The organism is Enterobacter sp. S-33 (assembly GCF_028735835.1).
GTDB lineage: Bacteria > Pseudomonadota > Gammaproteobacteria > Enterobacterales > Enterobacteriaceae > Enterobacter > Enterobacter vonholyi.
On the sequence record NZ_CP117838.1, the window covers coordinates 2,917,702 to 2,974,207 of the forward strand.

Consider the following 56,506-nt stretch of genomic DNA (forward strand, 5'->3'; position numbering starts at 1 on the left):
TTTAGCTCTATGTTGCTACAGAGCCCTCAATGTTTCAACGAGTAGTAGATCTTTTCTGCCAGCCCTTGCGAAATACCCGGCACTTTTGCAATTTCCTCCATGCTGGCGTTGAGTAATCCTTGCAATCCGCCCATATATTTCAGCAGCGTCTGGCGACGTTTTGGCCCCACGCCTTCAATCGTTTCCAGGCTACTGGTATTTTTCACCTTCGCCCGTTTTTTGCGGTGACCGCTGATGGCATGATCGTGTGATTCATCGCGAATATGCTGGATGACGTGAAGCGCCGGCGAATCCGGCGGCAGGCTGAAGCCCTCACCTTCCGGCTCGAAGAACAGTGTCTCCAGCCCGGCCTTACGATCGGCCCCTTTTGCGACACCCAGCAGCAGCGGATGTTTTTTATCCCAGCTGACATCAAGCGATTCAAATACCTCTTTCGCCTGCCCGAGCTGCCCTTTCCCACCGTCAATCAGGATCACATCCGGGATTTTGCTCTCCTCAATGGCTTTACCATAGCGACGACGCAGCACCTGATTCATCGCCGCATAGTCATCGCCCGGCGTGATGCCGGTGATGTTATAGCGACGATACTCGGCGCGCAGCGGGCCGTTAGCATCGAACACCACGCAGGAGGCCACCGTCTGTTCCCCCATCGTATGGCTGATGTCGAAACACTCCATCCGTTTCACTTCCGGCAGCTTCAGCAGCGTTGCCAGGGCCGTTAAACGCTGGTGCACCGTCGACTGCTGCGACAGCTTAGTGGTGAGCGCCGTCGCCGCGTTGGTGCGTGCCAGCTTCAGATAACGCGCACGATCGCCGCGCGGTTTGGTTTGTACATTGACCCGACGCCCCGCCAGCTCAGAGAGCGACTCGCCCAGCAGGGTTTTATCGTCAAGATTAAAATCGAGCAGGATCTCAGAAGGCAGCGTGCGCATCTGGCTCCCCTGCAGATAGAACTGGCCGACAAAGGTTTCCACCACTTCACCCAGTTCGGTACCGCCAGGCACTTTCGGAAAATAGCTGCGGCTGCCGAGCACTTTGCCCTGGCGAATAAACAGCACGTGCACGCAGGCCATCCCGGCGTCAAAGGCTACGCCGATAACGTCGAGATCGTCACCGGTATTCGAGACAAACTGTTTCTCAGTGACTCTGCGCACCGCCTGGATTTGGTCGCGGATCCGTGCGGCCTCTTCGAACTCGAGTGCGGCACTGGCTTTTTCCATCCGCGCGATAAGCTGCGTTAAGACCTGATCGTCTTTTCCTGCTAAGAACAGGCGCACATACTCCACCTGCTGAGCATACTCCTCTTCACTCACCAGCCCGGCTACACACGGCCCCAGGCAGCGACCAATCTGGTACTGAAGGCACGGGCGCGAGCGGTTACGGTAAACGCTGTTTTCACACTGGCGGATTGGGAAGATTTTTTGCAGCAGCGCCAGCGTTTCACGCACGGCATAGCCGTTAGGGAACGGCCCGAAATATTCGCCCTTCGCGTGTTTCGCACCGCGGTGCATAGCGAGGCGCGGATGGGTGTCGCCGCTCAGAAAAATAAACGGGTAGGATTTATCATCACGCAACAGGACGTTATAGCGCGGCTGGTAGAGCTTAATATAGTTGTGCTCTAACAGCAGCGCTTCTGTCTCCGTGTGCGTGACGGTGACATCAATATTCTGAATGAGTGAGACCAGCGCTTCGGTCTTACGGGAGGCCAGGTTGCTGCGAAAATAGCTGGAGAGACGTTTTTTAAGATCTTTTGCCTTCCCCACGTAGATAACCGTACCGCCAGCGTCATACATGCGATAGACGCCAGGCTGGCTGGTTACGGTTTTCAGAAATGTTTTTGAATCGAACACATCACTCACTGACTTAACAACGTCTCCGCATTACACAAACCATGCCGGATGGCCAGATGCGTCAGTTCCACATCACCATGAATGTTCAGTTTACTGAACATTCGGTAACGATAGCTGTTCACCGTTTTCGGGCTGAGATTCAGCTGTTCCGAGATCTCATTCACCTTCTGACCTTTAGTGATCATCAGCATAATCTGCAATTCACGCTCGGACAAACTGGCAAACGGTGATTCGGTTTTCTCGGGCTCGATCTGGCTCAGGGCCATCTGCTGTGCGATGTCGGAAGCAATGTAACGCTGTCCTGCATACACGGAACGGATCGCATTGACGACTTCCTGCGGCGCCGCTCCTTTGCTCAGATAGCCCGCTGCGCCCGCCTGCATCACTTTCGCGGGCAGTGGGTTTTCGGTATGCACGGTCAGCATGATGACTTTTGTATCAACAAAAGTACGCGCGATTTTGCGTGTTGCTTCAAGACCACCGATACCGGGCATGTTCATATCCATCAGTACCACATCTGCCGAGTTTGTGCGGCACCATTTTACCGCATCTTCGCCACAGCACGCCTCACCGGCAACTTTAATACCTTTAATATCTTCAAGAATGCGTCGTATCCCTGCGCGCACCAGTTCGTGGTCATCAACAAGAAGGACGTTGATCAAAGGAAATGTCTCCAGAATAGGGATAACGCTACTGAGTGATAATTTGGTTTATATTAACGGTTTTCCTCACAAGATTAAAACGTTAAAAAACCGGCTATTCGATTTTGCTCTCGTTTTTGGAAATTAGGCTGTACAGTCCGTGGAAAGAGAGACCATGCAGTCAGGGCTTTTGCAGCTTTTTTTAAGCATCTGTATTCAAAAAGTTACAAAAAACTTGCAGGCTTTTCCTGCAAAAAAACAGATCTCAAATTTTTGTAACAATAATTAACGGCAAGCGAACCGGGCATAAACAATTAATAGCCTTTAACGGCGGTTAAGTTTACCGGTACGTTCTGTTTACGCAATTAAACCTCCACGTAAAAGTACAAAAAACAACCACTGCATTTTTTGCTTCAGCTTGTGGTATACTCCGCCGCCTTGACTTTCGTCGTCGCGCTTAAGCGCCGTTTAATAATGAGGAAAATAAATGAGCACACCTGAATTTGCCACTGCGGAGAATAACCAGGAACTGGCACAGGAAGTAAACTGCCTGAAAGCATTGCTAACGTTGATGCTGCAGGCGATGGGCCAGGCTGATGCCGGTCGTGTGATCATTAAAATGGAAAAACAAATCGCGGAGATGGAAGACCAGGCTGAATCTGCGGTATTTGCTAACACCGTTAAGCAAATCAAACAAGCCTACCGCCAGTAACAAAAAACGGCTGGATGCAGTGCATTCAGCCGTTCCCTCGTCTGTCACGCAGAACGTATTATCCTGTCAGATCAGCCCCGTTGCCGCCGCGTAACACGCAATCTGGGTTTTGTTAGGCGCATTGAATTTCTTCTGCATATTTTTCTGATGGAAGTTAACGGTATTCTCTGAGATAGAGAGAATGATCGCTATTTCCGCTGACGTCTTCCCTTCCGCAGTCCATTTCAGAATTTCGCGCTCGCGTTTACTGAATTTCATTTCTGGCGGCATGACCATCTCATCTTCAAAACGCGTCAGAGACGTTAAAGCCATTTGCACCAGCATTTGCAACCGCAGTTCTATTTCCTCACGGGCAAATGGCCCTTCCTTAAGACTCGTACGAGATACTGACAGGAAGCCAAGCGCGTGGTTAGGCAGCATCAGGCACTGCGTTATTCCCGCGCGTAAACCGTGGTCCTGGGCGCTATGCCATAATTCCTGCGCCTCGGCAAATAATGCGTCTGTCCAGGGTAGATGACCCTGGATGAAATTTTCTGCTTTTAAAACCGGATCGATAGCGAAATAGTTCGCGGAATGATATTGCGCCATCCACGGCTTTGGATAAGTAGTCTGCAAAGAGATTTTAGGGCGCGTAAAGGGCACGGGATGCCGCACGCAGAGCGCGTAATAATCGAATTCCAGCGCCTGAGTTTGCCGCTCTAGCTCCTGATATACCTCATCGGTACTCGTCAATTGCTGAAACCGGAGTGAGCAGTCCCGTCGCCAGTTGAAAAAGTCTGAATCCTTCATACCTACTAAATGAAGCCTCTGAAAAGATAATCATTATTATGGTGAATATAACCTAACACATAAAACTTTTTTCTAACTACAAAATATCGGCAATAGCACAATTAACTTTACTATTGATAAGGTTTATCCGAGCTGGGCGGAATAAAAAATCAAAGGACGGCGCCCGTAGGGAGAATAATTTGCTCCAGCCTAAATTTCTGGAGCAAATTAGTGCATAAATGCTACTGCATAAGGAATTTTTCAAGGAACTGACGGGTTCGCGGCTGTTGAGGATTGGCGAACAGACTTTTCGCCGGCCCCTGCTCAACAATCCGACCCTGATCCATGAAGATGGCTCTGTCAGCAACATCGCGTGCAAAGCTCATTTCATGCGTTACGATCACCATCGTCCTTTTTTCCTGCGCCAGCTGGCGAATGGTGTTCAGCACTTCACCCACCAGTTCAGGATCGAGCGCGGAGGTCGGTTCATCAAACAGGATCACGTCAGGACGCATCGCCAGCGCGCGCGCTATCGCCACGCGCTGCTGTTGGCCGCCCGACAGACGGCGCGGATAGCTGGTCTCTTTCCCCGCCAGCCCGACTTTGGCGAGCAGTTCGCGCGCGCGCGCCGTCGCTTCCTCTTTTGGCTCACCTTTAACGATAACCGGCCCTTCGATAATGTTCTCCAGCACCGTACGGTGCGGGAAGAGATTAAAGTTCTGGAAAACGAAACCGACATGCTGGCGCAGGCGGCGAATTAAACCTTTCTGCTGGCTGATGGATTTCCCGGTATCAATCATTATCTCGCCTACCCGGATGGTGCCGCCTTCCGGCTGTTCAAGCAGGTTAATGCTGCGCAGCAGCGTCGTCTTTCCCGAACCGCTCGGTCCGATAATCGCCACCACTTCCCCCTGCTCTACTTCCAGATCGATCCCGTGGAGCACCGTTTGACCGTGGAATTTTTTCACCAGGTTTTTGACGTCGATAGCACTCATTTTGGATCACGCTCCTGGCGGTTAAGCTGGTTTTCGAAGTAGTTTTGCAGAGCAGACAGTACCGTCGCCATCACCCAGTAAATTAGCGAGGCGGCCAGATACATGGTAAAGACTTCAAGCGTGCGCGAAGTAATAAGCTGTGCCTGACGGAACAGTTCCGGAACCTGAATCGTTGCTGCCAGGGAAGTATCTTTCACCAGGCTAATAAAGCTGTTGCTGAGCGGCGGTAGCGCCACGCGCGCCGCCTGAGGCAGAATGGCCCGGCGCAGCGTCTGCCATGGCGTCATCCCGATACTGGCCGCCGCTTCCCACTGCCCTTTGTCAATGGAGGAGATGGCCGCACGCAGAGTTTCAGAGGTGTACGCCGCGGTATTGAGCGACAGACCAATCATCGCTGCCGGAATCGGATCCAGCTCGATACCAAACTGCGGCAAGCCGTAGTAGATCATAAAGAGCTGGGCGATGAGCGGCGTACCGCGAAACACGGAGATATAAAAACGCGCCAGCCAGCGCACCGGCAGGATGGGCGACATGCGCATTAAGGCCAGCACAAATCCCAGAACCAGCCCAAAGAACATCCCGCCGATACTGAGCTGTAACGTAAATACCGCACCTTTCAGCAGAAACGGCAGAGAATCAATAACCAGTTGAATACTTTCTTGCATTATTATTTTTCGACCTGATTTTTAGACATGAGGATGGTAGGCAAACAGCGCAGGCGCCCCGCCGGTATGGACAAATAAAATCGGCCCTTCATCCTTAAAGCGTTTCTGCGCAATGCCGTCAATCAGTCCGGCCATCGCTTTGCCGGTATAGACCGGATCGAGCAATATCCCCTCGAGGCGCGCCAGCAGCTTCACCGCTTCCATGCCCTCTTCGTTAGGCGTACCGTAACCCGGCGCAAAATAGTCATCCCAGAGCAGAATATCGGCCTTTGCCTTCAGCTCCAGCTGCTCTGCGACCGCCTGCTGTAACGTAACCACTTTTGGCTTCTGATCCGCTACGCTGCGGGACACCGTCACCCCGATAAGTTCGACGTCCGGCAGCAGTTGTTCGAGCCCCACCGCCAGCCCGGCATGCGTGCCCGCGCTTCCGGACGCGACAACCACGGAGGAGAGGCTCACTGCGCCCTCGCACTGCTGCGCAATTTCCAGCGCACTTTCCACATACCCCAGCGCGCCCAGCGCGTTCGAACCGCCGACAGGAATAACGTAGGGGCGGAACCCCTGCGCTTCCAGACGCGTCGCCAGCTCGTCGAGCTGGGCGGCCGGATCGGTCAACGCATCCACCATTTCTACCTGCACATTAAACAGATCCAGCAGCAGACGGTTACCGTTGGTGAGATAGTTTTCAGCCCGCGTGCCAATCGGGTTTTCCAGCAACGCCACGCAGTGGAGCCCAAGCTTTGCCGCCACGGCCGCCGTCTGGCGAACGTGGTTGGACTGGATGGCCCCGGCGGTAATGAGCGTATCCGCGCCTTCGCGCAGGGCGTCAGCAGCCAGAAACTCCAGCTTGCGCAGCTTGTTGCCCCCCATCGCCATCGGCGTCACGTCATCACGCTTAATAAAAATATCGCGCCCTAAATAATCAGAAAATCGCGGCAGGTACTCCAGCGGCGTCGGCGCGCCGATGAACTCCAGGCGGGGAAAGCGCGTTAAATTCTGTAGTGACATGGGTTCTCCGGTAACTCTGACAAAATGTGATATTTTTCATTATGCACGCAGACGCGAAAGAAATAAAAAAGGCGCTTTTAAAAGCGCCTTTTTTTACGGCAGAAACTTATTTCGTGACGTCTGCACCGAACCACTTCTCGGAGAGCGCTTTCAGGCTGCCGTCTTTTTGCATGTCAGCAATCGCGGAATCAATCGCTTTGACCAGGTCTTCGTTACCTTTACGAACGGCAACGCCTGATTCCTGACGAGAGAACGCATCACCCGCTACCGCCAGGGTATTGTTGGTTTTCTTCACCAGATCCAGCGCGGCCAGGCGGTCAACCAGAATGGCGTCGATACGGCCCACGCGCAGATCCTGGTATTTCGTCGGGTCGTCATCATAGGTGCGGATATCCACGCCCTGCACGTTCTGGCGCAGCCACTCTTCATAGTTAGTACCCAGACCAACACCGACTTTCTTCCCTTTCAGGTCCGCGGCAGTTTTAATCCCGCCTTCGTTGCCTTTCTTCACCAGCGCCTGAATACCGGACACGGTGTACGGCGTAGAGAAGTCATATTTCTTCTTACGCTCGTCAGAAATGGTCACCTGATTGATCACCACATCAATACGTTTGGAATCCAGCGACGCCAGCATACCGTCCCACTTGGTCGGTTTCAGGGACGCTTTCACGCCGAGGTGCTTCGCCAGCTCTTCAGCAAACTCCACTTCAAAACCGGTCAGCTTACCGTCATCGCCCTGGAAGCTGAACGGAGGATAGGTTCCTTCCAGCCCGACCAGCAGCGTACCGCGCTCTTTTACTTTATTCAGCAGGTTTTCTGCGGCGAACGTTTTCACGCTCATGCCCGCAACCAGCGCAACGGCCATAACACCCATCAGCGCCTGACGACCCAGAAGTGCAAATTTCATAAATACCCCGATATAGTGGAATTTTTACGTAGTGTAGAGAAATCGCCTGCAACGTCAAAGGCGACTGCGCTACATCTTATTCTTTTTTAATATATATCAGAAGTTGTTCCGGCGTGGGCTTTCTGCTTTATGGCACCCGGCATTTGTACCTTGTATTGCGCATACTTGCGCAGCGCAATTCGGTAGTTGTTGGTGCTGGTCGCAGGCAGCCACGGCTCCAGATTTTCATCCAGATAACCGGTTTTCAGCAGATCGCGAGAAATATTGTTTACGGTCAGATGTTGCCCAAGGCGGCGCAGGCGAACGACATATTCGCGAACGGTGCCGTGGCTCATCTCCGTTTGTTCAAACAGGAACTGTTTGAAGCCGATAATATCGAAGAAGTCGCTTTGCTCTTTGCAGTGGAGATCCCCACAGAAACGGCAAAGCGCCACCCACTCTTTTTGCTCTTCGAGCCATGCTGCTTCGTCCATCAACGTGTCGAGACGCGAAATCGCAATCTTATTGACGATTTCGCCCCGGCGAACCAGCGTGATACGATCGAGTAACTTGTTACAGTGGGCGCAATGCGTCTGGCTGTGTTTAAAGTCTTTCAGGTAGCGGCTTAAAGGCCGTCTTTTAGATTGCTGCACCGTCATGATAACTCCTGGTTGTCAATACGTTGTGCGGCATTTTTAAGGTGAATCAATCACCTATAACTTACCCAGCTTGGTTCGTAAGCGTTTAATGGCCTGGCTGTGCAGCTGGCTCACCCGCGACTCTCCCACCTCCAGAACAGCGCCAATCTCTTTGAGGTTAAGCTCTTCCTGGTAATAAAGGGTCAATACCAGCTGTTCGCGTTCAGGCAGAGCTTCAATAGCCTCCATGACGCGCTGGCGTAAATTCCCTTCCATTAAATGGTGTAACGGGTTCTCCTGCTGGTGCTCGTCCGTCACCAGCTCGATGCTATCGCCATGCTCTTCGCGCCACTCATCATAAGAGAAGAGTTGGCTATTATTGGTATCGAGCAACATCTGACGATACTCTTCAACAGCAATGCCAAGACGTTCCGCCACTTCGGTTTCCGTTGCGTTACGTCCCAGTTCCTGTTCCAGCTGCCCCATCGCATGCGCCACTTCGCGCGCGTTGCGGCGAACACTGCGCGGCACCCAGTCGCGGCTGCGCAGCTCGTCCAACATCGCACCACGAATACGCTGAACTGCGTAAGTCGTAAATGCCGTTCCTTGCAGAGCGTCGTATCGGTCAACTGCATTCAATAACCCGATACCGCCCGCCTGTAGCAGATCGTCGAGTTCCACGCTCGCCGGCAAGCGCACCTGGAGGCGCAATGCTTCGTGACGCACCAGCGGGACATAACGCTGCCACAGCGAGTGTTTATCCATTACACCTTCAGCGGTATAGAGTGAATTCACGATAAACAGCCCTGCGTTAGTTGAGTTATCGGCATGATTATCCGATTCTGCAGGGCGTTCAATTGGATGAAAAAGGGGGATAAAGTGAGGTTATTCTGAGGTTGCCCACAACAGGGGCAACTTTTCTACCTAAATTAACAGTTGTAACAATGAAAGATCGTCGCCCAGTTTGACGCTATCTATATGTTGATGAAAGAGCTTTCCTGCTTCCTGATTATGCTGGCTAAGGGAGTGGAAGCTGTAAATAACATCAATGATATTATCTTGTTCAATTTTCCCCGCCACGAGTGCCTGACCGGCAAGTAACGTTTTAAGGAAATAGAACTCCGCAACGATTAAATAAAGGTTATTCAACATGCTGCGGCCGTTGTTCTGCGGGAAGCCCTGCTCCCACAGTTTGTATTTAAAAAAGTTCTTGAATAAATGGTCATTGGTCGCCAGATAACTGCCCGCCACATCGCGCCAGACGGACTCGATGTTTTCCATGACCTTCTCTGCCGGCACGCTGTCACCCGCAGACTCAAATTGTTGATAAAGCTGGGTAAAATAACGGTTTAATACCGCACCGCCGCGGGCTGTTACTTTCTTCGTGAAGTAGCTCTGGATGAGCGAAATTAACGCGAACTTCAGGCTATAGTTCTGATTAAAGCCGCTTAATTCCGTTTTGATTTTACCGCTCACCAGTTCGTTAACCAGTGAGAAATAGACCGTTTCGAGCGTGCCGATATTCTCTGCGATATTATCGAGCTTTTCCGCCACCATGAGGAATTTCACTACGGCGTAAACCTGTTCTTCAACGCTGACGCCCTCAACGCTAAAAATATTCTGGCAGAAGAGATTGATGACCTTGGCCTTCAAATCAATCATCGGCGCATTATTGACGTCCTGCTGAACAATGCCAGATTCCATCAACGACATAGACTCCCGATCGTTCAACAGAAGTCGGGTCACTTCCGGACACGACAGGTTCAGCGATTTTTCGATTTCATTTTTATAGACCCGGCTTGTCCGTGGAAATGTCGAACAGGTTGGGCTTAAGGCCTGGACGCCCATGGCGCCATGAACAGAACAGAGTTTTTCCGTATCCATAAACGGGCAGTTTTTACTTTCCGTATGGAAAATCACTTCACCCCAGTGGTCATAGTTTTTTTTGGTGACTTTTATCGCCGTTTTCGCCGTCTGACGAATAGCGGCATTTTTACTGTTCAGATAGCGATTAACGGAGGATTTATCAAACGCGATGGTCCAGCCCTGACAACAATGTTCACGGCATTCCCCACCGACACATGAAAAATCTGCGACCAGCTTTGGTTGAGTGACACTGATTTGTTTCACAGGCGGATTCTCAAATAGCAGAGATAAAAAAAACCCCGCCGAAGCGGGGTTTCACGCGTAAAATTAACGCAGCAGAGACAGAACGGTCTGTGGAACCTGGTTTGCCTGAGACAGAACAGAAGTACCAGCCTGCTGCAGGATCTGCGCGCGGGACATGTTGGAAACTTCAGTTGCGTAGTCAGCGTCCTGGATACGGGACTGAGCAGCAGACAGGTTGTTAGAAGTGTTGTTCAGGTTGTTGATTGCAGAAGTGAAACGGTTCTGCACAGCACCCAGGCCAGAACGTGCTTTATCAACTTTAGCGATAGCTGCGTCGATGGTGCCCAGGTCGGTAGCGGTCATAGTTTTCAGGTCGATAGCGTTCACGCCCAGAGTGGTGGTGTCAGCTTTAGCACCGCTCAGGTCCAGATCGATGGTGTCGCCGTCGTTAACGCCAACCTGAATTTTAACTACGCCAGCAGTACCAGCAGTGCCGTCCAGCAGTTTGATGCCGTTGAAGTCAGTTTTGCCCGCAACGCGGTTGATTTCAGCCAGACGAGCGGTAACTTCATCCTGCAGAGAAGCCAGGTCAGAGGTGCTGTTGGTGCCGTTGCTTGCCTGAACAGCCAGTTCACGAACGCGCTGCAGGTTGTTGTTGATTTCGTTCAGAGAGCCTTCAGCAGTCTGCGCCATGGAGATACCGTCGTTGGCGTTACGTGCTGCCTGGTTCATACCTTTGATCTGAGCGGTCATGCGGTTTGCAATCGCCTGGCCAGCAGCATCGTCTTTCGCGCTGTTAATACGCAGACCGGAAGACAGACGCTCGATAGCAGTGCCCAGAGAAGACTGAGATTTGTTCAGGTTGTTCTGAGTGGTCAGGGACAACAGGTTAGTATTGATAACTGCCATAATTTTCTTTCCTTCAAAAATTGGGTTTTAGGTCCGGTGCCTAACACTCACAGCGTCTCTCACCGTCAACAAGGTTATCGACGGGTCCCCAAAAGACTTTAGAATCAATTTTGAAAAAATTACAACCAACTGATTATTAAGATATTTATTTTTAAAAAATCAATTAAGGCCCAACAGAACGTTATTATTTATGCTTTTTTAACGCGCAAAGAGATGACAAAAAAGGCACACACTTATTCGTGTTTTCAAAGCGCAGATAATGATCCTAAAGTGCAATCCTTTCATTTACCCCGCCAGGACGCGTCTATTCTTTGGATTATTTTTTTCTCACCATCGTAAACTTTTACGTTGAGAGGCCGATAAGAGTCCTGAACTACTTTCGTATTTTAAGGAAAATATGCATGGCTACTATCAGTAACCTCGGGATAGGTTCTGCAGGACTCGGGGATTTATATAATCAGTTGGATGCAGCAGAAAGAACCAAGCTGACGACGATTACTTCCCAGCAATCAACGTATAACGCGCAGTTAAGCGCTTACGGCAAGCTGCAGAGCGCCATGACATCGCTGCAGACTGCGACCGCTGCGCTGGGTAAAGCAACCACCTGGAACTCAACGTCCGTTAGCAGTACCAATACGGCCTTTACCGCCACGACAACGGCTGACGCATCTGTCGGTTCCTTTGTTGTAAACGTCAACCAGGTTGCCAAGGCACAGGCACTCACTACCGGCTCCTATGCAAACAACACGGATCTGCTGGGCGATACGACAGGTACAACGCGTAAAATCACCATCACCCAGCCGGGCACGAAAACGCCTTTAGAGGTCACCCTGGCGGATGGCGATACGTCTCTGGCCGGGATCGCGAGCGCCATTAATAAAGCGAACGGCAACGTCACCGCCAGCGTCATTAAAGCGAAAGACGGTGATTACCGCCTGATGCTGTCATCAAAAACCACCGGTACGGATGGTGCGATGACGGTAAGCGTCACCGGCGACGCCAGGCTGCAAAGCGCAATTGGCTACGATTCCGCCACCAAAACGGGCGCGCTGACGGTGAACACCGACGCGCAGAACGCGATTGTGGTAGTGAACAACATCTCCATCGAGCGCCAGTCGAATACCATTACCGATGCCCTGCCTGGCGTGACTTTCTCGCTGAAAGCAGAAAGCAAGGCAGATGAAACATTAGAGGTGACTCGCGCAACGGATGCTAACCAGAAAGCGATCACGGACTGGGTCACGGCGTATAACTCGCTGCAGTCCACCATTAACAGCCTGACGAAATATGTTCCGGTTGATGCTGGCTCCGGCAGCCAGTCAGCCAGCAACGGGGCACTTGTTGGTGATGCGAACGTGCGCGGGATCCAGTCTCAGCTGCGCGGTCTGCTGACCGAAGTGCAGAGCGGCTCGGTACAGATCATGGCCCAGCTGGGAATTACCCAGGACCCGGTAAAAGGTTCTGACGGTACCGTCGGTAACCTGAAAGTCGATACCGATAAGCTGAAAAAAGCGCTGACCGATAACCCGAACGCCGTACAGCAGTATTTTGTCGGTGACGGAAAGAAAACCGGTATGGCCACCCAGATGAACAACACGCTGACCACCATGCTCAGCACCAGTACCGGCAGCGCCGGGGTGATCCAGAACGCGAAAGACGGGATCAACAAAACGCTAAAAACGCTGGGTGAGCGTTACGATGCTATGGAAGCCACTATTGATGCCACCATGGCGCGTTACAAAACCCAGTTCACCAGTCTGGACGTATTAGTCACCAAAATGACCAATACAGCCAACTACCTGACCCAACAGTTCTCACAAAAGTAGTCGTAGCCTTCAGGAGTGGATATGTATAAGACCTCTGGTGTTCAATCCTATCAGCAGATAGGAGTCGAAAGTGCAGTCATGAATGCCAGTCCACACCAGCTGATTGTCATGTTATTCGACGGGGCGCATAGCGCCCTTGTTCGCGCGCGTTTGTTCATGGAAGCCGGACAAATTCGTGAGAAAGGCGAAGCGTTAACGAAAGCCATCAACATCATCGACAACGGTTTAAAAGCAGGACTGAACATGGAGGTTGAGAGCGAGTTGTCCGGTAATCTTGCCTCCTTGTACGAATATATGGTTCGACGTTTGTTGCTGGCGAATGTCAGTAACGACGTAGACGCAATTGTTGAAGTCGAGGGTTTATTAAACAACATTGCGGATGCGTGGAAGCAAATCGGCCCCAATGCGTCCTCTATTTCAGGATAATTTTGATGAATAATCCCAGCGCAGCGCTTAGCCACTGGCAGGCGTTACATGCTCAGAGCATTGCTATGCTCAATCTCGCACATTCTGGTCAATGGGATGCGCTTATCGAGCAGGAAATGCATTACGTTCAACTGGTGGAAAAAATTTCGCAAACACCCATCATGTCATGCCCTCCGGCTCAGGTTGAGCAAGCGCGTGCGCTGCTGGAAATGATCCTTGAAAATGAGAATGCGCTAAAGGCTCTGCTGAAAGTCCGGATGGACGAACTGCGTAATCTGATTGATCAAACCGGTAAACAGCAATCCATCACGTCTACCTATGGAAAGCTGTCCGGGAATATTCTTTATCCAGAAAGTTTGACCCGCGACACACAACTATGATTTCTTCATCCATACTCCAGAAGTCTGCCAATGGCTTCTGGAGCAAGGATGATGAAAAACCCCACCCTGTTACAATGTTTTCACTGGTACTACCCTGCTGGCGGTGAATTGTGGCGAGAGGTCACGGCGTTAGCTCCCAATCTTAACGAAATCGGCATCAACATGATCTGGCTGCCGCCCGCCTGTAAAGGGGCATCCGGCGGGTATTCTGTCGGCTATGACACCTATGACCTGTTCGACCTTGGCGAGTTTGACCAGAAAGGCAGTATCGCCACGAAATACGGCGACAAAGCACAGCTGCTGGAGGCCATTGATGCCCTCAAGAGCAACGACATTGCCGTGCTGCTGGACGTGGTGGTCAACCACAAAATGGGCGCCGATGAAAAAGAGCCCGTGCGCGTTCAGCGCGTGAACGAGCAGGACCGCACGCAAATCGATGACGAGGTCATCGAGTGTGAAGCCTGGACCCGCTACACCTTCCCTGCCCGCGCCGGGCAGTATTCGCAGTTTATCTGGGACTACAAATGCTTCAGCGGCGTCGACCACATTGAAAACCCCGATGAAGACGGCATCTTTAAAATCGTCAACGACTACACCGGCGAAGGCTGGAACGATCAGGTTGATGATGAGATGGGTAACTTCGATTATCTGATGGGCGAAAATATCGACTTTCGCAATCACGCCGTGACCGAGGAGATCAAATACTGGGCCCGCTGGGTCATGGAACAGACGGGCTGCGACGGTTTTCGTCTGGACGCCGTCAAGCATATTCCCGCCTGGTTTTACAAAGAGTGGATTGAGCACGTCCAGGAAGTGGCCGACCAGCCGCTGTTTATCGTGGCGGAGTACTGGTCCCATGAGGTAGATAAACTTCAGGCCTATATTGACCAGGTCGCAGGCAAAACCATGCTGTTTGATGCCCCCCTGCAGATGAAATTCCACGAGGCGTCACGTCAGGGTCGGGATTACGACATGAGCCAAATCTTCACCGGTACCCTGGTAGAAGCCGATCCGTTTCATGCGGTCACCCTCGTCGCGAACCACGATACTCAGCCTTTGCAGGCGCTGGAAGCGCCGGTCGAAGCCTGGTTTAAGCCGCTGGCCTACGCGCTGATCCTGCTGCGGGAAAATGGCGTGCCGAGCGTCTTTTATCCGGATCTCTTCGGCGCCAGCTATGACGACGCGGGAGGTGACGGTGAAACGTACCATATTGATATGCCGGTCATTGAGCAGCTTCACGAGCTGATCCTCGCGCGCCAGCGTTTTGCCCACGGCGTGCAAACGCTGTTTTTCGACCATCCAAACTGCATCGCCTTCAGCCGCAGCGGTACGGAAGACGATCCCGGCTGCGTTGTGGTGATGTCGAACGGGGACGATGGTGAAAAAGTAATTTGTCTTGGAGAAAACTACGGCAACAAAACGTGGCGGGATTTTCTCGGCAATCGCGAAGAAACCATCACCACGGCGGCGGATGGCGAAGGGACGTTTACATGCAAAGGCGGAAGCGTGAGCGTGTGGGTAATAGAGGAAGCGCTGTAGAACGGGAAACGTGCGGCCTGATGCCCTCACCCCGTCCCTCTCCCACAGGGAGAGGGCGCAAACACCAAAAACGGCAACGATGTTGCCGTTTTGCTTTTACCCTTAGGGCAGCTTACTCTCCAGCGGATTCTTGCTCAGGTAATCGGCACACTCAACCGTTGGGCGATCGACCTTCTGCAGCTCCAGCCCGTCGTACTCAAGCGTCGAGCCATCGCGCTCCAGCGGATAGATATCCAGCTTACGCGTCACGTTGTAATAACTGTCTGAACGCAGCATGATTTTACCCGGCACGGCAATCACGCGCTGCCATTGACGGCAGTCCAGCGTATCGCCCTCCTCCGTCACCACCAGCGTGGCAATCGCCTTCGGACTGACCATGTTGCTCTGCGGCCCTTTCGACTGCCAGTATCCCGCCAGCTGCGCCGGGACAGGGTGCTTGATCACGTCTTTATAATTATCGACCTGAACGCACCCGGTCAGTGCCAGCAGCGCGCCAGCAATTGCTATTTTTTTCATCATCTTTCCTGCATTCGAAGAAAAAAATATTGTGGCATTAAAGCGCTGCGGCTGCCAGCGGAGATCGACAGGTCTTAAACCTGCATCCCCATCACTTCCTGATAGGCCGACACCAGCTTATTACGCACCTGGATCCCCATCTGCAGGGAAACCGAGGCTTTTTGCAAATCGGTCATCACATCATTCAACGCCACGCCCGGCTCGCCGAGGGTGAACTTTTCGGCCTGAGTGCGCGCTGCGGTCTGGGTATCACTGATACGGTCAAGAGCGGCATGCAGTTGCCCTGCGAAGCTGATGCTCGGCTGCTGATCTGCCACATTCTGATTACGGGCCGTCATTGCCGTTGCCTGCAGCTGACTGATTACCCCTTCAATGCCCTGTATAGCCATGACTCTCCCCTGGATGGTTTTTTACGCGGTCAAGACTAACAGCTTGTCAATAAGATAATGGCGGTAAATAGCATGAAAAAACCAGGTTATTTGACGCATAGAAAATCACGAATCATCAAATAATGGCAGGGCCATCAATATGGAACTTTTGTCGTGTTTGCCGACCCGGGAGTCAGTTTTGTTTCTCTACACGAATAACGTAAACCACCAGGATTTAAGAGGTGCGCAATGAGTGCAACAGCATCGACAGCGCCGCAGAATAAATCACTCGAGTGGATGAACCGCCTTCGCGCGAATCCTAAAATCCCGTTGATCGTGGCAGGCGCTGCCGCAATTGCGATCCTTGTAGCGATGGTCCTGTGGGCGAAAAGCCCTGATTACCGGACGCTCTACAGCAATCTTTCCGATCAGGATGGCGGCGCCATCGTCACCCAGCTTACCCAGATGAACATCCCTTATCGCTTTGCCGATAATGGCGGTGCGCTTGAGGTACCGGCAGATAAGGTGCACGAACTGCGTCTGCGTCTGGCTCAGCAGGGGCTGCCGAAAGGCGGCGCGGTGGGCTTTGAGCTGCTGGATCAGGAAAAATTCGGTATCAGCCAGTTCAGCGAGCAGGTGAACTACCAGCGTGCGCTGGAAGGTGAACTGGCCCGCACCATTGAAACATTAGGCCCGGTGAAGAGTGCCCGCGTGCATCTGGCGATGCCTAAGCCTTCCTTATTCGTCCGCGAACAGAAATCACCTTCGGCTTCCGTTACCGTGAACCTCGAACCCGGCCGCGCGCTGGACGAAGGGCAAATCAGCGCGGTGACGCACCTCGTCTCCAGCGCCGTGGCCGGTCTGCCGCCGGGTAACGTGACGCTGGTTGACCAGAGCGGTCACCTGCTGACGCAATCCAATACCGCCGGTCGCGATCTGAATGACGCACAGCTGAAATATGCCGCCGATGTCGAAAGCCGTCTCCAGCGTCGTATCGAAGCGATCCTGGGCCCGGTAGTGGGCAACAGCAACGTGCACGCGCAGGTAACCGCCCAGATCGACTTCGCGAATAAAGAACAAACTGAAGAACAATACAGCCCGAACGGCGATGCGGCTCAGGCGGTGATGCGTTCGCGCCAGATCAATACCAGCGAGCAGATTGGCGGTGCAAACCCGGGCGGCGTGCCGGGCGCGCTGTCTAACCAGCCTGCCCCGGCTAACGCGGCGCCGATCTCTACGCCGCCGGCCAATCAGCAGAACGGTCAGCAGACTAACCAGCAGACCACCTCAACGGCGAATAACAGCGGCCCACGAAACACCAGCCGTAATGAAACCACGAACTACGAAGTGGATAGAACGATTCGCCACACTAAACTGAACGTGGGCGATATTCAGCGTCTCTCTGTTGCGGTGGTGGTGAACTACAAAACGCTGGCGGATGGCAAACCGTTGCCGTTGACCGCCGAGCAGATGAAGCAGATTGAAAACCTGACCCGCGAAGCGATGGGTTACTCCGAGAAGCGCGGCGATACCCTCAACGTGGTGAACTCACCGTTCAACTCGGTTGATGAGACCGGCGGTGAACTGCCGTTCTGGCAACAGCAGGCGTTTATCGATCAGCTGATGTCCGCAGGACGCTGGCTGCTGGTGCTGATTGTCGCGTGGCTGCTGTGGCGTAAGGGCGTTCGTCCGCAGCTCCAGCGCCGTGCTGAAGCCGAAAAAGCGGCTCGCGAGCAGATGAATGCGCGCCAGGAAACGGAAGAAGCGGTTGAAGTGCGCCTCAGCAAAGATGAACAGATGCAGCAGCGTCGTGCTAACCAGCGCATGGGCGCTGAGGTCATGAGCCAGCGCATTCGCGAAATGTCAGATAACGATCCGCGCGTCGTGGCGCTGGTCATCCGCCAGTGGATGGGTAACGAACATGAGTAATACGCTTACGGGCACCGATAAAAGCGTCATCCTGCTGATGACCATTGGCGAAGATCGCGCGGCAGAGGTGTTTAAACACCTCTCCCAGCGAGAAGTGCAAATTCTCAGTGCGGCCATGGCCAACGTGCGTCAGATCTCCAACAAGCAGCTGACCGAAGTGCTGGCAGAGTTTGAACAGGAAGCCGAACAGTTTGCCGCGCTGAACGTCAACGCCAACGACTACCTCCGTTCCGTGCTGGTCAAGGCGCTGGGCGAAGAGCGTGCCTCCAGCCTGCTGGAAGACATTCTGGAAACCCGCGATACCGCAAGCGGTATCGAAACGCTCAACTTTATGGAACCGCAGAGTGCCGCCGACCTTATTCGCGACGAGCACCCGCAGATTATTGCCACCATCCTTGTCCACCTCAAACGTGGTCAGGCGGCCGATATTCTGGCGCTGTTCGAAGAGCGTCTGCGTCACGATGTGATGCTGCGTATCGCCACCTTCGGCGGCGTCCAGCCGGCCGCGCTGGCGGAGCTGACCGAGGTGCTGAACAACCTGCTCGACGGTCAGAACCTCAAGCGCAGCAAAATGGGCGGCGTGAGAACGGCGGCGGAAATCATCAACCTGATGAAAACGCAGCAGGAAGAGGCCGTCATTACGGCGGTTCGCGAATTCGACGGCGAGCTGGCACAGAAAATCATCGACGAGATGTTCCTGTTCGAAAACCTTGTCGAAGTGGACGATCGCAGCATCCAGCGCCTGCTCCAGGAAGTGGATTCCGAATCGCTGCTTATCGCCCTCAAAGGCGCCGAGCAGCCGCTGCGCGAGAAGTTCCTGCGCAACATGTCTCAGCGTGCGGCCGATATCCTGCGCGACGACCTTGCCAACCGCGGCCCGGTTCGTCTGTCTCAGGTGGAAAACGAACAGAAAGCCATTCTGCTTATTGTTCGTCGTCTGGCGGAAACCGGCGAGATGGTGATTGGCAGCGGAGACGACACCTATGTCTAATGAGCTGCCGTGGAAACGCTGGACGCCGGACGATCTGGCTCCTCCCCTCTCCGAGTTCACGCCAGCCGTGATACCGACCGAGGAGCTTGACCCGGACGTCGAGCAGCCCGAGCTGAGCGAAGAAGAGCAGCAAGCTCAAATGCTGGCTCAGCTGCAAATGCAGGCGCACGAGCAGGGTTACAATGCCGGTCTGAACGAAGGCCGGCAGAAAGGCCACGAGCAGGGATATCAGGAAGGTCTGGCGAAAGGGTTAGAGCATGGTATCGATCAGGCGCGCCAGCAGCAGGCGCCGATCCATGCCCGCATGCAGCAGCTGGTCAGCGAGTTCCAGCACACTCTTGACGCGCTGGACAGCGTGATTGCCTCACGACTGATGCAGATGGCGCTGGAAGCCGCGCGTCAGGTGATCGGCCAGACGCCCGTGGTGGATAACACCGCACTTATCAAACAAATTCAGGGTCTGCTTCAGCAGGAGCCGCTGTTCAGCGGGAAACCTCAGCTGCGCGTCCATCCGGACGATCTACAGCGCGTGGAAGAGAGCCTGGGCGCGACGCTGAACCTGCACGGCTGGCGTCTGCGCGGCGACCCGTCGTTACATCACGGCGGCTGCAAAGTCTCTGCCGATGAAGGCGACCTGGATGCCAGCGTTGCTACCCGCTGGCAGGAACTGTGCCGCCTGGCGGCACCGGGAGTCGTCTGATGACCGCTCGCCTCACCCGCTGGCTCACCACGCTCGACAACTTTGAGACGAAGATGGCGCAACTGCCATCTGTTCGTCGTTATGGGCGACTCACGCGCGCCACCGGGCTGGTTCTCGAAGCCACCGGCCTGCAGCTGCCGCTGGGTGCGACCTGCGTGATTGAGCGTCAGGATGGTCTGGAAACGCGTGAAGTTGAAAGCGAAGTGGTCGGGTTTAACGGCCAGCGCCTGTTCCTGATGCCGCTTGAAGAGGTGGAAGGCATTCTGCCCGGCGCGCGCGTCTATGCCAAAAACATTTCTGGCGATGGGCTGCAAAGTGGGAAACAGCTGCCGCTTGGCCCTGCCCTGCTGGGCCGCGTGCTGGACGGCAGCGGTAAACCGCTCGACGGCCTGCCCTCCCCGGACACCACCGAAACCGGTGCGCTGATCACCCAACCGTTCAACCCCCTGCAGCGTACCCCTATCGAGCATGTGCTTGACACCGGCGTGCGCCCGATTAACGCCCTGCTCACCGTGGGACGTGGACAACGTATGGGCCTGTTCGCCGGGTCTGGCGTGGGTAAATCCGTTCTGCTCGGCATGATGGCGCGCTATACCCAGGCCGATGTGATCGTCGTGGGGCTGATTGGCGAACGTGGTCGTGAAGTAAAAGACTTTATTGAAAACATTCTGGGTGCGGAAGGCCGTGCCCGCTCGGTGGTAATTGCCGCGCCGGCGGACGTGTCGCCCCTGCTGCGTATGCAGGGTGCCGCGTACGCCACCCGCATCGCCGAAGATTTTCGTGACCGCGGCAAGCACGTGCTGCTGATCATGGATTCCCTGACCCGTTACGCGATGGCGCAGCGTGAAATCGCGCTGGCCATCGGTGAGCCACCGGCGACCAAAGGCTACCCGCCTTCGGTCTTCGCCAAACTTCCTGCGCTGGTGGAACGCGCGGGGAACGGTATCAGCGGCGGCGGCTCCATCACCGCGTTCTACACGGTACTGACGGAAGGCGATGATCAGCAGGACCCGATTGCCGACTCCGCGCGCGCGATCCTTGACGGTCATATTGTGCTGTCGCGTCGTCTGGCCGAAGCCGGGCACTACCCGGCCATCGATATTGAAGCCTCTATCAGCCGCGCAATGACGGCGCTGATAACCGAGAAGCACTACGCCCGCGTGCGTAACTTCAAACAACTGCTTTCCAGCTTCCAGCGCAACCGCGATCTGGTCAGCGTGGGGGCGTATGCCAAAGGCAGCGACCCGATGCTCGACAAGGCGATTAACCTGTGGCCGCAGCTGGAGGCATTTTTGCAACAAGGCATTTTTGAACGCGCCGACTGGGAAGATTCAATTCAGGCACTGGAGCTGATTTTCCCGCAGGTGTAACACAGGTGGAGGGCGAAGGTCATGGCGCAAAACAGCGCGTTATCAACGCTGAAAGATCTGGCTGAAAAAGAAGTTGATGATGCCGCATTGCAGCTTGGCGCAATGCGACGCGGGTGCCAGCAGGCTGAAGAACAGTTGAAGATGTTAATCGACTATCAGCATGAATATCGCACCAACCTCAATACCGATATGACACAGGGCATTGGAAGCCAGCGCTGGATTAACTATCAGCAGTTTATCCAGACGCTGGAGAAGGCGATAGATCAGCATCGCCAGCAGCTTAACCAGTGGACCCAGAAAGTCGATACCGCGCTGAATTTCTGGCGCGAGAAGAAGCAGCGGCTGCAGGCCTGGCAGACTTTACAGGACCGACAGATCGCGGCAACGACCCTGGCGGAAAACCGTCTGGATCAGAAGAAAATGGATGAGTTTGCCCAGCGCGCATCAATGAGGAAACCGGAATGATCACACTGCAACAACTGCTGATGAGCGACAGCGACCTGTCAGGCGGCACGCAAACAGGGAAAGGCACCGACGGTGCTCAGGACTTTCTCTCTCTGCTGGCGGGCGCCCTGTCGGACGCAACGGGCAAGGGCAAAGATGCGCCGCTGACCCTGGCTGACCTGAAAGCCGCCGGCAGTAAACTGTCAAAAGTGGCCCAGGACGCAAAAGGTGATACCACCCTGCAGGCCAAAATTGCCGACCTGCTCTCGCGCCAGACGGCGCTGAATGGCGATGAAACGTCGCCCGTCACGTCGCTTGATACGCTGGTTTCCGGGCTGGTGCCGCTGTCTAAGGGCGACGCGCTGAAGACGCTCAATGCGGCGAACAGCAAAGATGACGGTAAAAGCGAGCTGAGCGAAGAAGAACTGGCCGGATTAAGCGCCCTGATGGCGATGCTGCCTCACCAGCAAACTACCGCCTCTCGCGCGGCAGGCAGTGAGGGCGTTTCCGCCACCTCAACGCTGAGTTCCGCGACGCTTTCGCACAACGGCGTGGGCCAGCCGTCCCTGAACGCGTCCGCGGGAAGCCACGATAAAGCGCAGAGTTCTACGCCTTATCAGAGCCAGGCGAAAACCAACGAACCCGCTCTGTCGGGCAACGTGCCTGCTACACCGGCCGTGGCCGCGGCAGCAGAGAAGCAGGAGCTCGCCAGTTCGTCCTCCTCATCATCACCAACGGCCACCCTGGCACCGATTATGTCCAGCCATGCGACCAGCCAGACGGCCGCTACCGTTGCCACCGCGCCGGTGTTAAGCCAGCCTCTGGGAACCCACGAGTGGCAGCAGTCTCTGAGCCAGCACATCACCCTGTTCACTAAGCAGGGCCAGCAGACGGCAGAGCTGCGCCTGCACCCGGAAGATCTGGGTCAGGTGCAAATTTCGCTTAAGCTGGATGATAACCAGGCGCAGTTACAGATGGTTTCTGCGCACAGCCATGTCCGTGCGGCGCTGGAAGCCGCGCTGCCGGTACTGCGGACCTCACTGGCGGAAAACGGCATTCAGCTTGCACAGAGTAGCGTCAGCAGCGAGAGCTTCGCCGGGCAGCAGCAGTCCTCATCCCAGCAGCAGCACCAGGCTTCGCGTTCCGGCAACACCGGCGGTTTTAATGAAGAAAGCGATGAGTTGCTGCCTGTTCCTTCCGCCCTGCAGTCCGCAGCGCGCGGTAACAGTGCCGTAGACATCTTCGCCTAAACGCCAGAGGTAGCGTGATTATCCCCGTCTTTTCCACGCTTTGACGACAGCAGGACACGGGATAATCACCTTATTAAGCTGTACCGAAACAGGAAGCTCGTATCAGATGACTGACTCCGCTATCACCAAAAAAAGTAAGCGTTCCATCTGGATCCCGCTGCTGGTGTTGATCACGCTCGCCGCCTGCGCTACCGCGGGCTATAGTTACTGGCGTATGCAGCAGGAACCGACCACCGCTGCGGCCAAAGCTGAAGCACCTCCTCCGCCGGCTCCAGTGTTTTTCCCGCTGGATACCTTCACCGTCAATCTCGGTGATGCGGATCGCGTGCTTTACGTTGGTATTACGCTGCGCCTGAAAGATGAAGCCACCCGTTCACGTCTGAACGATTACCTTCCTGAAGTGCGTAGCCGTCTGTTGCTGCTGTTCTCTCGTCAGGACGCTTCGGCGCTGGCCACCGATGTGGGTAAGCAAAAGCTGGTCGACGCTATTAAACAAACGCTGGCGACCCCGCTGGTAAACGGCCAACCTAAGCAGGAAGTCACTGACGTTCTGTATACAGCATTCATTCTGCGGTAACGACATGGGCGACAGTATTCTTTCTCAGGCAGAAATCGATGCGCTGCTCAACGGCGACAGCGATAAAAGTGATGATCCGCAACCGGGCATTGGCGGCGATAGCGATATTCGTCCCTATGACCCGAATACCCAGCGTCGCGTGGTACGTGAACGTCTGCAGGCGCTGGAGATCATTAACGAACGTTTTGCACGTCAGTTCCGTATGGGGCTGTTTAACCTGCTGCGTCGTAGCCCGGATATTACGGTCGGTGCGATCCGCATTCAGCCGTACCATGAGTTTGCCCGCAACCTGCCGGTGCCAACCAACCTTAACCTGATTCATCTGAAGCCGCTGCGCGGCACCGGTCTGGTGGTGTTTTCGCCAAGCCTGGTGTTCATCGCGGTGGATAACCTGTTCGGCGGCGACGGGCGTTTCCCGACCAAAGTAGAAGGTCGTGAATTCACCCACACCGAACAGCGCGTTATTAACCGCATGCTGAAGCTGGCGCTGGAATCATACAGCGACGCGTGGAAAGCGATTAACCCGCTGGAAGTGGAGTACGTCCGTTCTGAGATGCAGGTGAAATTTACCAATATCACCACCTCCCCGAACGATATCGTTGTTAACACGCCGTTCCACGTTGAGATCGGTAACCTGACCGGCGAGTTCAACATCTGCCTGCCGTTCAGCATGATCGAACCGCTGCGCGAGCTGCTGGTTAACCCGCCGCTGGAGAACTCCCGCAACGAAGACCAGAACTGGCGTGAAAACCTGGTCCGCCAGGTCCAGCATTCGCAGCTTGAACTGGTGGCGAGCTTCGCCGATATCCCGCTGCGGTTATCTCAGATCCTGAAATTACAACCCGGCGATGTTTTGCCGATAGAAAAACCCGACCGCATTATTGCCCATGTGGATGGTGTCCCCGTGCTGACAAGCCAGTACGGCACGATTAACGGTCAGTATGCGTTACGCGTTGAGCACTTGATCAACCCGATTTTGAATTCGCTGAATGAGGAACAGCCCAAATGAGTGACATGAACAATCCGTCCGATGAAAACAGCGGAGCACTGGACGATCTGTGGGCTGACGCGTTAAACGAGCAAAAAGCGACCCCGGCCAAAAGCGCAGCGGATGCCGTATTCCAGCAGCTCGGCGGCGGTGACGTCAGCGGCACGCTGCAGGACATCGACCTGATCATGGACATCCCGGTTAAGCTGACCGTTGAGCTGGGACGCACCCGTATGACCATTAAAGAGCTGCTGCGCCTGACGCAGGGTTCCGTGGTGGCCCTTGACGGTCTGGCCGGTGAGCCGCTGGATATCCTGATCAACGGCTATCTGATTGCCCAGGGTGAAGTCGTAGTGGTTGCCGATAAATACGGCGTACGCATCACCGACATCATTACCCCGTCTGAACGTATGCGTCGTCTGAGCCGTTAAGCATGAAAACCCAGGCAACAATATCACAGCCTTCTGCCGTTCCCGGCTCACCTCTGCTCCAGGTGAGCGGGGCGTTGTTCGGTATTATTGCCTTTATTCTTATCGCCGCCTGGCTGGCAAAACGCTTTGGCCTGGCAGGTAAAACCGCCGGTGCCCGCGGCCTGAAGGTCAGCGCCAGCACCACCCTGGGTCCACGCGAACGCGTGGTCATCGTCGAGGTGGACGATGCGCGTCTGGTTCTGGGCGTAACGGCCTCAAACATCAGCGTATTACACAAGCTGCCGCCCGCCCCTGTTGTGGTGGACGAGCGCGCAGAGGCCCCTGCGGATTTTCAGTCCGTCATGAAGAGTTTGCTTAAGCGTTCCGGGAGATCCTGATGCGCCGTTTGTTATCCCTGACGCTTGCGGGCGTTGCCCTGTTTGCTCCCGCGGTCTATGCACAGCTGCCCGGTCTGGTCTCAACCCCTCTCGCGGGCGGTGGGCAAAGCTGGTCACTTCCCGTTCAGACGCTGGTGTTCATCACCTCGCTGACGTTTATTCCGGCCATCCTGCTGATGATGACCAGCTTCACCCGCATCATCATCGTTTTCGGTCTGCTGCGAAACGCGCTGGGCACCCCTTCCGCTCCGCCAAACCAGGTTCTGCTCGGGCTGGCGCTGTTTTTGACCTTTTTCATTATGTCGCCGGTGATCGATAAGATTTATACCGACGCCTATCAGCCGTTCAGCGAAGACAAAATCTCCATGCAGGAGGCGCTCGATAAAGGCGCACAGCCGCTGCGGGAATTTATGCTGCGCCAGACGCGCGAAGCCGACCTGGCCCTTTTCGCCCGCCTGTCCAACACCGGTGAGCTGCAAGGACCGGAAGCGGTGCCAATGCGTATTCTGCTGCCCGCCTATGTCACCAGCGAGCTGAAAACCGCGTTCCAGATTGGCTTTACCATTTTTATTCCGTTCCTGATTATCGATCTCGTGATCGCCAGCGTCCTGATGGCGCTCGGGATGATGATGGTGCCGCCCGCGACCATTGCCCTGCCGTTTAAGATCATGCTCTTTGTACTGGTCGACGGCTGGCAGCTGCTGGTCAGCTCGCTGGCGCAGAGTTTCTACAGTTAAGGAACGGCAATGACACCCGAATCGGTCATGATGATGGGCACGGAGGCGATGAAAATCGCGATTGCCGTTGCCGCGCCGCTGCTGCTTGTCGCGCTGGTTACCGGTCTGATTATCAGTATTCTGCAGGCCGCCACCCAGATAAACGAAATGACGCTGTCATTCATCCCGAAAATCATCGCCGTGTTCGTGGCGATCATCGTAGCCGGGCCGTGGATGCTGAACCTGTTGCTGGACTATATGCGCAACCTGTTTACCAACCTGCCGTACATCATCGGCTGACCTGACGATGCTGCACTTCACCAGCGACCAGTGGGTTCAGTGGCTCGGCGTCTACTTCTGGCCGATGCTGCGCATCATGGCGCTGATCTCCACCGCCCCCATTCTCAGCGAGAAATCGATACCCAAGCGCGTCAAGGTGGGGCTGGGGATTATCATCTCCATTATCGTCGCGCCCTCTCTGCCCCCCGTGGATATTCCGATCTTCTCGGCGAACGCGGTGTGGGTGGCCTTGCAGCAGGTTATGATTGGCGTCGCCGTCGGCTTTACCATGCAGCTGGCCTTTGCCGCCGTGCGTACCGCGGGGGAACTGATTGGCCTGCAGATGGGATTATCTTTTGCCACGTTTGTCGATCCCGGCAGTCATCTCAACATGCCCGTTCTGGCGCGCATTATCGATCTGCTCGCCATGCTGCTGTTCCTGTCGTTCAACGGCCATCTGTGGCTAATCTCCATGCTGGTGGACACGTTCCATACCCTGCCGATTGGCGAAAACCCGGTGAACAGCAACGCTTTCCTGGCGCTCACCCGAGCGGCGGGGCTGATCTTCCTGAACGGGCTGATGCTGGCGTTACCCATCATCACCCTGCTGCTGACCGTCAACCTGGCTTTAGGTTTACTCAACCGAATGGCGCCGCAGCTTTCGGTGTTTGTCATTGGTTTTCCGCTGACGCTGACGGTCGGAATTTTATTAATGTCATTACTGATGCCACTGATCGCTCCCTTCTGTGAACATTTATTCGGCGAGATATTCAACCTGTTAGCGGATATTGTCAGCGAGCTGCCACGTAAATAATAGCCCTCACTGTTGCTATTGTCTTTCTGAGGATATTCCTAAAATAAAATGCGAAAAACATCTTCCAGGATATATCTGACGCGGTTTAATTGTTTCTAACCACCTCACAATACTTAATATTTACTTTACTTTAAGAAGATTCCTGGCAAATTATACGTAACTTTACGGGATAGTGAGTCCGCCTGAAAGTCTTTGTCATGCTCACAGGTTTATTATTTTTTTCCATCCCGTATGGCTGTTTTGAGCTCTCAGGCAGATGGTGAATTATCGTTACGCATTGAGTGAGGGTATGCCATGTCAACGATCATTATGGATTTATGCAGCTACACCCGGCTAGGGTTAACCGGGTACCTGGCAAGCAGAGGGGTAAGAAAGAGAGACATCAACGATGCACACACCGTTGACGAACTCGCAGCCGCTTGTGACGAACTAAAACCAGGCGTGGTGTTTATTAATGAGGACTGTTTCATTCACGATCCAGCCAACAGTCAGCACATTAAGCAAATCATTAATCAGCATCCAAAAACCCTGTTTATTGTTTTTATGGCGATCGCGAATATCCATTTCGATGAGTATTTGTTGGTCCGTAAAAATTTATTGATCAGTTCTAAATCGATTAAACCCGAGTCGCTGGATGACATTTTGGGTGATTATTTGAATAAAGAAGTTAAAAATGTAGGAGCGGTTAACTTACCCACCCTATCATTAAGCAGGACTGAATCAAGTATGCTGCGAATGTGGATGGCGGGACAAGGAACTATTCAGATCTCCGACCAGATGAATATTAAAGCGAAAACCGTTTCGTCACACAAAGGAAATATTAAACGGAAAATTAAAACGCATAATAAGCAAGTGATCTACCATGTGGTACGCCTGACCGATAATGTGACGAACGGGATTTTCGTTAACATGCGTTAGTCGCTTAAGACCCTGTGCACCCTACCTTTGATCTCTGGCCTGGCCAGAGATTTTTGCTTCTGCAGAGGATGTCGGGCCGCGATGCGCTACCCGACGCCATGTTAGTCTGCTTTCTCAACAAAGATACCGTCAGGATGCCCCAGTTCGTTAAAAAACCAAATGCCGAGCGGGTAATCTTCCAGTGATACCAGGTACATTGTCCCTTCACTAAACTCTTCAATTGCCAGCACCACACCCGGGCGGCGCGGCCCACCGTCCGTTTTAACGGTTACCCGATCGTTGACCTTCATACATTCCTCCTCTGGTTTTGAGCCAGTGTAGAACAAAACGCAAAAACACACATCGCCGCCCGGCGTGAATGGCGTTTTTATACACAGGCTATACTTAACTTTGGACACGTTTGCAGGTTGAAAGAGGAGTCCCGCAATGAAGACAGATAAAGAGTACAGCGACACCATCAAGCGCGAAGTCGAGGTGGATGTCGATGCCCTGTTGGCTGCCATCAATGAGATCAGTGAGTCAGAAGTCCGCCGGTCGGACGACAATTCGGACCGCGTCATTGTCAACGGAAGGGATTATCACACCTATCGTGAGCTGGCGGAGGCCTTCGAGCTCGATATTCACGACTTTAGCGTGTCTGAAGCCAATCGTTAGGGCGAAAAAAATCCCGGTCATGGGGATGACCGGGATCAAAACTTGCTTATGCAAGAAGCACTTGAAAATTCGTTACACCAGGAAATCTGATGTACAAGCCACACTATCCCCAACGAATTTGTCTGACAAGCATATATTCTTATGATGAATATAATATTTTTAACATAATGCTTTTCGCTATGAGCAATAACGTACGCCGAATGCGGGTTTGCCAGGGAATACTCTCATTTCTCCTGTTAACAATTCGGTTATTTTTTAGGAATTTTCTTAGATAAGGACGCAGCCGTTACCGGGAGCCACTATGCCTTCACTGCGGGATAACTTGCTGATTTTTTCTGACCTGGACGGCTCGTTGCTGGATATTCATACCTATGAGTGGCAACCCGCCATGCCCTGGCTGGACAAACTGCTGGATAATCAGATTCCGGTCATTCTCTGCAGCAGCAAGACCGCGGCAGAGATGCTGGATATCCAGCAGGATCTTGGGCTTGAAGGCTTGCCTTTTATTGCCGAGAACGGCGCGGTGATTCAGCCTGACGTGCGCTGGGATAAGGTTCAGCGCCAGACCAGAGGGATGACGCACCGGGATATTCGTCCTCGGATCGAGCAGATTCGTCTGCAGACGGGCTTTAAATTCACCACCTTTGACGATGTGGATGAGCACGTTATCAGCGAGTGGACCGGGCTGACGCGCTACCGTTCGTCGCTTGCCCGCAAGCATGAAGCGTCCGTCACGCTCATCTGGCGCGATACCGACGAGAAAATGGTTCAGTTTGAAGAGGAACTGGCGAATATCGGCCTGAAATGCCTGCAGGGTGCGCGGTTCTGGCATATTCTGGACGCCCGCTGCGGCAAAGACGTAGCGGTGAACTGGCTGATTGAACAGTATGGCGAGCAGGACGAGATCGAGCCCACCACGCTGGGGCTCGGCGACGGTCCTAACGATGCGCCGCTGCTCGACAGCGTTGACTTCGCGGTGGTCATCAAGGGGATTAACCGCCAGGGCATCACGCTACGGGATGATAACCCTGCCCGCGTTTATCACACCCAGCAGCCCGGCCCGGCAGGCTGGCGGGAGGGGCTGGATCACTTCCTGTCCTGATCTCGCCACATGACCCGGTTACGCCCGCTCTGCTTGGCCTCATAGAGCCGGACGTCCGCCACGGACTGCAGCTGCTCAAAATCGTAGTTACCCGCTTCATCCGCGCTGCTGACCCCCAGCGACGCGCTGATGCGCAGGGTCGTGCTCTTCTTCACCAGGATCTCCTTACTGTTGATTCGGCAACGAATGCGATCCGCGACGCCTCTCGCCTCCTCCAGACCAATCCCCGGCAGGACGACGCAAAACTCTTCCCCGCCCACACGCCCTGCCACATCATTCTTGCGTAACGCGCTGGCAATCAGTCCTGCCGTGTGGGAGAGCACCTTATCACCGGCCTGATGGCCGAAGCGGTCGTTGATGTTTTTAAAATGGTCGAGATCGATCTGAATCACCGAGAACGGCAGCGACTGCTGGCGACAGGTTTCTGCCAGCATTTTTGCGCGGTCGAACAGCGCGCCGCGATTATTCAGTCGCGTAAGCGGATCGTGCCAGGCCTGCCACTGGAGGGAGTGCTGAAGCGTATACATGTTACTCACCATCCGGCGGATCACCAGCCACGAGATCAACAGCATGGCGGTAAAGAGCGCCCACAGCAGCGCCAGTACGATACTGATGCTACCGAAGTCGTCCTGTACCCCTTCATGCAGAGTGTGGATCCGCAGGACGACGCCATCGAAGTGATCGAGCCGCTCCCAGGTAATAAACCGGCTCCCGAGGCGGATACCGCCGCCGGTATCATGCTCAATCGCCTGGGCAATCTGCGCCGCTTCGCGTTCGTCAAAATGGTTAACCGGGCTTCCCGCGTGGGCTGAGGTGGCGATCATATTTAGCCGGGTATCGTACAGCTGATACTCTCCCTCCGTTCGATCTTCCGTCGCATCGGCCAGCAGACGCTGCATCGTGCTCAATGTAAAGTCCATCGCCACGACGCCGTACCAGTAACGATCGAAATAGATGGGGACGCTGGCGGTGATCGTTCGTTCATCCCCGGTCCAGGATGAAGGCGTGGAGATAAACCAGCGCACGGCGCGGGCGCGGTTGTTACGTTCTGACTGTTGGGTAAACCAGGACTGCGTGACCAGATTATAATAGCGGGCGGTAATATCACCCGCCCGATCCGGCGTATCCGTGGAAAGGAAAAATCCGGCGCGGGAGACGTAGATCACTCGCGCTTCCGTTTGAGCTCTCGACGACGCCAGTCTGAGCAAATAGCCCACTTCGAGCGCGGCAGAAATTTCATGGCTTATGCGTTCAGCGTCCCGATTGAGAAGCGTGGTTTTTTCGACAAAGGCGTCCGAGACCCCGTTAATGGGAAGGGTACGTTTTTTATCAACGGCAAGCTGCCAGGTGGGGAGCATGCGGACGGTATTAAAGCGTGACACCGCATCCTGTAAGACTTCAAAGGCCAGCGGCGTCTCGATTGCGTCATGCATGCCCTGGCGAAATAACAGCAGCCTGTCGATGCTGTTCTGTAACTGCCTGTCCAGAGAGCTGGCCACCGTATCCAGATGATTGCGCTGGCTGGAGATGTATGCCTCTTCCAGCACCACCACCTCACGCCAGGTAAGTAGAGTGGAAAATACCAGAACGATCAGAAAACAGAGATTAACAATCCGCCCCGGATTGCTACGCTTATGCAGCCATTGCAAAAAAGATTGTCTTACAACAAAGGTATCGCGCTGCACACACACTCCATGATCGCTACCTAACACCCAGTACTAGAGATAAAAACGCCCGGCAAAGCCGGGCGTTATGTGATTAAGCCTTGTCCCGCTTGTGCTGCCCGTCACCCGGCTGAAGCTCATCTTCACGGAATGCTTCCCGCTTGATGCTATAGCCATCGTGCCACCGGCATTCCACCATTCCGCTGGAATACCCGGTGACGATCATACGTGGGCCACCCTTTTTAGGCTTAACTTCATCACTGACCAAAAAGACCATACCTGCCTCCTGTATCAGGGTGAAACTGTTTCAATTTAGACGAGGAATGGTCTTTTTGCATCCTGCCGCGGGTAACAATTAGTGCGACGTGCCGCGAATTTTCTCAACCAGCTTCACCGCCGCGACGACGATAGCGCCAATGATAAAGCCCAGCACAAGATTCAGCAGCGTAGGCAGAATTGCCGCGATAACGGCCCCCTGCGTGGAGGAGAAATGTTCGATGGCATGGTGCAGCGGCGCAATACCGTGAACCACAATTCCGCCGCCCACGAGGAACATCGCCAGCGTGCCCACCACCGACAAACTCTTCATCAGCCAGGGCGCCAGCACCAGCAGGCTTTTGCCGATGCCTCTTGCTACCGCGCTCGACTTTTCTTCCAGCCAGTAGCCAATATCGTCCAGCTTGACGATCAGCCCCACCAGACCGTACACGCCCACGGTGACCAGAATCGCAATGCCGGAGAGGATCAGCACCTGGTTCAGAAGCGGCGCGTCAGAGACAATCCCCAGCGTAATCGCGACGATTTCCGCAGACAGGATAAAGTCGGTCCGAATGGCGCCTTTGACCTTATCACGCTCGAAGGTTTTCGGATCCTGCGCGGCCAGCGCTTCAAGACGCTGCTGGCGTACCTCCGGCGTATCGCTCTGCTTGCGCGCGCTAAAGGAGTGGAGCACCTTCTCCACGCCCTCGAAGCAGAGAAATGCCCCGCCAATCATCAGTAACGGCGTGATGGCCCAGGGAATAAACGCGCTGATCAGCAGCGCCAGCGGCACCAGGATCACCTTATTCAGGAAAGAGCCTTTCGCCACGCCCCACACCACCGGCAGTTCACGGTTTGCCCTCACCCCACTCACCTGCTGAGCGTTAAGCGATAAATCATCGCCCAGCACGCCTGCGGTTTTCTTCGCCGCCAGTTTCCCCATTACTGAAATGTCGTCCAGTAAGGTGGCAATATCATCCAGCAATGTTAATAAGCTACTTCCTGCCAAAATCTTAATCCTTCATTTTTTGGTATTTAAGTGAATAGTATGGAGCAAAAGCGCCAACCCGGAAACAGGCACCTTACGTCAACAAAAAATTCACATCTGCCAAACAATTAAAGGGCTCGCCAGCGCGATAGTTTTCGCGTTTACTATCAGCGAACTTTTTATTTCGTCGTGAGGGATTATGCGTTTCCGGCAATTGCTACCGCTCATCGGGGCACTCTTTTCGCTGTACATCATCTGGGGGTCAACCTACTTTGTCATTCGCATCGGCGTGGAGAGCTGGCCGCCGCTGATGATGGCGGGCATTCGCTTCCTCTCGGCGGGCATCCTGCTGCTTGCCTTCCTGCTGCTGCGCGGGCATAAGCTTCCCCCGCTGCGTCCGATGCTGAATGCCGCCCTGATCGGCCTGCTGCTGCTGGCTGTGGGGAACGGATTTGTGACGATTGCCGAGCACCAGAACGTACCGTCCGGGATCGCCGCCGTGGTCGTTGCCACCGTACCGCTGTTTACCCTGTGCTTCAGCCGCCTCTTTGGTATCCGCACCCGCAAGCTGGAGTGGCTGGGTATTGGGATTGGCCTTGCTGGCATCATTCTGCTGAATAGCGGCGGTAACCTGAGCGGGAATCCGTGGGGTGCAGTCATCATCCTGATTGGCTCGATGAGCTGGGCGTTTGGTTCCGTGTACGGTTCGCGTATCGAACTGCCTACCGGCATGATGGCGGGCGCAATCGAGATGCTTGCCGCCGGGATTGTACTGCTGCTCGCCTCCATGCTTACGGGAGAAAAGCTGACAACCCTGCCGCCGCTGTCGGGCTTGCTGGCGGTAGGCTACCTGGCGCTGTTCGGCTCTATCATCGCCATTAACGCCTATATGTTCCTGATCCGCAATGTCTCTCCGGCTGTCGCCACCAGCTACGCCTACGTTAACCCGGTCGTGGCAGTGCTGCTCGGGACAGGACTGGGGGGAGAAACGCTCTCTCCAGTGGAATGGATTGCATTAGGGATCATTGTGTTTGCCGTCGTGCTGGTCACGCTGGGCAAATATTTGCTGCCGGCAAAACCGGTAGTCACGCCTTGCGAGGCGGAGAAACCGTAAGCAGGTGAATGCCCTGCGTGTCGATCTGCGCGGTCTGGCCGCCGCCGCAGATCCACTCTTCAAGCCGTTCGGTCAGATCGGTATCATTCAGCTTTAATCTGCCTCTCAGCGCACACTCCCAGACAATCAGCACCCGCCAGCCCTGCTCAATAAGCGTCGAGAGGTCCCGCTTGTCGCGCTCGACGTTTTTAGCAATCTTATCCAGCCAGAAATCGGTGCGCGTCGCGGGGACTTTAAACAGGTAGCAGTCGTGATGGTGCCAGAAACAGCCGTGGGTAAAGATGATGCACTGCCAGGCGTCGATGACGAAATCCGGGCGTCCCGCCAGGGTGGGATCCTGCACGCGGAAGTCAAACCCCGCCTGCGTCAGCAGCGCGGCCAGGCGCTTTTCAATCGCAGTGTCACGCGTGCCGATGGCACGCATGTTTTTGCTGCGCGTCGCCTTATCGTGAACGTCCGTCATTGACGGCCTCACTCTGGCGGAGCGCCACCGCCTGCCTGATGCGCGAGGCCAGCAGCTTTGCGACCGCCGCAAACGCGGGAACGACCACCGAATTACCAAACTGGCGGTACGCCTGGGTATCCGAAACCGGAATCCGGAAACCGTAGCCCTGCGGCGTTTCAAAGCCCATCAGCCGGGCGCATTCCCGCGGCGTTAAGCGTCGCGGACGGTGACGCTGGTTGTGCGGATCGTCGAAATCTTTTTCACCCAGCGCTTTGTCCCAGCCTCTGTCGATCAGGATTTCCGCGCCGTCTTTGTAGTAGCGAGCAGACAGCGTGCGGGTGACGCTGTGCGGATCGTTAGGGTTTACCATCCCAAAGCCGAAGCCGTTGCCTTTCGCCTGGTGCTTCTTGGCATAGCGGTAAAGGTATTTCCACAGCACCGGGGTCAGGATAAATTTCGCGTCGACGACCGGTTCAAGAAGATCGGCCACGGTGGGACGGCGCTCGGGATACAGAGAAGGAATATCCCGCAGGGTGAAATCCCCTTTCAGATTGAGATCGCGGCGGAAGCCCACCAGCACGATACGTTCGCGATGCTGGGGCAGGAAATGTTTCCCATCAATGATTTTAGGATCGTCCGCGCCCATGTCCTCTGAATCGGCCACGTCATAACCCAGCTCATCCAGGGTTTGCATGATAATGCGGAAGGTTTTCCCGCCGTCGTGGCTTTTTAAGTTTTTGACGTTTTCCAGTACAAAAATGGCCGGACGACGGGCGTCAATAATGCGCGCCACATCAAAAAAAAGCGTTCCCTGCGTATCGCAGGCGAAACCGTGGGCGCGTCCAAGGGCATTCTTTTTGGAGACGCCCGCCAGCGAGAAGGGCTGACAAGGGAAGCCTGCCAGCAGCACGTCATGCGCCGGGATCGTCTGACGAATGTGCTCGGCGGCCTGTTCATCGCTCACGCCGCTTTTATGGCTCAGGGTCACATCGCGGATATCCGCGTTGAAATGATGCTCGTTCGGATCGCAGTACCAGTTAGCCTTGTAGGTGCGTACGGCATGTTTGTTCCACTCGCTGGTAAACACGCACTGTCCGCCGATGGCTTCAAAACCGTGCCGGATGCCGCCGATACCGGCAAAAAGATCGATAAAGCGGAAGGCATAGTTCGGGTGCGCGGCAGAAGGACGCGGAAGCAGGTTTTGCAGATAACGATACTCGCCTTCACTCAGGCGACGCCCTGCTCGCTCGCTGGTCAGCAGGCGTTTAAGGATCGCCGGGCTCCAGTGGCTCTCGCCGTGCGCCACCAGCAGGCTGGCCAGCGTTTTAGCATCATAGATATCCAACAGCTGGCGCAGTAAGGCCTGCACCGTTGCCGTTGATTTCTCAGCCTGCGCGGGCGCGGGCTCTGTCACTGATCGATTTTCCTGCATTCTTTTAACCGGAGAATAAAGACTGGAAACAGATTACCACAGTTCAGTTGCGCAAACTGCGACGGAAGTGGCTCAGCACCTGGCTATCCAGCCCGAGGCAGTCGCCGTGTAATTCGGCGCTGAGTTTCGCCATAAACTGGATCAGGAAATCGGCATTGTGACGTGCCAGTTCGCGGCCCATGTCCGTTTGCATTGTATCAGGCAAACGCAGCAGCTTGGTCTGAAAATGGTCGAGGGCAAACGCACGGTCGTCGAGGGGACGCGCATCGGCGAAGGGATCGTTAGCATCAAAAAGCGACACGCCCAGCGCGCCCGAGACGGCAAAAACGCGCGCCAGGCCGATAGCGCCTAACGCTTCCAGCCGGTCTGCATCCTGCACAATTTTGGCCTCCATGATCTGCGGCGCAATCCCGGCGCTGAAGCTGTGCGCCTCAATCGCGTGCCCGACGGCGGCAATATGCTCTGGCGGAAAGTCCGGGAAGTCGTGGCGCAGAATGTCGCTCGTCTTAAGCGCCGCGAGCCGTGACGACCGGCTGCGTTCAGGATGGTTTTTCGGCAGGCTGACAATATCGTGAAAATAGCATGCGGTCAGAATCACCAGCGGCTCGACCATGTGGTGAACCATGATTTTTTGCGCCGTCATCCAGACCCGACGAAAATGCGAAATATCATGTGCGGTATCGTCGGTGCTGTGATTCTCCTCGAGCCAGTGCTCAAATCGTTGCTGCCACCGGGCAAGTTCCATCGTCATGTCCTGTCGTCTAAAAGAGAAAGAATTATAACACAGGCAAATTAAACTAATTAAAAAATAGAAATTCGAAATACTTAATAATAATTACACCCTATAAATTCAAGCAACTAATTCACAGGAAAAATAAAGAGACTAATTGAAATATTTAGCAATATTTAAAAGGTTTTAATTACATTTGTTTTTAGAACTAAATAACACATCCTGGAATAGGATCCACCCTGTAATTGCGGAGAGCGATTACATATATTCATATAAATTATCTTTCAAGGGAATATATAATGAAAAGAAAAGTTTTGGCAATTATTGCACCTGCATTATTAATTGCAGGCATAGCAAATGCGGCTGAAGTTTACAACAGCAATGGCAATAAACTCGACCTGTACGGTAAAGTAGATGGTCTGCATTATTTCTCTGACGACACGGGATCAGATGGCGACGTAAGCTACGTTCGTCTGGGCTTCAAAGGCGAAACGCAGATCAACGACCTGCTGAGCGGCTATGGCCAGTGGGAATATAATATTCAGGCTAACAAAACAGAGAACTCAGGCAATCAGTCATGGACACGCCTTGGCTTCGCTGGTCTGAAATTTGGTGAATACGGTTCATTCGACTACGGTCGTAACTACGGCGTGGTTTACGATGTTGAAGGCTGGACCGATATGCTGCCTGAGTTCGGCGGAGATTCCTATACCTATACCGATAACTTTATGACCGGCCGTACAAACGGTGTTGCAACCTACCGTAATAATGATTTCTTTGGTCTGGCTCAGGGCCTGGATTTCGCTATTCAGTATCAAGGCAATAACGAAAGCGCCTCTAACGATCAGGAAGGTACTAACAATGGCCGTGATATCCGCAAAGAAAACGGAGACGGTTGGGGTATTTCAACCTCCTACGATTTCGGTATGGGATTCAACGCCGCCGCTGCATATGCTTCATCTGACCGTACCAACGACCAGGTTACCAAAACAACAGCCGGTGGTGACAAGGCTGACGTCTGGACTGTTGGCTTGAAATACGATGCCAACGATATCTATCTGGCAACCATGTATGCAGAAACCCGCAATATGACGCCTTACGGTGACTTCGGCGTTGCTAATAAAACTCAGAACTTTGAAGTGACAGCGCAGTATCAGTTTGATTTCGGCCTGCGCCCTGCGGTCTCTTTCCTGATGTCTAAAGGTAAGGATCTGAATTCCTTCTACGGAAGTGATAAAGATCTGGTGAAATATGCTGACGTGGGTGCGACCTATTATTTCAACAAAAATATGTCCACCTATGTTGACTACAAAATCAACCTGCTGGATGAAGATGACAATTTCTACAACGCGAATGGCATCAGCACCGATGACATCTTAGCAGTCGGTCTTGTTTATCAGTTCTAATCCCCAAAATACCAAAGGCCGCAATTGCGGCCTTTTTTATTTCTTCATTTTTATTATGGCGCTTCCTGCAGCGCCACCCGAATAAACCCGTTATTCTGCGCCAGCAGTTCATGGGCCTTCCACGCATCCAGCCCTGTGAGCACCATCAATACCGCCGTTTTACAGTGATGGTTACAGCTCTCCAGCGCGGCTTTTGCTTCAGCCCGGGAGCATCCCCCCGCTTCCATCACGATGGCGATTTGGCGTTCGGCCCATTTGGTGTTGCTTGCCTCAAGATCCACGCGCAGGTTGCTATAAACCCGTCCGGTCCGAACGGCCAGCCCTGTAGCGATCATTGAGAGGATCATTTTCTGCGCGATCCCCGCTTTGGTGTTGATATAGCCTGCGACGACATCGGCACCCAGCTCCGGAGCGATAACCATGCTCGCCAGATGCGCGGCTTCACTTTGCGCATCGCCGGTAATGATGGCCACAGGCGAACCCAGCGACCACGCATGGCGCATTGCCCCCCAGACCCACGGCGTTTTTCCGCTGACGGTCACGGCCAGCATCATATCGTGTTCACCAAACTTAATGGCCTGCAGATCGGCAACGCCGCGCTCGTAGCTCCCTTCCCCTTCTTGTGCCGTAACGGCAATCACCGGGGTTTTGCCCGGCGCATACTCATCGGTAACCTGTTGCGCAACGCGCCCAGACGGCCCCTCGCCAACGATGACCAGGCGACCGCCGTGGCTGAGCGCCGCGGCGGCGTTGTCTACCACGCGTGCAATAGTATCTAAACAGGGGGTAATAGCAGCAGAAATGAGTGCATCATCCTGGTGAATGACTTTCAGCATGTCCAGCGTGGACAATCTATCAATATTCATCGTGCTGGCGTGCCGTCTTTCCCTGACCGAACCGGTAAGCATAACGCTCATAAACAGCCTCCTTATTATGAGTACCCACACACTATAAAGTGTTTTATATAGATGACCTGCGAGGAGGGTCACGAAAAGAGGACCAAATCCACGCCTTTACATGGCTTTAAGAAAAGCGCGTCATCGGCGATAATTACCCCCTTTCTTAATCATCGCGGAGTGTTGATGAGCGATTTGCAGCCTTTCCTTCCGACGCGCAAGCGCCCCATGAAACTCAATACGCTGGTCACGCTGATGGTGTGCGCGATTATTGCCTCTGTGCTGCTGGTGGTCTTTGCGCTCTACTCCGTACAAATCACCCGGGCGACCCGTGATGATGTTAAAGATACTGCGCTCGGCATTGCCCGCACCCTCGCCGACAGCCCCGAGATACAGCGCGGCCTGATGCAGGCACCGCAGGAGAATATTATTCAGCCTATCGCCCAGGCGGTGACGAAGCGAAACGATCTGCTGTTCACCGTGGTCACCGATATGCGCGGGATCCGCTATTCACACCCGAACGAGGCGCTGCTGGGGCTGCATTTTATCGGCGATGATTTAACCCCTGCGCTGGAAGGCAAAGAGAACGTATCGGTTAACCGGGGCGCGCTCGCCGAAGCGCTGCGCGTTTTTACGCCCGTCTACGACGGCCAGCACGAGCAGATCGGCGTGGTGGTAGTCGGTATCTCCCTGAATAAGGTTGAAGAGCAGATTGCCCGCGGGCGGCTAAACGCCGTCTGGACCATTTTATTCAGTATTTTTATGAGCTCCATGGCAATTTGGGGTCTGGTGCGGGTACTGAAACGCATCCTGTTCGGGCTCGAACCTTACGAAATTTCCGCCCTGTTCGAACAGCGTCAGGCAATGCTGCAGTCGCTTCGCGAAGGGGTTCTGGCCGTCGATATTCACGGGCGCGTGACGATGATCAACCAGACCGCCAGAGAAATATTGCTTCTCCCCTCCGGCAAGCAGACCGAAAACGCCAGCGCGCCCCTGCTGGCCAGCCTGCGTGACGTCTCGAAGACGGGCGTTGCGCGCCAGGATCAGGAGATCAGCTGCAACGGTAGGCTATTGCTGTGCAACATGGTCCCCGTGAAAAGTCAGGATCGGGTGATCGGCGCCATCACCACCTTTCGTGATAAAACGGAAATCAGCCAGCTGATGCAGCGTCTGGACGGCATGGTTAACTACGTCGATGCCCTGCGCGCCCACACCCACGAGTTTATGAATAAACTGCATGTGATACTCGGCCTGCTGAATATTAAGCGCTACGACAAGCTGGAAGAGTACATTCTCCAGACGGCACATCATTACCAGACGGATATCGGTACGATACAGAGCAAGGTAAAATCCCCGGTGGTTGCCGGGTTCCTGCTGGGTAAAATCAACCGGGCGAAAGAAGCGGGCGTCACCCTGACGCTGGCGGATGAAAGCCAGATACCGGATACCGCAAGTGAAGAGCAGGTCGCGGTGCTGATCACCGCGCTGGGCAACCTCATTGAAAATGCGCTCGACGCGATGGAAGGACAGCAGGAGGGCGAGATCGGCCTGCTGCTGCATTATCAGAACGGCTGGCTCAGCTGTGAAGTCAGCGACGATGGCCCCGGCATTGATCCCACTCAGCTGGAGTCTATTTTTACAAAGGGCTTCTCAACAAAAGGTGAAAACCGCGGCGTTGGGCTGTTCCTTGCTCGCCAGCAGATTCAGAACCTTGGCGGCGATATCTCCGTCGAGTCTGAGCCCGGCGTATTTACCCAATTTTTTGTTCACATCCCCTGGGACAGCGAGAGGAAAATCGCGTGATAAATGTGTTAATTGTCGATGATGACGCCATGGTGGCCGACCTCAACCGTCTGTACGTCAACCGCGTTGAAGGCTTTACCTGCTGTGGCGTCGCCTCCACGCTAAACCAGGCCGAGGCCATCATTAATGACCCCAGCCATCCTGTCGATCTGGTGCTGCTGGATGTCTATATGCAGCAGGATAACGGGCTGGATCTGCTGCCCGTCATTCGCGCATCCGGCCGCCCAATCGACGTGATCATGATCACCTCGGCCGCCGACGCCGCCACGATCCAGACCTCCATTCACTACGGCGTGGTGGATTATTTGATCAAGCCGTTCCAGTTCCCGCGCTTTGAAGAGGCGCTGAACGGCTGGAAGGCAAAGCACAGCCTGATGGGGTCGCATCAGTATTACGAGCAGGCGGACGTCGACCGTCTGATCCACGGCGGGGCACCGGAACTGGCGGACAGCAAAAAGCTGCCGAAAGGGTTAACGCCGCAAACGCTTCGCACGATTTGCCAGTGGATTGACGCACACCCGGAGACGGAGTTTTCTACCGACGATCTGGCAAACGCGGTCAATATTTCCCGCGTGTCCTGCCGCAAATATCTGATCTGGCTGGCGCAAATCAATATTCTGTTCACCAGCATTCACTACGGCGCCACCGGGCGTCCGGTGTATCGCTACCGCCTCCAGCCGGAGCAAACGGGCCTGCTCAAGCAATACTGTCAGTAACGCGGTAGGTATCATCCAGCAGGGTAAAGCGGAAGTGGTGTGCTGAAGAGAACACCACTTCTTTTGTTTTGGTCACAAAGATCGCTTCTATGTCGGGACGCGCGCGCAGCGCAGCGCGGCCCTTCTCCACGCCCATGCCGTACATCAGCGTGGTCCAGATATCGCCGTCGATGGAATCTTTTGAAATGATGGTCACGCTGTCCAGTTCGTTATCGAGCGGGTAACCGGTGCGCGGATCGAGAATGTGGTGATAGCGTTTGCCGTCTTGTTCAAAGTAGCGCTCGTAAGTTCCCGACGTGACGACGGACAGGTTCTCTACGACCATCGTGCCGATCAGCGCATCCCCGGCGAACGGTTTTTTCAGCCCAACGCTCCAGCCCCCTTCCGGGGAGCCTAAGGTCTGAATGTTTCCGCCGAGGTTAATCAGCCCCAGCTCCGCGCCCTCTTTATGCAGGTAATCCCGCACCCTGTCGGCGATGTAGCCTTTGGCAATCGCCCCCAGATCGATCTCCATCCCCGCCCGGGTCAGAAACACGCTGCTGCTGGCCTCATCAAGGAGAACATCCTCGGGGCGGGTAATCGCCAGCAGCGAGGCGATTTCATCGGCAGGCGGAACGCTGTCCCCCTGAAAGCCAATTTTCCAGCGCTTCACCAGCGGACCGATCGCCAGGTTAAAGGCGCTGTCCTTGAGCAGGCTTGCCGCTTTTGCACAGCGGATCAGATCAAACACCGGCCGACTGACGGTGACCGGATGCTGGCCCGCCGCATGGTTGATGTCCATCACCTGCGAGCGCGCGCGGTTGACGGTGAGCAGGTCTTCATACTGTTTGATCAGGCGAAACACGCGGGACGCGAGGGCTTCGTCATGGGAGAAGAGCTTCAGGAGGATGGGAGACCCCATCAGGACGGCGGAGTAGCTGTAAACGCGATGGCTATCAGGCATGGCAGGAGTCCTCAGCTGTAGCCCCCGGCTGGCACCGCGCCGCCGGGGAAAATGCCGGATAGCGCTGCGCGTATCCGGCCTGGGAAGCAGGTGCCTTACATCTTTTTCGAACGCAGAGCCGCCTGATGTCCTGCAAGGGTACCAAAAATAATGATATCTGCCACCGCGTTACCGCCGATACGGTTAGCACCGTGGATCCCGCCGACCACTTCACCGGCTGCAAACGCGCCTGGCAGCACGTTGTGGTTGCTATCCAGCACGCAGGTTTCGGTGTTGATGGTCACGCCGCCCATGGTGTGGTGCACGCCCGGCGCAATCTGAATGGCGTAGAATGGCCCTTCATTGATTGGCGCACGCAGCGCGGTGGTACGACCAAAGTCGTCATCGTGCTGTTTTTCAACGAAACCGTTGTAACGTTCCAGGGTCGCCAGGAAAGCGTGGTGATCCATACCGAGCGCTTCCGCCAGGGCTTTAGGCGAGCTGGCGCTGGTCACGAAGCCTTTGGCGATGTACTCATCCGCAGCTTTGTTTTTGGCGCGTACGTGCTCGTCAAAGACGATGTAAGCGTATTTCTCCGGCAGCGCGATGATTGACGCCGAGACTTTATCGCGGGTCGACATTTCGTTGTAGAAGCGCTCCCCTTTCTGATTGACCAGAATCGCCCCGCCCCCGCGGATGGATTCGGAAATCAGGTACGAGGTTTTCTGCTCAACGGTTGGGTGAATTTGAATCTCGCCCATATCGACAGTGCCAGCCCCGATGCGCTCTAGCAGCGCGATACCGCCACCGGTCGCCCCTTTGTGGTTGGTGGTGACGAAACCTTCCAGATCCGGACGGTATTTCACGACCATCTGGCTGTTGGCGCTGAAGCCGCCTGTGGCGACAATCACACTTTTCGCTGCCACGGTGACAGTTTCATTCTCTTCGGTGGTCAGGCGCACGCCGGTGACTTCACCGTTTTCGAAGATAATGTCGCTGACGGAGGTATCCAGCATTACCTCGATGTTGCGTTTGTTGACGTTACGCACCAGGCCGCTAATCAGGTAACCGCCCACCGCAGAACCGTCTTTTGGACGGTGAGTACGGTCGATGCTCATCCCGCCGGTGGTGGTGATGTCGTTCAGCATGATGCCGCGGGTTGCCAGCCACTCAATCGCCTGCGGCGCGTTCTCGACGAAGCGGCGCAGCAGTTCCGGGTTGTTCTTGTTGCCGCCGCCTTTCAGGCTTTCCTGGTAGAACAGCTCTTTGCTGTCCTGAATGCCCTTCACGCGCTGGAAGCGGGTTTCGGCAGCGTTCATACCGGCAGAGGCTTTAATGGTGTTCCCGCCGATGGTCGGCATTTTCTCGACGATCAGCACGCTCGCGCCTTCGTCGTGAGCCTGAATCGCCGCCGCCAGCCCGGCGCCGCCGCTGCCGACAACCACCACGTCCACGCTGCGGGTTTCGTTCGGGTCAACGCCCTCTTCCGCGGCCAGCGCTTTGCTGGATTTCAGCATCGCTTTAGAGACCGCTTTCTTCACCGCTTCACTCTGGCTGGTTGCGCCGGTGATGGCATCCACGTGCGGAGTATTAGCATCCAGAATGCGGGTACGGATCTCTTCAAAGCTGGTGACGAACTCAACGTCTTCGCTCGGGCCGGAGGCCAGCTCGATGTCCGCAATGCGGTCGGTTTCCAGGCTGACGTTAATCACCAGTTCGTTAGCGTCATCCTGCACTTTCTCAGCAAAGGTACCCGGTTTGAATTTTGATTCGCCCATGCTCATGTCGCGGATCATCGCTTCCACCAGCGAGAAGCGCCACAGCGGTTCAGGAATGTTCAGCGCCTCGCGCTGGGTGCTGTCCATAAACAGCTCAAGGCTTTCGCCGGCCGCGATGCGGTCTGTCCAGTCCGGATAAGCGATGGTGGCGCGGCCAACGGCAATCAGGTCGTAGCCGTGGTCGAGTGCTTCATTGGCATCGGCGGCATTCACTACGCCGCCCACGCCCATGACCGGAACCTGCGCCAGCGTTTCAGAACGCATCGCGCAGTATTTTTCGATAAGCGGCGTCGGGTCCTGGGTGTCGACAATGGAAGGACGCAGGGTCGCGCCGACGGAGAAGTGCAGGTAATCCACGCCGCGCGCCGCCAGTTTTTCCAGCAGGTACATGGTGTCTTCAAAGCGGATGCCCGGCACTTCAAGCTCTTCAGGGGAGAAGCGATAGCCAATAATAAAGGCGTCGTCCGCGTACTGGCGCACCATTTTGTGGGTGATGTCCAGAACCGCCAGCGGGAACTTCGCGCGGTTATCGCGGCTGCCGCCCCACTCGTCGTCACGCTGGTTAGAGTTTGGCGAATAGAATTGCTGAATCAGATAGGTGTTTGCCCCGTGGATTTCCACGCCGTCGAAGCCGGCCTGGATGGCGCGGCGCACCGCTTCACCAAACTTGCCGATCATGCCTTCGACTTCTTCGCCAGTCAGCGCCACGGGCGTTGCAGCGCCCTCACGCGGCGCGGCAACAGCGCTTGGACCAACCGGCGTACGGCCACCGATCAGTTTCGGGTCAACCATGCGGCCGCCGTGGTAGATCTGCAGCAGGGCCTTAGAGCCTTTAGATTTAATCGCCTCCGCGATTTTCGCCAGCCCTGCAATTTTCTCGTCATTATCAATCCCGATCGCGCCCGGGAAGGCCAGACCGAGATCGTCGACGAAGCAGCATTCCACAATGATGGTGCCGATACTGCCGGAGCGGGCACGATAGTACTCCACCAGTTCGCTGGTAACGGTGCCGTCGTAATAGCCGGTGCAGGTGGTCATAGGGGCCATTAACAAACGGTTTTTCAGTTCAGTGCCATTCGGTAATGTGAAGGGGCTAAGAATGCGTTCGTTAGTGCTCATAATAGAAACTCCAAACTTTTAAAAAATTAAGAATTCGTTATCGGATTGATTTTTTAGTTCGTCGTTATTTGCCGATGTCATGATATTAATATAATGATTTTTTTAGTTTCTAAAGTTATTACGTTAGTTAATAAACTATTTAATCCCTGCAATAACACAAATAACACATTGGTGTTAGCGAATGTAATTCAGTCATTCACAATAATTTAAAATTAGTTAAATAAAAATTGGTAAAACCAATTTCCATCACACTTGCAAAACCTTTAAAAACAGCAACATAAAAAACAAAGAAAACATAGATGTTACGAAAATGATAAAACAAACCAATAAAACAGGTAATACCCACATACGCCTGAGCGGTTATTAATAAAAGCATAAAAATAACGCTGCAATTCTGTTTTTTTGATCGCGATCAATAGTTATGGCATCCAAAAGCGCAATATAAAAACATCATCAATTTTTAATTTAGCGCCTCCACAAAAGCGTTAAATTGCTATTACTGAAATTACAAAGCCGCACCTTTAATAACTAAAAAAAGCAAAGAAACTTAAGAAAGTGATTTTGTTTTTTCAGTACGACCGAATCTTTGACAACTTAAGACGTGAAACTATGAATACAAAAACTGCTGTAACGCCCCCTGCGGCGAACCAGGCATCAAATGGAAACGCAAAACGTCTGCTGATGATGGCACTGCCCGTCATCGTCGCCGTACTGCTGCTGTTTGTTCCGGTACCGGAAGGCCTGCCTCCTTACGCGTGGCACTACTTCGCCATCTTTGTCGGCGTGATCGTCGGTTTGATCTTCGAACCCCTGCCAGGTGCGGTGATCGGTCTGACCGGCGTGGTCGCCATTGCCCTGTGCAGCCAGTGGGTGCTGTTTAGCCCTGAACAGCTGGCCGATCCGAAATTCAAGCTGGCAGGCGCCTCCTTTAAGTGGGCGGTGAGCGGGTTTGGTAACTCTACCGTCTGGCTGATTTTCGGTGCCTTTATGTTCGCCGCAGGCTATGACAAAACCCGCTTCGGCCGCCGTCTGGCGCTGATTCTGGTGAAATACCTCGGCCGTCGGAGCCTGACGCTCGGTTACGCAATTACGTTTGCTGACCTGCTGCTGGCGCCGTTCACCCCGTCCAACACCGCACGTAGCGGCGGGACCATCTACCCGATCATCGCTAACCTGCCGCCGCTGTACGGTTCAAAACCTAATGACCCAAGCGCGCGTAAGATTGGTTCGTACCTAATGTGGGTGGCGATCACCGCGGCCTGTATCACCAGTTCAATGTTCCTCTCCGCCCTCGCGCCAAACCTGCTGGCCCTGGCGCTGGTGAAAAGTACGGTTGGGATTGATATCTCCTGGGGCACCTGGTTCCTCGCCTTCCTGCCGCTGGGTATCCTGCTGATTCTGACCATGCCGCTGCTGGCATACTGGTTCTACCCGCCTGAAGTTAAGGTCAACAACGAAGTGCCGCTGTGGGCGACCCGCGAACTGGAAAAACTCGGCAAACTGTCCCGCAATGAAATTCTGCTGCTGGTGTTCGTGTGCTGCGCGCTGCTGATGTGGATCTTCGCCGCCGCGTGGATTGAACCCGCTATGGCTGCCCTGCTCATCGTCGGCCTGATGCTGTGGACCGGCGTACTGGAGTGGAACGACATCACCGGTAACAAAGCCGCGTGGAACACCTTCGTCTGGTTCGCCACCCTGGTTGCGCTGGCGGACGGTCTCTCCTCTACCGGCTTTATCAGCTGGCTGGGTAAAGAAGGCGGTCTGCTGATGAGCGGTATCTCTCCGGGCGTGGCGACCATCGTCCTGCTGCTGGCGTTCTACCTGCTGCACTACCTGTTTGCCAGCACCACCGCGCACACTACGGCGCTACTGCCAGCGATGCTGACCATCGCTTCCACCATCCCGGGCATGAATATGGAAGTGTTTGTTCTGCTGATGGTGACCTCGCTGGGCGTGATGGGGATCATCACCCCGTACGGTACTGGCCCAAGCCCGATCTACTACGGTAGCGGCTACCTGCCAACCAAAGACTACTGGCGCCTCGGCACCATCTTCGGTGCTATCTTCCTGGCGGCCCTGCTGCTGATTGGCTATCCGTGGATGTCCATGATGTTCTGATTCCTGACCGCCGGACTTCTCCTCCGGCGGTTTTATTTTTTGTGGAGCAATACGCTATGTCAAACAAACCGTTTATCTACCAGAACCCCTTCCCTCTTGCGCATGACGACACCGAATACTACCTGCTGACCAAAGAGCACGTCTCCGTTGCCGAGTTCGAAGGCCAGGAAATCCTGAAGGTGGAGCCGGAAGCCCTGACCCTGCTGGCGCAACAGGCCTTCCACGACGCCGCGTTTATGCTGCGTCCTTCCCATCAGAAGCAGGTTGCCGCCATTCTCAACGATCCGGAAGCCAGCCAGAACGATAAGTACGTTGCCCTGCAGTTCCTGCGTAACTCTGAAATCGCGGCCAAAGGCGTGCTGCCGACCTGCCAGGATACCGGCACCGCGATCGTCATGGGTAAAAAAGGCCAGCGCGTCTGGACCGGCGGCGGCGACGAAGCGGCCCTGAGCCAGGGCGTGTATAACACCTACATTGAAGACAACCTGCGCTACTCCCAGAACGCCGCGCTGGACATGTATAAAGAGGTGAATACCGGCACCAACCTGCCGGCGCAGATTGACCTCTACAGCGTGGACGGGGACGAATACAAATTCCTGTGCATGGCAAAAGGCGGCGGTTCTGCCAACAAAACCTATCTCTACCAGGAAACCAAAGCGCTGATCACCCCGGCTAAGCTGAAAAATTACCTGGTTGAGAAGATGCGTACCCTGGGGACAGCAGCCTGCCCGCCGTACCACATTGCCTTTGTTATCGGCGGAACCTCGGCGGAAGCCACGCTGAAAACCGTGAAGCTGGCCTCCACGCGCTACTACGACACCCTACCGACGGAAGGTAACGAACACGGCCAGGCTTTCCGCGACGTTCAGCTCGAACAGGAGCTGCTTCAGGAAGCACAGAACCTCGGCCTGGGCGCGCAGTTTGGCGGTAAATACTTCGCCCACGACATCCGGGTGATCCGCCTGCCGCGCCACGGCGCGTCCTGCCCGATTGGCATGGGCGTCTCCTGCTCCGCGGACCGCAACATCAAAGCGAAAATCAACCGCGACGGGATCTGGATTGAGAAGCTGGAGCACAACCCGGGTCAGTATATTCCTGAATCGCTGCGCCAGCAGGGCGAAGGCGACGTGGTCAGCATCGATCTGAACAAGCCGATGAACGAGATCCTGGCGCAGCTTTCCGCGCACCCGGTCTCTACCCGCCTGTCGCTGAACGGGACCATCATCGTGGCGCGCGACATCGCCCACGCGAAGCTGAAAGAGCTAATCGACAACGGTGAGGAACTGCCGCAGTACGTCAAAGATCACCCGATCTACTACGCGGGCCCGGCCAAAACGCCGGAAGGCTACGCGTCTGGCTCACTTGGCCCAACCACGGCGGGACGCATGGATTCGTATGTGGACCTGCTGCAGTCCCACGGCGCAAGCATGATCATGCTGGCCAAAGGCAACCGCAGCCAGCAGGTGACGGACGCCTGCCATAAGCACGGCGGCTTCTACCTGGGCAGCATCGGCGGCCCGGCCGCGGTGCTGGCGCAAAACAGCATTAAGAGCCTGGAGTGCGTCGCGTATCCGGAGCTGGGAATGGAAGCCATCTGGAAAATCGAAGTCGAGAACTTCCCGGCGTTTATCCTGGTGGATGACAAAGGCAACGATTTCTTCCAGCAGATCCAGAACCAGCAGTGTAAAGGCTGTTCACAGCGCTGAGTGCTTCCATACGTTCGGCAGGAGCGACAGCGTTTCAGCGATCGTGCTGCGCTTGTCGCTCCCCGGCTTCCAGATGGTGACCATCGTCTGACCAATTCCCTGGCTGCCCACTTCGGTGTGCAGCCTTTTTACGTTTTGCCACCGCCCGGCGTGAAAATGCGTCGGTAAGAATCCCCAGCCGCAGCCGCGCTCCAGCAGACCGCGCAGCATCTCCGGCTCATTGGTAAAGAGGGTATGCCCGGAAATCTGCAGGCGGCGCGCCACCGGCTCGTCCGAGGCGGGGTGCATGACGACCTGGGGCACAAGGGAAAGATCGAGCAGCGACAGAGGTGAAGCACTGTCCGCAAACAGCCCGCTGGCGGCATAAAAATCCATATCGATGGCACCCAGGGCACGCCACTCCATATCATTGCCCACGCTGCGGTTGCGTGCCTGACAGATGGCGAGATCCGCGTCATTGTTCGCCAGCAGCCGTTCCGATTCATCCCGCGAGGCGCAAATAAGGCTCAGGCGGATTTTTCGTACCGCCATTTCAGCAATCACCCCATGCAGAAAGGCTCTGGGCGTAAAAGGATCGTAGACCAGCGTCAGGTCCTGCGTGGCACCGTGCGGCACCTCTCTGGCAAACGCCTCAAAGGCTTTGACCTGCCGCATCAGGAGGTGCGCCTGGCGCTGAAGCTGTTCCCCTTCGGGCGTGAGCCGCAGGGTGCGGCCGTCGCGAATAAACAGCGCGTAGCCCAACCCATCCTCAAGAAAATCAACCAGATCGCGAAGCGTCGTTCGGTCCTTCTTCAGCGCCACCGCGGCTTTACTCAGGCTCCCGTTCTCGGCCACGGCGGTAAATGCCTCGAGCTGTGCAAAAGAGTAAATCAGTCCCGCCACGCTACGCTCCCTCTGTTTTTTGGGGGGATTTTCCCCCGCTATGCGTTTTTTATTATAGCTCCGGGGTTTTTAAACTGAAGCCGTTCCTAACCTGTAAGAGACGGATATGAAAAACAGAAAAGTAAACCATGCCCTGCTGGCGGGCCTTATCTTCAGCACCCTAATCTCCCCTGCGGCAGTGGCCGCCTGTAAAGGCACCGACCTCAGCGCTTGCCCTGCCCCCTTCGACACCACGCTGCCTGACACCCATAAGATGCTCACCTGGAGTCAGGCCGATCGCGTGGTGGGCTTTCGTAATGACTACCGCAACTACGCCGGGGACGTTTTCCGCCACGGTAGCGCCGTGCCGCTGGAAATGTCGGACAAGCCGCTCACGGACGCACACTATCAGGTCAACGGCAGGCGCTACGGCCTTAAGGACTACCTCCAGCGGCAGAACGTCAGCGGCATGCTGGTGCTGAAGGACGGCAAAATCGCCTGGAAGTATCTTGGAGAGGGCAACACCGACTCCACGCTCTGGACCTCGCGCTCGGTTGGGAAATCGGTGGTATCGATGCTGGTGGGCGTAGCCCTCAAAGAGGGAAAGATCCACTCGCTTGACGATCGGATCACGCGGTATGAACCCGATCTGAAAGGCACCGCGTGGGACGGTGTGACGCTCAGACAGCTGATCACCCATACGTCCGGCGTGGCCTGGAACGAGGATTACACCAACCCCCACTCCGACTTTGCGCAGCTCACCGAGTGCGAGGCGAAGCCGGGTACCTATGACTGCGTGCGCAAGCTGGTGAAGGGGCTGCGCAGGGCGCATCCGGCCGGAGAGAACTGGTCTTACTCTTCGGGCGGTGCCTGGCTGCTGGGTGACGTGCTGGAGCGGGCCACCGGCATGACGCTCGCAGCCTATCTGGAGAAAAGCATCTGGCAGCCTTACGGCATGGCGAGCGACGGCGTGTGGCATGCCTACAGCAAAGGCCAGCACGACGTCGGCGCGCACGGCTTTAACGCCACGCTGGAGGACTGGGGACGCTTCGGGCAATTTATCCTGAACAACGGTACGCTGCCGAACGGTAAGACCATACTGCCGGAAAACTGGATCAGGCAGTCGTCAGACTGGACGAAGGCCAAAGGCTCGGTCTCAGACGCCCATCCGGACGGGCTGTACGGCTATCAGTGGTGGAACAACGCGGTGCCCGCCAACGCTACCGGCGTCGAGCCGGCAGCGCAGGATTCGCTGAAAGGCTCGCTCTGGGCGCTGGGCATTTTTGGTCAAATGATCGTAGTGAACCAGAAGGAAAACCTGGTCATCGTCCAGTGGTCTACCTGGCCGCAGGCGGAACCGTCCTTCAGCGCCCAGCCGCTGGAGGCCTCTCTGATGTTTAGCGCGATAGCCAGGGCGCTCCGCTAAATGGACTCCGCCGGGTAACGACGCGGTTACCCGGCTCATTCTGAAACGCGCCTCTGCGCCACATCACAAAATCGCAATATCAGAGACTTACAGAATATTGGTGAATAAAAAGCCAACAGTTTGTTAAGTTATTGTTGTCATTAATTGTATTAATTTGTCGGATTATATTCATGCAAGAAATGCATCAGTCGATGCGGCATTTGCGCTTATCTAATTCCTCATCCTGATCCAGTTTTCAGAAACAGACGCGTAAAACGTCAACAATAAAACTGGAGATAACCATGTTTTCCTCAACCTCACCTGCAACCGTACGTTCGAAGGCGGGCGCGATACTTCGCGTCACGTCCGGCAACTTTCTTGAGCAATTCGATTTCTTTCTGTTCGGCTTCTATGCCACCTATATCGCCCACACGTTCTTCCCGGCAAGCAGTGAATTTGCGTCGCTGATGATGACCTTCGCCGTCTTCGGCGCGGGCTTTTTGATGCGTCCCATCGGGGCCATCGTGCTTGGCGCCTATATCGACAAGGTGGGGCGCAGAAAGGGACTGATCGTCACGCTGTCCATCATGGCGGCGGGGACGTTTCTGATCGTGCTTATCCCCTCTTATCAAAGCATTGGTCTGTGGGCGCCGCTGCTTGTGCTGACGGGCCGTCTGCTGCAGGGCTTTTCCGCCGGCGCGGAGCTTGGAGGCGTGTCGGTCTATCTGGCTGAAATCGCCACGCCGGGCCGCAAGGGTTTTTACACCAGCTGGCAGTCCGGTAGCCAGCAGGTCGCCATTATGGTCGCCGCGGCGATGGGCTTTGCGCTGAATGCCCTGATGGCGGAGAGCGCCATTCGCGAATGGGGCTGGCGCATCCCGTTCTTGTTCGGCTGTTTAATCGTGCCGTTTATCTTCTTCCTGCGCCGCAAGCTGGAAGAGACGGAAGAGTTCAGCGCGCGTCGCCAGCATCTGGAGATGCGTCAGGTCTTTAAAACGCTGCTTGGCAACTGGCAGGTGGTGGTCGCGGGCATGCTGATGGTAGCGATGACCACCACCGCGTTCTACCTGATCACCGTCTACGCTCCCACCTTTGGCAAAAAAGTGCTGATGCTGAGCGCGTCGGACAGCCTGCTGGTCACGCTGCTGGTGGCGGTTTCTAACTTCATCTGGCTGCCGGTGGGCGGTGCCCTGTCGGATCGTTTCGGCCGCAAGCCGGTGCTGATTGCCATGACCCTGCTGGCGCTGGCGACCAGCTACCCGGCCCTGACGCTGCTGGCGAGTGCCCCCAGCTTCTCCATGATGCTGAGCGTGCTGCTGTGGCTCTCCTTCCTCTACGGCCTGTATAACGGCGCGATGATCCCGGCCCTGACGGAGATCATGCCTGCCGAAGTGCGCGTGGCGGGCTTCTCGCTGGCTTACAGCCTGGCAACGGCGGTTTTTGGCGGCTTTACCCCGGTGATGTCCACCGCGCTGATTGAATACACCGGTGACAAAGCTTCGCCTGGCTACTGGATGAGCTTCGCCGCGGTGTGTGCCCTGCTGGCCACGCTCTACCTCTACCGCCGCCGTGCGGTATCGCTGCAAAACACCGTCAAGTCACAGGGGGCAGTATGAAACGCACTTATCGCTATACCGCCAGCGCGCTGGTGCTGATGTTCCTGAGCGTCAATGCCTTTGCCCAGGACGTAAAGGTCATGATCTCAGGTGGCTTCAAAGCCGCCCTTGAAAAACTGGCTCCGGAATATGAACGCCAGACCGGGGATAAAATCGTGATCATCCCCGGCCCCTCAATGGGCGCTACGCCGCAGGCCATCCCAAACCGCCTGGCGCGCGGCGAGAAGGCCGACGTGGTGATTATGGTGGGCGATGCGCTGGAGAAGCTCGAAAAGGCCAGCCAGACCCAACCGGGTTCGCGAACTGAACTCGCGGACTCTCCCGTTGGCATGGTGGTGAAAAAAGGTGCGGATGTCCCTGATATCAGCAGCGATGCGAAACTGCGTGAAACGCTGCTGCAGGCCAGCTCCATCGCCTACTCTGACAGCGCCAGCGGCAGGTACGTCAGCCAGACGTTGTTCAAAAAGCTGGGGATTGAAAAAGAAGTGGCGGGTAAAGCGACAAAGGTCGAGCGTATCCCGGTCGCCTCTGAAGTGGCGAAAGGAAAATACGCCGTGGGCTTCCAGCAGGTTAGCGAGCTGCTGCCCGTTCAGGGCGTCACCTTTATTGGTAAAATCCCGGATAATCTGCAATACATCACGCGCTTCGCGGGCGCGGTTACCCGCCATGCAGAACATCCCGCGGAGGGGAAAGCGCTGTTGACCTATCTTGCCTCACCGCCCTCACGCGCCGTCATCGAGAAGACGGGGATGATCCCCGTTACGTCCGGCGATACTGCTCGGTGATCTGCTTTTCCAGTTCAGCCGCGATATAAGACTGGATGCGCCCCCGGCGCCGGATAAGCCCCACGGTGCGTTTCACTTCCGGCGCCACCAGCGGCAGATGCGTCAGCAGCGTGTGCTCTGAGGTCGGCATCGACATGGCGGGAACGGCAGCGATGCCGATCCCCGCCTCAACCATACCGAGCATCGTGGTAACGTGACGTGTTTCGCAGACGCTGGGCCGCTCGGGAACGATATCCCCCAGCATCCGATCGAGCAGATTGCGGTTACCTGACGTTTTATCGAGAGAGATATAATCCTGCTGATAAAATGCCTGCCACGTCAGGTGACTCTTCTGCGCCAGCGGATGATCCTTTCTGCACGCCGCGACGTAGACATCCTCCACCAGCGGGAAAAATTCGATTTCAGACGGCAGGTTTCCTGCGAAGCAGATACCAAAATCCGCCTGGCTTCGGGCCACGGCGTCAATCACATTCCCCGCGCTGCTGTCGATGAGCTTAATGCGAACGCGCGGATAGCGAGACTGAAAACGACGGATCACATCAGGCATAAAGTAACAGGCGGCGGACGGTACCGTGGCAACCGTGATCAGCCCCGTCCGCTCTTCGCTGGCCTTATCGACATCCGCGAGCATTGACTCAACGTTGTCGAGCAGCTGCGCGGAGCGCTCGGCAAAGTTTTGCCCGTATAACGTTAAGGCCACGCGGCGGGTGGTACGATCGAACAGCCGGTTTCCCAGCGCGGCTTCCAGCTTTTCAATCCTGCGGCTCAGCGCCGACTGGGATAAGCAGATAGATTCAGCAGCGACACGGAAGTTACCGTATTCCACTAACGCTCTGAAAGCATAAAGATCGTTAAGGTCAAAATTCACGGGCATAGCGTCTGGATGTCCTGTCAGGGAATACGCAACAAAGTCAAAAATAATAGCGTCTTACTGAACCACCGCAACCTGTACGGCGATGAAATAGGTCAGAGGTCGTTGAGATGCAGGCGAACATACCCTGCGCGGTCAGCAATGGCCTGCCGCTCCTCTTCCTTCATGTCCGCAAGCTGTTTAAAGACAATGCCCAGGCGGGGATTGTTACCCAGACGCGCCTGATTGCGCGCAAAGAAATCCCAGTAAAGGGCATTAAAGGGGCACGCCAGCTCCCCAGTGCGCTGGTTATGTTGATACCGGCACCCCTGACAGTAATTACTCATCTTATGAATATATGACGCGCTCGAGACGTAGGGTTTACTCGCCAGTAAGCCGCCATCGCCAAACTGGCTCATGCCGAGGGTGTTGGGCAGCTCCACCCATTCAAAGGCATCAATATAGACCCCCAGATACCATTCATGAACCGCCTGCGGCGACAGGCCGCTTAGCAGGCTAAAGTTGCCGATGACCATCAGGCGCTGGATATGGTGGGCGTAAGCCTCGGTGAGCGACTGCCCAATAGCATGTGACAGGCAGCGCATCTGCGTCCTGCCGGTCCAGAACCAGTCCGGCAGCGGAGCGTGCTGGTCTAAGGCATTCAGATCCCGATAGCCCGGCATCTGCGACCAGTAAATCCCACGCACGTACTCCCGCCAGCCGAGAATTTGTCGGATAAACCCTTCAACGGCGGGCAGCGGCGCATGGCCCGAACGCCATGCCTGCTGGGCGGCTGCGACCACTTCCCGCGGATTAAGCATTTTGGTGTTTAGCGCGAATGAAATTAACGAGTGGAAAAGAAAAGGTTCCTCCGCGTGCATCGCGTCCTGCCAGGCGCCAAAATGGGGGAGCACGTGAGTGATAAATTCCTCAAGCCTGGCTTTGGCTTCCGAACGGTTAAGCGGCCAGCGAAAATTGTCGGCCTGCGGTTCGCCGAAGGTCTTTACCCCACAGCGTTGGATCTCCGCCCATAAGGCTGAATAATCGTGGCCGGGACGCGAGTCGCCCGGCGCGGGCGGCTCGCCGGACCAGCGCTTGCGGTTTTCAGCATCGAAGTTCCATTTCCCCCCTTCCGGCTCGCCTTCTGATGTCAAAAGCATGCCGTGCTGACGACGCATTTCCCGGTAAAAGTACTCCATTCGCCAGCTTTTGCGCGTTGCAAAGAACGCGCTGACCTGTTCCCGCGTGGTGAAAAAATGCTCGCTGCTGACGCAGGCCGTTTCAACGGAGGCCGTCTTCGCCCACGCCTGCAGCTGCGTATCCAGACGCCATTCGTCGGGCTCCTGCCATATCACCCTACCCGCGCCGTAATGTGCGACAAGCGCGTTGAGATTGTCTTCCAGCGCGCCGCGGTTAGAGCCGTCAGAGAGCCGGACATACCTCATCCGATGCCCCTTCTCCTTTAATGCAGAGGCAAACGCGCGCATGGCGGCGAAGATAGCGATAACTTTCTGGGCGTGATGAAGCACATAGGCGGTTTCTGCCCGGAGTTCCAGCATCACGTAAATGACGTTCGGACTGCAGGTATCAAACCAGCTGTGATGCGGATTAAGCTGATCGCCCAGGATCAGACGCAGCTCGGTCAACGGTGGCTCCTGCGACAGCGCTCGGAACAGTATTTAACCTCATTCCAGCATTTCGCCCATTTCTTGCGCCACGTCATGGGTCGCTGGCAGTGCACACACAGCCGACTGGGCAGGTCCTGCTTGTTACCTTTGAAATCGCTCATCTTTTCAATACCGTACTGATTTTTTCACTGAACCTGTGGATGAAGGCTACGACAGACTTCACAAAATGAAGGTGATGCCCGCAAACCGCTACCCACCGCTACGTACGAATGATAGTTTATTCAGGCTGGAATTGTCGCAGTGCGCGATTTTCTGGCATCTTAACCGAACCTGACTTTCCCATTTTTGTTCAAGTAACGAGTTTGCGAGCAAAGCGATGATAAAGTGGCCCTGGAAAACGAATGAAGCTGGCCGGGATATGGCGCTGCCATGGAATGACGCGCTGACAATCCCTGTTCTGGCTAATCTTAAGCCGGATGAACAAGCGAAA

58 protein-coding genes and 1 pseudogene (1 of these 59 cut by a window edge) are annotated in these 56,506 nt (G+C 55.1%); 32 read left to right on the top strand and 27 right to left on the bottom strand.

From position 1 onward, the window contains the following. Window positions 1–26: 26 nt before the first annotated feature. Window positions 27–1,859: an excinuclease ABC subunit UvrC gene (uvrC, locus tag PUP35_RS13875; protein WP_274240266.1), complete on the bottom strand. Its 1,833-nt coding sequence runs from the start codon at window positions 1,857–1,859 to the stop codon at window positions 27–29. After that, window positions 1,856–2,512 carry a UvrY/SirA/GacA family response regulator transcription factor gene (gene uvrY / locus PUP35_RS13880; RefSeq protein ID WP_111964857.1) on the bottom strand — a complete coding sequence of 219 codons (657 nt, stop codon included), beginning with the start codon at window positions 2,510–2,512 and terminating at the stop codon, window positions 1,856–1,858. Before uvrY ends, uvrC begins: the two co-directional genes overlap by 4 nt. A gap of 399 nt (window positions 2,513–2,911) precedes the next feature. On the opposite strand from uvrY, the gene PUP35_RS22025 reads away from it, so the two are divergent. Then, on the top strand, window positions 2,912–2,992 hold the full coding sequence (locus tag PUP35_RS22025) for a hypothetical protein (protein WP_432442649.1): 81 nt from the start codon (window positions 2,912–2,914) through the stop codon (window positions 2,990–2,992). Then, on the top strand, window positions 2,979–3,203 hold the full coding sequence (locus PUP35_RS13885; protein ID WP_008500345.1) for a DUF2594 family protein: 225 nt from the start codon (window positions 2,979–2,981) through the stop codon (window positions 3,201–3,203). The genes PUP35_RS22025 and PUP35_RS13885 overlap by 14 nt, the downstream gene beginning before the upstream one ends. Before the next feature lie 66 nt (window positions 3,204–3,269). Here the strand turns inward: PUP35_RS13885 and sdiA are convergent, their stop codons facing one another. The 9 genes from sdiA to PUP35_RS13930 all read right to left on the bottom strand — a co-directional run bounded on the left by sdiA (window position 3,270) and on the right by PUP35_RS13930 (window position 11,181). Then, entirely contained in the window at window positions 3,270–3,992 is a 723-nt protein-coding gene (gene sdiA, locus PUP35_RS13890) for a transcriptional regulator SdiA (RefSeq protein ID WP_127731506.1), read from the bottom strand. A 221-nt stretch (window positions 3,993–4,213) separates the two neighbouring features. Next, complete coding sequence (gene tcyN, locus PUP35_RS13895; protein ID WP_149366559.1) at window positions 4,214–4,966, bottom strand: L-cystine ABC transporter ATP-binding protein TcyN; 753 nt, start codon at window positions 4,964–4,966, stop codon at window positions 4,214–4,216. After that, window positions 4,963–5,631 carry a cystine ABC transporter permease gene (tcyL, locus tag PUP35_RS13900; protein WP_028013677.1) on the bottom strand — a complete coding sequence of 223 codons (669 nt, stop codon included), beginning with the start codon at window positions 5,629–5,631 and terminating at the stop codon, window positions 4,963–4,965. The genes tcyN and tcyL overlap by 4 nt, the downstream gene beginning before the upstream one ends. Before the next feature lie 21 nt (window positions 5,632–5,652). After that, the gene (gene dcyD, locus PUP35_RS13905; RefSeq protein ID WP_111964859.1) at window positions 5,653–6,639 is read right to left on the bottom strand and encodes a D-cysteine desulfhydrase; all 987 of its coding nucleotides are present in this window, start codon (window positions 6,637–6,639) and stop codon (window positions 5,653–5,655) included. A gap of 106 nt (window positions 6,640–6,745) precedes the next feature. Then, window positions 6,746–7,546 carry a cystine ABC transporter substrate-binding protein gene (gene tcyJ / locus PUP35_RS13910; RefSeq protein ID WP_023336163.1) on the bottom strand — a complete coding sequence of 267 codons (801 nt, stop codon included), beginning with the start codon at window positions 7,544–7,546 and terminating at the stop codon, window positions 6,746–6,748. Window positions 7,547–7,632: 86 nt separating this feature from the next. Beyond that, window positions 7,633–8,184, bottom strand: a complete 552-nt coding sequence (fliZ, locus tag PUP35_RS13915) for a flagella biosynthesis regulatory protein FliZ (RefSeq protein ID WP_008500339.1) — start codon at window positions 8,182–8,184, stop codon at window positions 7,633–7,635. A gap of 54 nt (window positions 8,185–8,238) precedes the next feature. Beyond that, on the bottom strand, window positions 8,239–8,958 hold the full coding sequence (locus PUP35_RS13920) for an RNA polymerase sigma factor FliA (RefSeq protein WP_014170714.1): 720 nt from the start codon (window positions 8,956–8,958) through the stop codon (window positions 8,239–8,241). A gap of 129 nt (window positions 8,959–9,087) precedes the next feature. After that, on the bottom strand, window positions 9,088–10,293 hold the full coding sequence (fliB, locus tag PUP35_RS13925) for a flagellin lysine-N-methylase (RefSeq protein WP_274240277.1): 1,206 nt from the start codon (window positions 10,291–10,293) through the stop codon (window positions 9,088–9,090). Between the two features lie 63 nt (window positions 10,294–10,356). Beyond that, window positions 10,357–11,181, bottom strand: a complete 825-nt coding sequence (locus PUP35_RS13930) for a flagellin N-terminal helical domain-containing protein (RefSeq protein ID WP_111964862.1) — start codon at window positions 11,179–11,181, stop codon at window positions 10,357–10,359. A gap of 401 nt (window positions 11,182–11,582) precedes the next feature. Here PUP35_RS13930 and fliD point away from each other — a divergent pair, with 401 nt between their 5' ends. From fliD to amyA, 4 genes are read left to right on the top strand one after another with little or no spacing between them, the layout of a single operon-like run. Further along, on the top strand, window positions 11,583–13,007 hold the full coding sequence (gene fliD, locus PUP35_RS13935; RefSeq protein ID WP_274240280.1) for a flagellar filament capping protein FliD: 1,425 nt from the start codon (window positions 11,583–11,585) through the stop codon (window positions 13,005–13,007). Between the two features lie 21 nt (window positions 13,008–13,028). After that, on the top strand, window positions 13,029–13,433 hold the full coding sequence (gene fliS, locus PUP35_RS13940) for a flagellar export chaperone FliS (RefSeq protein WP_033145898.1): 405 nt from the start codon (window positions 13,029–13,031) through the stop codon (window positions 13,431–13,433). 5 nt (window positions 13,434–13,438) lie between these two features. Beyond that, window positions 13,439–13,813: a flagella biosynthesis regulatory protein FliT gene (fliT, locus tag PUP35_RS13945; protein ID WP_033145899.1), complete on the top strand. Its 375-nt coding sequence runs from the start codon at window positions 13,439–13,441 to the stop codon at window positions 13,811–13,813. Window positions 13,814–13,864: 51 nt separating this feature from the next. Further along, on the top strand, window positions 13,865–15,352 hold the full coding sequence (gene amyA / locus PUP35_RS13950; RefSeq protein ID WP_271369463.1) for an alpha-amylase: 1,488 nt from the start codon (window positions 13,865–13,867) through the stop codon (window positions 15,350–15,352). A gap of 102 nt (window positions 15,353–15,454) precedes the next feature. Here the strand turns inward: amyA and yedD are convergent, their stop codons facing one another. Then, window positions 15,455–15,868, bottom strand: a complete 414-nt coding sequence (gene yedD, locus PUP35_RS13955) for a lipoprotein YedD (protein ID WP_115875725.1) — start codon at window positions 15,866–15,868, stop codon at window positions 15,455–15,457. Between the two features lie 74 nt (window positions 15,869–15,942). Next, window positions 15,943–16,257, bottom strand: coding sequence for a flagellar hook-basal body complex protein FliE (fliE, locus tag PUP35_RS13960; protein ID WP_008500329.1), 315 nt, complete (start codon window positions 16,255–16,257; stop codon window positions 15,943–15,945). Between the two features lie 228 nt (window positions 16,258–16,485). Here fliE and fliF point away from each other — a divergent pair, with 228 nt between their 5' ends. From fliF to rcsA, 14 genes and pseudogenes are all read left to right on the top strand, one after another. Continuing rightward, a complete protein-coding gene (gene fliF, locus PUP35_RS13965; protein WP_133294723.1) occupies window positions 16,486–18,165 on the top strand; it encodes a flagellar basal-body MS-ring/collar protein FliF in 1,680 nt (559 codons plus the stop codon). Beyond that, window positions 18,158–19,156: a flagellar motor switch protein FliG gene (gene fliG, locus PUP35_RS13970; protein ID WP_059346984.1), complete on the top strand. Its 999-nt coding sequence runs from the start codon at window positions 18,158–18,160 to the stop codon at window positions 19,154–19,156. The genes fliF and fliG overlap by 8 nt, the downstream gene beginning before the upstream one ends. Then, window positions 19,149–19,856, top strand: a complete 708-nt coding sequence (gene fliH, locus PUP35_RS13975; RefSeq protein ID WP_111964865.1) for a flagellar assembly protein FliH — start codon at window positions 19,149–19,151, stop codon at window positions 19,854–19,856. Before fliG ends, fliH begins: the two co-directional genes overlap by 8 nt. Further along, entirely contained in the window at window positions 19,856–21,226 is a 1,371-nt protein-coding gene (gene fliI / locus PUP35_RS13980; protein WP_214576525.1) for a flagellar protein export ATPase FliI, read from the top strand. The genes fliH and fliI overlap by 1 nt, the downstream gene beginning before the upstream one ends. Window positions 21,227–21,247: 21 nt before the next feature. Then, a complete protein-coding gene (gene fliJ / locus PUP35_RS13985) occupies window positions 21,248–21,691 on the top strand; it encodes a flagellar export protein FliJ (protein ID WP_023312304.1) in 444 nt (147 codons plus the stop codon). After that, a complete protein-coding gene (gene fliK / locus PUP35_RS13990) occupies window positions 21,688–22,920 on the top strand; it encodes a flagellar hook length control protein FliK (RefSeq protein WP_274240294.1) in 1,233 nt (410 codons plus the stop codon). The genes fliJ and fliK overlap by 4 nt, the downstream gene beginning before the upstream one ends. Before the next feature lie 106 nt (window positions 22,921–23,026). Further along, a complete protein-coding gene (gene fliL / locus PUP35_RS13995; protein WP_023312306.1) occupies window positions 23,027–23,497 on the top strand; it encodes a flagellar basal body-associated protein FliL in 471 nt (156 codons plus the stop codon). Window positions 23,498–23,501: 4 nt separating this feature from the next. Then, window positions 23,502–24,506 carry a flagellar motor switch protein FliM gene (gene fliM / locus PUP35_RS14000; protein ID WP_008500320.1) on the top strand — a complete coding sequence of 335 codons (1,005 nt, stop codon included), beginning with the start codon at window positions 23,502–23,504 and terminating at the stop codon, window positions 24,504–24,506. Then, on the top strand, window positions 24,503–24,916 hold the full coding sequence (fliN, locus tag PUP35_RS14005; RefSeq protein WP_008500318.1) for a flagellar motor switch protein FliN: 414 nt from the start codon (window positions 24,503–24,505) through the stop codon (window positions 24,914–24,916). The genes fliM and fliN overlap by 4 nt, the downstream gene beginning before the upstream one ends. A gap of 2 nt (window positions 24,917–24,918) precedes the next feature. Continuing rightward, window positions 24,919–25,293 (top strand): flagellar biosynthetic protein FliO, encoded by a 375-nt coding sequence (fliO, locus tag PUP35_RS14010; RefSeq protein ID WP_032658659.1) that lies wholly within the window; start codon window positions 24,919–24,921, stop codon window positions 25,291–25,293. Further along, window positions 25,293–26,030, top strand: coding sequence for a flagellar type III secretion system pore protein FliP (gene fliP / locus PUP35_RS14015; RefSeq protein WP_023619313.1), 738 nt, complete (start codon window positions 25,293–25,295; stop codon window positions 26,028–26,030). Before fliO ends, fliP begins: the two co-directional genes overlap by 1 nt. Before the next feature lie 9 nt (window positions 26,031–26,039). Next, a complete protein-coding gene (gene fliQ / locus PUP35_RS14020) occupies window positions 26,040–26,309 on the top strand; it encodes a flagellar biosynthesis protein FliQ (RefSeq protein ID WP_008500315.1) in 270 nt (89 codons plus the stop codon). 7 nt (window positions 26,310–26,316) lie between these two features. After that, window positions 26,317–27,109, top strand: a pseudogene (fliR, locus tag PUP35_RS14025) (flagellar biosynthetic protein FliR); the annotation flags it as partial. A gap of 287 nt (window positions 27,110–27,396) precedes the next feature. After that, window positions 27,397–28,020 (top strand): transcriptional regulator RcsA, encoded by a 624-nt coding sequence (gene rcsA, locus PUP35_RS14030; protein WP_008500313.1) that lies wholly within the window; start codon window positions 27,397–27,399, stop codon window positions 28,018–28,020. A gap of 101 nt (window positions 28,021–28,121) precedes the next feature. Here rcsA and dsrB read toward each other — a convergent pair whose 3' ends face one another. Continuing rightward, window positions 28,122–28,310, bottom strand: coding sequence for a protein DsrB (gene dsrB / locus PUP35_RS14035; protein ID WP_008500312.1), 189 nt, complete (start codon window positions 28,308–28,310; stop codon window positions 28,122–28,124). 136 nt (window positions 28,311–28,446) lie between these two features. Here dsrB and yodD point away from each other — a divergent pair, with 136 nt between their 5' ends. Both yodD and PUP35_RS14045 read left to right on the top strand, forming a co-directional pair. After that, the gene (yodD, locus tag PUP35_RS14040; protein WP_008500310.1) at window positions 28,447–28,674 is read left to right on the top strand and encodes a YodD family peroxide/acid resistance protein; all 228 of its coding nucleotides are present in this window, start codon (window positions 28,447–28,449) and stop codon (window positions 28,672–28,674) included. 301 nt (window positions 28,675–28,975) lie between these two features. After that, entirely contained in the window at window positions 28,976–29,776 is an 801-nt protein-coding gene (locus PUP35_RS14045) for a mannosyl-3-phosphoglycerate phosphatase-related protein (protein ID WP_133294725.1), read from the top strand. Here the strand turns inward: PUP35_RS14045 and dgcQ are convergent. From dgcQ to PUP35_RS14060, 3 genes are all read right to left on the bottom strand, one after another. Beyond that, window positions 29,761–31,461, bottom strand: a complete 1,701-nt coding sequence (gene dgcQ / locus PUP35_RS14050; protein WP_274240298.1) for a cellulose biosynthesis regulator diguanylate cyclase DgcQ — start codon at window positions 31,459–31,461, stop codon at window positions 29,761–29,763. The two genes, PUP35_RS14045 and dgcQ, sit on opposite strands and share 16 nt — an antisense overlap. A gap of 73 nt (window positions 31,462–31,534) precedes the next feature. Then, window positions 31,535–31,717, bottom strand: a complete 183-nt coding sequence (locus PUP35_RS14055; RefSeq protein ID WP_008500307.1) for a YodC family protein — start codon at window positions 31,715–31,717, stop codon at window positions 31,535–31,537. 78 nt (window positions 31,718–31,795) lie between these two features. Further along, window positions 31,796–32,707, bottom strand: a complete 912-nt coding sequence (locus PUP35_RS14060; protein WP_008500306.1) for a DUF808 domain-containing protein — start codon at window positions 32,705–32,707, stop codon at window positions 31,796–31,798. A gap of 178 nt (window positions 32,708–32,885) precedes the next feature. On the opposite strand from PUP35_RS14060, the gene yedA reads away from it, so the two are divergent. After that, window positions 32,886–33,800: a drug/metabolite exporter YedA gene (yedA, locus tag PUP35_RS14065; protein WP_115875733.1), complete on the top strand. Its 915-nt coding sequence runs from the start codon at window positions 32,886–32,888 to the stop codon at window positions 33,798–33,800. Here the strand turns inward: yedA and PUP35_RS14070 are convergent. The 3 genes from PUP35_RS14070 to PUP35_RS14080 form a co-directional block, all read right to left on the bottom strand. Then, window positions 33,772–34,263, bottom strand: coding sequence for a very short patch repair endonuclease (locus tag PUP35_RS14070; protein ID WP_115875734.1), 492 nt, complete (start codon window positions 34,261–34,263; stop codon window positions 33,772–33,774). The genes yedA and PUP35_RS14070 overlap by 29 nt on opposite strands. Next, window positions 34,244–35,659: a DNA cytosine methyltransferase gene (locus PUP35_RS14075; protein WP_274240299.1), complete on the bottom strand. Its 1,416-nt coding sequence runs from the start codon at window positions 35,657–35,659 to the stop codon at window positions 34,244–34,246. Before PUP35_RS14075 ends, PUP35_RS14070 begins: the two co-directional genes overlap by 20 nt. A 61-nt stretch (window positions 35,660–35,720) precedes the next feature. Next, window positions 35,721–36,422, bottom strand: coding sequence for a phosphohydrolase (locus PUP35_RS14080; protein ID WP_274240300.1), 702 nt, complete (start codon window positions 36,420–36,422; stop codon window positions 35,721–35,723). Window positions 36,423–36,706: 284 nt separating this feature from the next. Here PUP35_RS14080 and ompC point away from each other — a divergent pair, with 284 nt between their 5' ends. Beyond that, entirely contained in the window at window positions 36,707–37,813 is a 1,107-nt protein-coding gene (gene ompC, locus PUP35_RS14085) for a porin OmpC (RefSeq protein WP_127731530.1), read from the top strand. A gap of 53 nt (window positions 37,814–37,866) precedes the next feature. Here the strand turns inward: ompC and PUP35_RS14090 are convergent, their stop codons facing one another. Further along, entirely contained in the window at window positions 37,867–38,730 is an 864-nt protein-coding gene (locus tag PUP35_RS14090; protein WP_127731532.1) for an N-acetylmuramic acid 6-phosphate etherase, read from the bottom strand. A 165-nt stretch (window positions 38,731–38,895) separates the two neighbouring features. Between PUP35_RS14090 and PUP35_RS14095 the strand changes: the two genes are divergently transcribed. Beyond that, entirely contained in the window at window positions 38,896–40,512 is a 1,617-nt protein-coding gene (locus tag PUP35_RS14095) for a sensor histidine kinase (protein ID WP_115875739.1), read from the top strand. Further along, window positions 40,509–41,228, top strand: coding sequence for a two-component system response regulator DcuR (gene dcuR / locus PUP35_RS14100; RefSeq protein WP_045908149.1), 720 nt, complete (start codon window positions 40,509–40,511; stop codon window positions 41,226–41,228). Before PUP35_RS14095 ends, dcuR begins: the two co-directional genes overlap by 4 nt. On the opposite strand, the gene PUP35_RS14105 is transcribed toward dcuR, so the two are convergent. Next, a complete protein-coding gene (locus PUP35_RS14105) occupies window positions 41,209–42,171 on the bottom strand; it encodes an FAD:protein FMN transferase (protein WP_271369448.1) in 963 nt (320 codons plus the stop codon). The two genes, dcuR and PUP35_RS14105, sit on opposite strands and share 20 nt — an antisense overlap. 95 nt (window positions 42,172–42,266) lie before the next feature. After that, window positions 42,267–45,047 carry a flavocytochrome c gene (locus PUP35_RS14110; protein ID WP_274240301.1) on the bottom strand — a complete coding sequence of 927 codons (2,781 nt, stop codon included), beginning with the start codon at window positions 45,045–45,047 and terminating at the stop codon, window positions 42,267–42,269. Window positions 45,048–45,656: 609 nt separating this feature from the next. Here PUP35_RS14110 and PUP35_RS14115 point away from each other — a divergent pair. Beyond that, a complete protein-coding gene (locus tag PUP35_RS14115) occupies window positions 45,657–47,165 on the top strand; it encodes an anion permease (protein WP_274240302.1) in 1,509 nt (502 codons plus the stop codon). Window positions 47,166–47,221: 56 nt separating this feature from the next. Then, complete coding sequence (fumA, locus tag PUP35_RS14120) at window positions 47,222–48,871, top strand: class I fumarate hydratase FumA (protein WP_274240303.1); 1,650 nt, start codon at window positions 47,222–47,224, stop codon at window positions 48,869–48,871. Here the strand turns inward: fumA and PUP35_RS14125 are convergent. Beyond that, window positions 48,860–49,753, bottom strand: a complete 894-nt coding sequence (locus PUP35_RS14125) for a LysR family transcriptional regulator (protein WP_274240304.1) — start codon at window positions 49,751–49,753, stop codon at window positions 48,860–48,862. The two genes, fumA and PUP35_RS14125, sit on opposite strands and share 12 nt — an antisense overlap. Window positions 49,754–49,859: 106 nt before the next feature. On the opposite strand from PUP35_RS14125, the gene PUP35_RS14130 reads away from it, so the two are divergent. The 3 genes from PUP35_RS14130 to PUP35_RS14140 all read left to right on the top strand — a co-directional run bounded on the left by PUP35_RS14130 (window position 49,860) and on the right by PUP35_RS14140 (window position 53,538). After that, window positions 49,860–51,158, top strand: coding sequence for a serine hydrolase domain-containing protein (locus PUP35_RS14130; RefSeq protein WP_274240305.1), 1,299 nt, complete (start codon window positions 49,860–49,862; stop codon window positions 51,156–51,158). Window positions 51,159–51,439: 281 nt separating this feature from the next. Next, a complete protein-coding gene (locus tag PUP35_RS14135; protein ID WP_127731546.1) occupies window positions 51,440–52,753 on the top strand; it encodes an MFS transporter in 1,314 nt (437 codons plus the stop codon). After that, a complete protein-coding gene (locus PUP35_RS14140) occupies window positions 52,750–53,538 on the top strand; it encodes a substrate-binding domain-containing protein (RefSeq protein ID WP_274240306.1) in 789 nt (262 codons plus the stop codon). The genes PUP35_RS14135 and PUP35_RS14140 overlap by 4 nt, the downstream gene beginning before the upstream one ends. Here PUP35_RS14140 and PUP35_RS14145 read toward each other — a convergent pair. The 3 genes from PUP35_RS14145 to PUP35_RS14155 all read right to left on the bottom strand — a co-directional run bounded on the left by PUP35_RS14145 (window position 53,513) and on the right by PUP35_RS14155 (window position 56,177). Continuing rightward, the gene (locus PUP35_RS14145; protein WP_111966038.1) at window positions 53,513–54,412 is read right to left on the bottom strand and encodes a LysR family transcriptional regulator; all 900 of its coding nucleotides are present in this window, start codon (window positions 54,410–54,412) and stop codon (window positions 53,513–53,515) included. The two genes, PUP35_RS14140 and PUP35_RS14145, sit on opposite strands and share 26 nt — an antisense overlap. A gap of 92 nt (window positions 54,413–54,504) precedes the next feature. Continuing rightward, window positions 54,505–56,034, bottom strand: coding sequence for a cryptochrome/photolyase family protein (locus tag PUP35_RS14150; protein WP_274240307.1), 1,530 nt, complete (start codon window positions 56,032–56,034; stop codon window positions 54,505–54,507). Next, window positions 56,031–56,177 (bottom strand): DUF2256 domain-containing protein, encoded by a 147-nt coding sequence (locus PUP35_RS14155; protein ID WP_071530926.1) that lies wholly within the window; start codon window positions 56,175–56,177, stop codon window positions 56,031–56,033. The genes PUP35_RS14150 and PUP35_RS14155 overlap by 4 nt, the downstream gene beginning before the upstream one ends. Before the next feature lie 215 nt (window positions 56,178–56,392). On the opposite strand from PUP35_RS14155, the gene mtfA reads away from it, so the two are divergent. Then, window positions 56,393–56,506 carry the start of a DgsA anti-repressor MtfA gene (mtfA, locus tag PUP35_RS14160; RefSeq protein WP_274240308.1) on the top strand. It continues 684 nt past the right edge of the window, so 114 of the gene's 798 nt are visible here — the first part of the coding sequence; the start codon lies at window positions 56,393–56,395; its stop codon lies beyond the right edge, outside the window.

Excerpts from the sequence above, each read along its gene's own strand:
- PUP35_RS14155 (WP_071530926.1), bottom strand. The coding sequence starts at position 56,177 with ATGAGCGATTTCAAAGGTAACAAGCAGGACCTGCCCAGTCGGCTGTGT.
- yedA (WP_115875733.1), top strand. The coding sequence starts at position 32,886 with ATGCGTTTCCGGCAATTGCTACCGCTCATCGGGGCACTCTTTTCGCTG.
- rcsA (WP_008500313.1), top strand. The coding sequence starts at position 27,397 with ATGTCAACGATCATTATGGATTTATGCAGCTACACCCGGCTAGGGTTA.
- tcyL (WP_028013677.1), bottom strand. The coding sequence starts at position 5,631 with ATGCAAGAAAGTATTCAACTGGTTATTGATTCTCTGCCGTTTCTGCTG.
- fliI (WP_214576525.1), top strand. The coding sequence starts at position 19,856 with ATGACCGCTCGCCTCACCCGCTGGCTCACCACGCTCGACAACTTTGAG.
- PUP35_RS14055 (WP_008500307.1), bottom strand. The coding sequence starts at position 31,717 with ATGGTCTTTTTGGTCAGTGATGAAGTTAAGCCTAAAAAGGGTGGCCCA.
- PUP35_RS14090 (WP_127731532.1), bottom strand. The coding sequence starts at position 38,730 with ATGAGCGTTATGCTTACCGGTTCGGTCAGGGAAAGACGGCACGCCAGC.
- PUP35_RS13930 (WP_111964862.1), bottom strand. The coding sequence starts at position 11,181 with ATGGCAGTTATCAATACTAACCTGTTGTCCCTGACCACTCAGAACAAC.
- fliJ (WP_023312304.1), top strand. The coding sequence starts at position 21,248 with ATGGCGCAAAACAGCGCGTTATCAACGCTGAAAGATCTGGCTGAAAAA.
- PUP35_RS14130 (WP_274240305.1), top strand. The coding sequence starts at position 49,860 with ATGAAAAACAGAAAAGTAAACCATGCCCTGCTGGCGGGCCTTATCTTC.
- PUP35_RS14140 (WP_274240306.1), top strand. The coding sequence starts at position 52,750 with ATGAAACGCACTTATCGCTATACCGCCAGCGCGCTGGTGCTGATGTTC.
- PUP35_RS13885 (WP_008500345.1), top strand. The coding sequence starts at position 2,979 with ATGAGCACACCTGAATTTGCCACTGCGGAGAATAACCAGGAACTGGCA.
- PUP35_RS14135 (WP_127731546.1), top strand. The coding sequence starts at position 51,440 with ATGTTTTCCTCAACCTCACCTGCAACCGTACGTTCGAAGGCGGGCGCG.
- fliN (WP_008500318.1), top strand. The coding sequence starts at position 24,503 with ATGAGTGACATGAACAATCCGTCCGATGAAAACAGCGGAGCACTGGAC.
- PUP35_RS14070 (WP_115875734.1), bottom strand. The coding sequence starts at position 34,263 with ATGACGGACGTTCACGATAAGGCGACGCGCAGCAAAAACATGCGTGCC.
- fliL (WP_023312306.1), top strand. The coding sequence starts at position 23,027 with ATGACTGACTCCGCTATCACCAAAAAAAGTAAGCGTTCCATCTGGATC.
- tcyN (WP_149366559.1), bottom strand. The coding sequence starts at position 4,966 with ATGAGTGCTATCGACGTCAAAAACCTGGTGAAAAAATTCCACGGTCAA.
- ompC (WP_127731530.1), top strand. The coding sequence starts at position 36,707 with ATGAAAAGAAAAGTTTTGGCAATTATTGCACCTGCATTATTAATTGCA.
- PUP35_RS14115 (WP_274240302.1), top strand. The coding sequence starts at position 45,657 with ATGAATACAAAAACTGCTGTAACGCCCCCTGCGGCGAACCAGGCATCA.
- fliD (WP_274240280.1), top strand. The coding sequence starts at position 11,583 with ATGGCTACTATCAGTAACCTCGGGATAGGTTCTGCAGGACTCGGGGAT.
- fliF (WP_133294723.1), top strand. The coding sequence starts at position 16,486 with ATGAGTGCAACAGCATCGACAGCGCCGCAGAATAAATCACTCGAGTGG.
- fliE (WP_008500329.1), bottom strand. The coding sequence starts at position 16,257 with ATGGCTATACAGGGCATTGAAGGGGTAATCAGTCAGCTGCAGGCAACG.
- PUP35_RS14045 (WP_133294725.1), top strand. The coding sequence starts at position 28,976 with ATGCCTTCACTGCGGGATAACTTGCTGATTTTTTCTGACCTGGACGGC.
- fliS (WP_033145898.1), top strand. The coding sequence starts at position 13,029 with ATGTATAAGACCTCTGGTGTTCAATCCTATCAGCAGATAGGAGTCGAA.
- fliK (WP_274240294.1), top strand. The coding sequence starts at position 21,688 with ATGATCACACTGCAACAACTGCTGATGAGCGACAGCGACCTGTCAGGC.
- dcyD (WP_111964859.1), bottom strand. The coding sequence starts at position 6,639 with ATGTCACTACAGAATTTAACGCGCTTTCCCCGCCTGGAGTTCATCGGC.
- yedD (WP_115875725.1), bottom strand. The coding sequence starts at position 15,868 with ATGAAAAAAATAGCAATTGCTGGCGCGCTGCTGGCACTGACCGGGTGC.
- dsrB (WP_008500312.1), bottom strand. The coding sequence starts at position 28,310 with ATGAAGGTCAACGATCGGGTAACCGTTAAAACGGACGGTGGGCCGCGC.
- yodD (WP_008500310.1), top strand. The coding sequence starts at position 28,447 with ATGAAGACAGATAAAGAGTACAGCGACACCATCAAGCGCGAAGTCGAG.
- fliM (WP_008500320.1), top strand. The coding sequence starts at position 23,502 with ATGGGCGACAGTATTCTTTCTCAGGCAGAAATCGATGCGCTGCTCAAC.
- fliG (WP_059346984.1), top strand. The coding sequence starts at position 18,158 with ATGAGTAATACGCTTACGGGCACCGATAAAAGCGTCATCCTGCTGATG.
- fumA (WP_274240303.1), top strand. The coding sequence starts at position 47,222 with ATGTCAAACAAACCGTTTATCTACCAGAACCCCTTCCCTCTTGCGCAT.
- PUP35_RS14105 (WP_271369448.1), bottom strand. The coding sequence starts at position 42,171 with ATGCCTGATAGCCATCGCGTTTACAGCTACTCCGCCGTCCTGATGGGG.
- fliQ (WP_008500315.1), top strand. The coding sequence starts at position 26,040 with ATGACACCCGAATCGGTCATGATGATGGGCACGGAGGCGATGAAAATC.
- PUP35_RS14145 (WP_111966038.1), bottom strand. The coding sequence starts at position 54,412 with ATGCCCGTGAATTTTGACCTTAACGATCTTTATGCTTTCAGAGCGTTA.
- fliH (WP_111964865.1), top strand. The coding sequence starts at position 19,149 with ATGTCTAATGAGCTGCCGTGGAAACGCTGGACGCCGGACGATCTGGCT.
- PUP35_RS14095 (WP_115875739.1), top strand. The coding sequence starts at position 38,896 with ATGAGCGATTTGCAGCCTTTCCTTCCGACGCGCAAGCGCCCCATGAAA.
- fliP (WP_023619313.1), top strand. The coding sequence starts at position 25,293 with ATGCGCCGTTTGTTATCCCTGACGCTTGCGGGCGTTGCCCTGTTTGCT.
- PUP35_RS14080 (WP_274240300.1), bottom strand. The coding sequence starts at position 36,422 with ATGGAACTTGCCCGGTGGCAGCAACGATTTGAGCACTGGCTCGAGGAG.
- fliZ (WP_008500339.1), bottom strand. The coding sequence starts at position 8,184 with ATGACGGTGCAGCAATCTAAAAGACGGCCTTTAAGCCGCTACCTGAAA.
- sdiA (WP_127731506.1), bottom strand. The coding sequence starts at position 3,992 with ATGAAGGATTCAGACTTTTTCAACTGGCGACGGGACTGCTCACTCCGG.
- fliO (WP_032658659.1), top strand. The coding sequence starts at position 24,919 with ATGAAAACCCAGGCAACAATATCACAGCCTTCTGCCGTTCCCGGCTCA.
- PUP35_RS14110 (WP_274240301.1), bottom strand. The coding sequence starts at position 45,047 with ATGAGCACTAACGAACGCATTCTTAGCCCCTTCACATTACCGAATGGC.
- amyA (WP_271369463.1), top strand. The coding sequence starts at position 13,865 with ATGAAAAACCCCACCCTGTTACAATGTTTTCACTGGTACTACCCTGCT.
- tcyJ (WP_023336163.1), bottom strand. The coding sequence starts at position 7,546 with ATGAAATTTGCACTTCTGGGTCGTCAGGCGCTGATGGGTGTTATGGCC.
- fliT (WP_033145899.1), top strand. The coding sequence starts at position 13,439 with ATGAATAATCCCAGCGCAGCGCTTAGCCACTGGCAGGCGTTACATGCT.